General features: G+C 35.4%; 54 protein-coding genes and 3 tRNA genes (2 of these 57 running past the window's edge). 30 read left to right on the plus strand and 27 right to left on the minus strand.

The features are described from left to right. The 9 genes from G6R40_RS04345 to G6R40_RS04385 all read left to right on the plus strand — a co-directional run. Nucleotides 1–116 carry the 3' portion of an anthranilate synthase component I family protein gene (locus G6R40_RS04345; RefSeq protein WP_165132040.1) on the plus strand. The gene continues 1,306 nt to the left of window position 1, outside the view, so the window shows 116 of its 1,422 coding nt (coding positions 1,307–1,422); its start codon lies off the left edge, out of view; it ends in the stop codon at nucleotides 114–116. A 69-nt stretch (nucleotides 117–185) separates the two neighbouring features. Continuing rightward, nucleotides 186–752, plus strand: coding sequence for an anthranilate synthase component II (locus G6R40_RS04350; RefSeq protein ID WP_165137515.1), 567 nt, complete (start codon nucleotides 186–188; stop codon nucleotides 750–752). 34 nt (nucleotides 753–786) lie between these two features. After that, complete coding sequence (gene trpD, locus G6R40_RS04355) at nucleotides 787–1,776, plus strand: anthranilate phosphoribosyltransferase (RefSeq protein ID WP_165132043.1); 990 nt, start codon at nucleotides 787–789, stop codon at nucleotides 1,774–1,776. A gap of 53 nt (nucleotides 1,777–1,829) precedes the next feature. Continuing rightward, nucleotides 1,830–2,609 (plus strand): indole-3-glycerol phosphate synthase TrpC, encoded by a 780-nt coding sequence (gene trpC / locus G6R40_RS04360; protein WP_165132046.1) that lies wholly within the window; start codon nucleotides 1,830–1,832, stop codon nucleotides 2,607–2,609. A 2-nt stretch (nucleotides 2,610–2,611) separates the two neighbouring features. Beyond that, on the plus strand, nucleotides 2,612–3,289 hold the full coding sequence (locus G6R40_RS04365; RefSeq protein ID WP_165132049.1) for a phosphoribosylanthranilate isomerase: 678 nt from the start codon (nucleotides 2,612–2,614) through the stop codon (nucleotides 3,287–3,289). Nucleotides 3,290–3,309: 20 nt separating this feature from the next. Then, complete coding sequence (gene trpB / locus G6R40_RS04370; protein WP_165132052.1) at nucleotides 3,310–4,497, plus strand: tryptophan synthase subunit beta; 1,188 nt, start codon at nucleotides 3,310–3,312, stop codon at nucleotides 4,495–4,497. 277 nt (nucleotides 4,498–4,774) lie between these two features. After that, nucleotides 4,775–5,509, plus strand: a complete 735-nt coding sequence (gene trpA / locus G6R40_RS04375; protein ID WP_165132055.1) for a tryptophan synthase subunit alpha — start codon at nucleotides 4,775–4,777, stop codon at nucleotides 5,507–5,509. A gap of 178 nt (nucleotides 5,510–5,687) precedes the next feature. Further along, complete coding sequence (gene tyrS / locus G6R40_RS04380) at nucleotides 5,688–6,983, plus strand: tyrosine--tRNA ligase (RefSeq protein ID WP_165132058.1); 1,296 nt, start codon at nucleotides 5,688–5,690, stop codon at nucleotides 6,981–6,983. A gap of 136 nt (nucleotides 6,984–7,119) precedes the next feature. Then, on the plus strand, nucleotides 7,120–7,758 hold the full coding sequence (locus G6R40_RS04385) for an alpha/beta hydrolase (protein WP_165132061.1): 639 nt from the start codon (nucleotides 7,120–7,122) through the stop codon (nucleotides 7,756–7,758). A 62-nt stretch (nucleotides 7,759–7,820) separates the two neighbouring features. On the opposite strand, the gene G6R40_RS04390 is transcribed toward G6R40_RS04385, so the two are convergent. Continuing rightward, entirely contained in the window at nucleotides 7,821–9,119 is a 1,299-nt protein-coding gene (locus tag G6R40_RS04390; RefSeq protein WP_165132064.1) for an aminopeptidase P family protein, read from the minus strand. A gap of 152 nt (nucleotides 9,120–9,271) precedes the next feature. Between G6R40_RS04390 and G6R40_RS04395 the strand changes: the two genes are divergently transcribed. Continuing rightward, nucleotides 9,272–9,919: a metal-dependent transcriptional regulator gene (locus G6R40_RS04395; protein ID WP_165132067.1), complete on the plus strand. Its 648-nt coding sequence runs from the start codon at nucleotides 9,272–9,274 to the stop codon at nucleotides 9,917–9,919. A 62-nt stretch (nucleotides 9,920–9,981) separates the two neighbouring features. On the opposite strand, the gene dnaJ is transcribed toward G6R40_RS04395, so the two are convergent. The 3 genes from dnaJ to G6R40_RS04410 all read right to left on the minus strand — a co-directional run bounded on the left by dnaJ (nucleotide 9,982) and on the right by G6R40_RS04410 (nucleotide 13,257). Then, nucleotides 9,982–11,106 (minus strand): molecular chaperone DnaJ, encoded by a 1,125-nt coding sequence (gene dnaJ / locus G6R40_RS04400; RefSeq protein WP_165132070.1) that lies wholly within the window; start codon nucleotides 11,104–11,106, stop codon nucleotides 9,982–9,984. 26 nt (nucleotides 11,107–11,132) lie between these two features. Beyond that, nucleotides 11,133–11,672, minus strand: coding sequence for a nucleotide exchange factor GrpE (locus tag G6R40_RS04405; RefSeq protein ID WP_165132073.1), 540 nt, complete (start codon nucleotides 11,670–11,672; stop codon nucleotides 11,133–11,135). 61 nt (nucleotides 11,673–11,733) lie between these two features. Beyond that, nucleotides 11,734–13,257, minus strand: coding sequence for a S41 family peptidase (locus tag G6R40_RS04410; protein ID WP_165132076.1), 1,524 nt, complete (start codon nucleotides 13,255–13,257; stop codon nucleotides 11,734–11,736). A gap of 150 nt (nucleotides 13,258–13,407) precedes the next feature. Between G6R40_RS04410 and G6R40_RS04415 the strand changes: the two genes are divergently transcribed. From G6R40_RS04415 to G6R40_RS04425, 3 genes are all read left to right on the plus strand, one after another. Then, nucleotides 13,408–14,076: a head GIN domain-containing protein gene (locus tag G6R40_RS04415; protein ID WP_165132078.1), complete on the plus strand. Its 669-nt coding sequence runs from the start codon at nucleotides 13,408–13,410 to the stop codon at nucleotides 14,074–14,076. Nucleotides 14,077–14,202: 126 nt separating this feature from the next. After that, the gene (locus G6R40_RS04420) at nucleotides 14,203–16,188 is read left to right on the plus strand and encodes a urocanate hydratase (RefSeq protein WP_165137518.1); all 1,986 of its coding nucleotides are present in this window, start codon (nucleotides 14,203–14,205) and stop codon (nucleotides 16,186–16,188) included. A gap of 144 nt (nucleotides 16,189–16,332) precedes the next feature. Further along, nucleotides 16,333–16,875 (plus strand): HdeD family acid-resistance protein, encoded by a 543-nt coding sequence (locus G6R40_RS04425; RefSeq protein ID WP_165132080.1) that lies wholly within the window; start codon nucleotides 16,333–16,335, stop codon nucleotides 16,873–16,875. On the opposite strand, the gene tpx is transcribed toward G6R40_RS04425, so the two are convergent. The 5 genes from tpx to G6R40_RS04450 all read right to left on the minus strand — a co-directional run bounded on the left by tpx (nucleotide 16,841) and on the right by G6R40_RS04450 (nucleotide 23,890). Next, nucleotides 16,841–17,374 carry a thiol peroxidase gene (tpx, locus tag G6R40_RS04430; protein WP_228455944.1) on the minus strand — a complete coding sequence of 178 codons (534 nt, stop codon included), beginning with the start codon at nucleotides 17,372–17,374 and terminating at the stop codon, nucleotides 16,841–16,843. The genes G6R40_RS04425 and tpx overlap by 35 nt on opposite strands. A 135-nt stretch (nucleotides 17,375–17,509) precedes the next feature. Next, nucleotides 17,510–18,124, minus strand: a complete 615-nt coding sequence (locus G6R40_RS04435; protein WP_165132084.1) for a hypothetical protein — start codon at nucleotides 18,122–18,124, stop codon at nucleotides 17,510–17,512. A 130-nt stretch (nucleotides 18,125–18,254) separates the two neighbouring features. Next, a complete protein-coding gene (locus tag G6R40_RS04440; RefSeq protein WP_165132086.1) occupies nucleotides 18,255–20,459 on the minus strand; it encodes a TonB-dependent receptor in 2,205 nt (734 codons plus the stop codon). Between the two features lie 69 nt (nucleotides 20,460–20,528). After that, on the minus strand, nucleotides 20,529–23,324 hold the full coding sequence (locus G6R40_RS04445) for a WD40/YVTN/BNR-like repeat-containing protein (RefSeq protein ID WP_165137521.1): 2,796 nt from the start codon (nucleotides 23,322–23,324) through the stop codon (nucleotides 20,529–20,531). 125 nt (nucleotides 23,325–23,449) lie between these two features. Beyond that, nucleotides 23,450–23,890, minus strand: a complete 441-nt coding sequence (locus G6R40_RS04450) for a hypothetical protein (protein WP_165132088.1) — start codon at nucleotides 23,888–23,890, stop codon at nucleotides 23,450–23,452. 98 nt (nucleotides 23,891–23,988) lie between these two features. Between G6R40_RS04450 and G6R40_RS04455 the strand changes: the two genes are divergently transcribed. Both G6R40_RS04455 and G6R40_RS04460 read left to right on the plus strand, forming a co-directional pair. Next, nucleotides 23,989–24,483, plus strand: a complete 495-nt coding sequence (locus tag G6R40_RS04455) for an RNA polymerase sigma factor (protein ID WP_165132090.1) — start codon at nucleotides 23,989–23,991, stop codon at nucleotides 24,481–24,483. Nucleotides 24,484–24,494: 11 nt separating this feature from the next. After that, nucleotides 24,495–25,088 carry a hypothetical protein gene (locus tag G6R40_RS04460; protein ID WP_165132093.1) on the plus strand — a complete coding sequence of 198 codons (594 nt, stop codon included), beginning with the start codon at nucleotides 24,495–24,497 and terminating at the stop codon, nucleotides 25,086–25,088. Nucleotides 25,089–25,161: 73 nt separating this feature from the next. On the opposite strand, the gene G6R40_RS04465 is transcribed toward G6R40_RS04460, so the two are convergent. Next, nucleotides 25,162–25,860 carry an ABC transporter ATP-binding protein gene (locus G6R40_RS04465; RefSeq protein ID WP_165132096.1) on the minus strand — a complete coding sequence of 233 codons (699 nt, stop codon included), beginning with the start codon at nucleotides 25,858–25,860 and terminating at the stop codon, nucleotides 25,162–25,164. Between the two features lie 105 nt (nucleotides 25,861–25,965). Here G6R40_RS04465 and ruvX point away from each other — a divergent pair, with 105 nt between their 5' ends. The 4 genes from ruvX (at nucleotide 25,966) to G6R40_RS04485 (ending at nucleotide 28,339) form a co-directional block, all read left to right on the plus strand. Further along, a complete protein-coding gene (ruvX, locus tag G6R40_RS04470) occupies nucleotides 25,966–26,376 on the plus strand; it encodes a Holliday junction resolvase RuvX (protein WP_165132099.1) in 411 nt (136 codons plus the stop codon). Beyond that, a complete protein-coding gene (gene def, locus G6R40_RS04475; RefSeq protein ID WP_165132102.1) occupies nucleotides 26,373–26,945 on the plus strand; it encodes a peptide deformylase in 573 nt (190 codons plus the stop codon). Before ruvX ends, def begins: the two co-directional genes overlap by 4 nt. A gap of 44 nt (nucleotides 26,946–26,989) precedes the next feature. Next, entirely contained in the window at nucleotides 26,990–27,532 is a 543-nt protein-coding gene (locus tag G6R40_RS04480) for a DUF5606 domain-containing protein (RefSeq protein WP_165132105.1), read from the plus strand. 78 nt (nucleotides 27,533–27,610) lie between these two features. Next, the gene (locus G6R40_RS04485) at nucleotides 27,611–28,339 is read left to right on the plus strand and encodes a helical backbone metal receptor (protein ID WP_165132108.1); all 729 of its coding nucleotides are present in this window, start codon (nucleotides 27,611–27,613) and stop codon (nucleotides 28,337–28,339) included. A 3-nt stretch (nucleotides 28,340–28,342) separates the two neighbouring features. Here the strand turns inward: G6R40_RS04485 and G6R40_RS04490 are convergent, their stop codons facing one another. Further along, the gene (locus tag G6R40_RS04490) at nucleotides 28,343–28,792 is read right to left on the minus strand and encodes a GAF domain-containing protein (protein WP_165132111.1); all 450 of its coding nucleotides are present in this window, start codon (nucleotides 28,790–28,792) and stop codon (nucleotides 28,343–28,345) included. Between the two features lie 10 nt (nucleotides 28,793–28,802). After that, nucleotides 28,803–30,230, minus strand: coding sequence for a TonB-dependent receptor (locus G6R40_RS04495; protein WP_165132114.1), 1,428 nt, complete (start codon nucleotides 30,228–30,230; stop codon nucleotides 28,803–28,805). A 45-nt stretch (nucleotides 30,231–30,275) separates the two neighbouring features. Here G6R40_RS04495 and G6R40_RS04500 point away from each other — a divergent pair, with 45 nt between their 5' ends. Next, nucleotides 30,276–31,040, plus strand: coding sequence for an MBL fold metallo-hydrolase (locus G6R40_RS04500; protein ID WP_165132117.1), 765 nt, complete (start codon nucleotides 30,276–30,278; stop codon nucleotides 31,038–31,040). Nucleotides 31,041–31,146: 106 nt separating this feature from the next. Next, nucleotides 31,147–31,226 (plus strand) — tRNA-Leu (locus G6R40_RS04505). A 566-nt stretch (nucleotides 31,227–31,792) separates the two neighbouring features. Here the strand turns inward: G6R40_RS04505 and G6R40_RS04510 are convergent. After that, a tRNA-Met gene (locus tag G6R40_RS04510) sits at nucleotides 31,793–31,868 on the minus strand. 37 nt (nucleotides 31,869–31,905) lie between these two features. Then, nucleotides 31,906–31,978 (minus strand) — tRNA-Met (locus tag G6R40_RS04515). 215 nt (nucleotides 31,979–32,193) lie between these two features. Between G6R40_RS04515 and G6R40_RS04520 the strand changes: the two genes are divergently transcribed. The 3 genes from G6R40_RS04520 to prmC all read left to right on the plus strand — a co-directional run bounded on the left by G6R40_RS04520 (nucleotide 32,194) and on the right by prmC (nucleotide 34,609). After that, a complete protein-coding gene (locus tag G6R40_RS04520) occupies nucleotides 32,194–32,805 on the plus strand; it encodes an L-threonylcarbamoyladenylate synthase (protein ID WP_165132120.1) in 612 nt (203 codons plus the stop codon). A gap of 140 nt (nucleotides 32,806–32,945) precedes the next feature. Further along, nucleotides 32,946–33,707, plus strand: coding sequence for a peroxide stress protein YaaA (gene yaaA, locus G6R40_RS04525; RefSeq protein WP_165132123.1), 762 nt, complete (start codon nucleotides 32,946–32,948; stop codon nucleotides 33,705–33,707). A 47-nt stretch (nucleotides 33,708–33,754) separates the two neighbouring features. Continuing rightward, nucleotides 33,755–34,609, plus strand: a complete 855-nt coding sequence (gene prmC / locus G6R40_RS04530; RefSeq protein WP_165132126.1) for a peptide chain release factor N(5)-glutamine methyltransferase — start codon at nucleotides 33,755–33,757, stop codon at nucleotides 34,607–34,609. A 28-nt stretch (nucleotides 34,610–34,637) separates the two neighbouring features. Here the strand turns inward: prmC and G6R40_RS04535 are convergent, their stop codons facing one another. The 8 genes from G6R40_RS04535 to queA all read right to left on the minus strand — a co-directional run bounded on the left by G6R40_RS04535 (nucleotide 34,638) and on the right by queA (nucleotide 44,213). Beyond that, nucleotides 34,638–34,859 carry a (4Fe-4S)-binding protein gene (locus tag G6R40_RS04535; RefSeq protein WP_165132129.1) on the minus strand — a complete coding sequence of 74 codons (222 nt, stop codon included), beginning with the start codon at nucleotides 34,857–34,859 and terminating at the stop codon, nucleotides 34,638–34,640. Nucleotides 34,860–34,896: 37 nt separating this feature from the next. Beyond that, a complete protein-coding gene (locus G6R40_RS04540; RefSeq protein WP_165132132.1) occupies nucleotides 34,897–35,553 on the minus strand; it encodes a rhomboid family intramembrane serine protease in 657 nt (218 codons plus the stop codon). Further along, entirely contained in the window at nucleotides 35,553–38,153 is a 2,601-nt protein-coding gene (locus tag G6R40_RS04545) for a DNA gyrase/topoisomerase IV subunit A (RefSeq protein ID WP_165132135.1), read from the minus strand. The genes G6R40_RS04540 and G6R40_RS04545 overlap by 1 nt, the downstream gene beginning before the upstream one ends. Continuing rightward, nucleotides 38,153–38,647 carry a hypothetical protein gene (locus G6R40_RS04550; RefSeq protein WP_165132138.1) on the minus strand — a complete coding sequence of 165 codons (495 nt, stop codon included), beginning with the start codon at nucleotides 38,645–38,647 and terminating at the stop codon, nucleotides 38,153–38,155. The genes G6R40_RS04545 and G6R40_RS04550 overlap by 1 nt, the downstream gene beginning before the upstream one ends. Before the next feature lie 15 nt (nucleotides 38,648–38,662). Continuing rightward, on the minus strand, nucleotides 38,663–40,522 hold the full coding sequence (locus G6R40_RS04555; protein WP_165132141.1) for a DNA topoisomerase IV subunit B: 1,860 nt from the start codon (nucleotides 40,520–40,522) through the stop codon (nucleotides 38,663–38,665). A gap of 106 nt (nucleotides 40,523–40,628) precedes the next feature. Continuing rightward, entirely contained in the window at nucleotides 40,629–42,164 is a 1,536-nt protein-coding gene (gene cls, locus G6R40_RS04560; protein ID WP_228455916.1) for a cardiolipin synthase, read from the minus strand. 20 nt (nucleotides 42,165–42,184) lie between these two features. Next, nucleotides 42,185–43,051, minus strand: a complete 867-nt coding sequence (locus tag G6R40_RS04565; RefSeq protein ID WP_165132144.1) for a hypothetical protein — start codon at nucleotides 43,049–43,051, stop codon at nucleotides 42,185–42,187. Nucleotides 43,052–43,163: 112 nt separating this feature from the next. Continuing rightward, nucleotides 43,164–44,213: a tRNA preQ1(34) S-adenosylmethionine ribosyltransferase-isomerase QueA gene (gene queA / locus G6R40_RS04570; RefSeq protein ID WP_165132147.1), complete on the minus strand. Its 1,050-nt coding sequence runs from the start codon at nucleotides 44,211–44,213 to the stop codon at nucleotides 43,164–43,166. A 162-nt stretch (nucleotides 44,214–44,375) separates the two neighbouring features. On the opposite strand from queA, the gene G6R40_RS04575 reads away from it, so the two are divergent. The 3 genes from G6R40_RS04575 to G6R40_RS04585 are packed head-to-tail and all read left to right on the plus strand — an operon-like array spanning nucleotide 44,376 to nucleotide 47,684. Then, on the plus strand, nucleotides 44,376–45,773 hold the full coding sequence (locus G6R40_RS04575) for a Gfo/Idh/MocA family protein (protein ID WP_165132150.1): 1,398 nt from the start codon (nucleotides 44,376–44,378) through the stop codon (nucleotides 45,771–45,773). Further along, nucleotides 45,763–46,671 carry an NDP-sugar synthase gene (locus G6R40_RS04580; RefSeq protein WP_165132153.1) on the plus strand — a complete coding sequence of 303 codons (909 nt, stop codon included), beginning with the start codon at nucleotides 45,763–45,765 and terminating at the stop codon, nucleotides 46,669–46,671. Before G6R40_RS04575 ends, G6R40_RS04580 begins: the two co-directional genes overlap by 11 nt. Beyond that, entirely contained in the window at nucleotides 46,662–47,684 is a 1,023-nt protein-coding gene (locus tag G6R40_RS04585) for a phosphotransferase enzyme family protein (RefSeq protein ID WP_165132155.1), read from the plus strand. Before G6R40_RS04580 ends, G6R40_RS04585 begins: the two co-directional genes overlap by 10 nt. Here the strand turns inward: G6R40_RS04585 and G6R40_RS04590 are convergent. The 3 genes from G6R40_RS04590 to G6R40_RS04600 all read right to left on the minus strand — a co-directional run bounded on the left by G6R40_RS04590 (nucleotide 47,647) and on the right by G6R40_RS04600 (nucleotide 50,471). Continuing rightward, on the minus strand, nucleotides 47,647–48,156 hold the full coding sequence (locus G6R40_RS04590; protein ID WP_165132157.1) for a DNA-deoxyinosine glycosylase: 510 nt from the start codon (nucleotides 48,154–48,156) through the stop codon (nucleotides 47,647–47,649). The genes G6R40_RS04585 and G6R40_RS04590 overlap by 38 nt on opposite strands. A 2-nt stretch (nucleotides 48,157–48,158) precedes the next feature. Further along, nucleotides 48,159–49,532: a D-alanyl-D-alanine carboxypeptidase/D-alanyl-D-alanine-endopeptidase gene (gene dacB, locus G6R40_RS04595; protein WP_165132159.1), complete on the minus strand. Its 1,374-nt coding sequence runs from the start codon at nucleotides 49,530–49,532 to the stop codon at nucleotides 48,159–48,161. 288 nt (nucleotides 49,533–49,820) lie between these two features. After that, nucleotides 49,821–50,471 carry a hypothetical protein gene (locus G6R40_RS04600; protein ID WP_165132161.1) on the minus strand — a complete coding sequence of 217 codons (651 nt, stop codon included), beginning with the start codon at nucleotides 50,469–50,471 and terminating at the stop codon, nucleotides 49,821–49,823. Nucleotides 50,472–50,705: 234 nt separating this feature from the next. Between G6R40_RS04600 and pruA the strand changes: the two genes are divergently transcribed. Then, nucleotides 50,706–52,331 (plus strand): L-glutamate gamma-semialdehyde dehydrogenase, encoded by a 1,626-nt coding sequence (pruA, locus tag G6R40_RS04605; protein WP_165132163.1) that lies wholly within the window; start codon nucleotides 50,706–50,708, stop codon nucleotides 52,329–52,331. Between the two features lie 73 nt (nucleotides 52,332–52,404). Here pruA and G6R40_RS04610 read toward each other — a convergent pair whose 3' ends face one another. Then, nucleotides 52,405–53,091: a hypothetical protein gene (locus tag G6R40_RS04610; RefSeq protein WP_165132165.1), complete on the minus strand. Its 687-nt coding sequence runs from the start codon at nucleotides 53,089–53,091 to the stop codon at nucleotides 52,405–52,407. Between the two features lie 238 nt (nucleotides 53,092–53,329). Then, complete coding sequence (locus tag G6R40_RS04615; RefSeq protein WP_165132167.1) at nucleotides 53,330–54,925, minus strand: peptide chain release factor 3; 1,596 nt, start codon at nucleotides 54,923–54,925, stop codon at nucleotides 53,330–53,332. A gap of 135 nt (nucleotides 54,926–55,060) precedes the next feature. Between G6R40_RS04615 and mtgA the strand changes: the two genes are divergently transcribed. Next, complete coding sequence (gene mtgA, locus G6R40_RS04620) at nucleotides 55,061–55,708, plus strand: monofunctional biosynthetic peptidoglycan transglycosylase (protein ID WP_165132169.1); 648 nt, start codon at nucleotides 55,061–55,063, stop codon at nucleotides 55,706–55,708. Nucleotides 55,709–55,725: 17 nt separating this feature from the next. After that, nucleotides 55,726–57,671, plus strand: partial view of a site-specific recombinase gene (locus G6R40_RS04625; protein WP_165132172.1) — the 5' portion only. The gene runs 91 nt beyond the window's last position; 1,946 of the gene's 2,037 nt are visible here — the first part of the coding sequence; its start codon is at nucleotides 55,726–55,728; its stop codon lies off the right edge, out of view.

Genomic DNA, 57,671 nt, shown 5'->3' on the forward strand with positions numbered 1-57,671 from the left:
ATCAAGCGGGCGCAGGAATTGTTGCTAAATCTAATCCAGAAAATGAACTTCAAGAAGTTAATAATAAAATAGGTGCTTTGAAAAAAGCGATTGCAAAAGCAGCGAAAATGAGTTAATTTGACTATAAACATATAAAGAGAATGCAACACAATATACAACCAACAACTAACAACCATCAACCATCAATTAAAATTTTGGTTTTCGACAACTACGACAGTTTCACCTACAATCTCGTTCAAATGATTGAGCAAATTATTGATGAAAAAATAGAAGTTTTTAGAAACGACCAAATCGCTTTGGAAGACATTGAAAAGTACGATAAAATCATCCTTTCGCCAGGTCCTGGAATTCCCGAGGAAGCTGGAATTTTATTAGATGTGATAAAAAAATATGCCCCAACAAAATCCATTTTTGGCGTTTGTCTCGGTCAACAAGCTATTGCGGAAGCTTTTGGCGGAAGTTTAATCAATCTTTCGGAAATCTATCACGGTATAGCCACCGAATCCAAGCAAATTAAAGAACATTCCATTTTTAAAAATCTTCCCGAAATATTGGAAGTTGGGCGGTATCATTCTTGGGCGGTGAATCCCGAAAACTTCCCTGAAGAACTCGAAATAACTTCCGTAGATGACAAAGGAATGATTATGAGTTTGAAACACAAAACCTACGATGTTCACGCCGTTCAATATCATCCAGAAAGTATTTTAACACCGCAAGGAAGACAAATTCTAGAAAATTTTTTAATTGTTTAAAAATTGTCAGTTTATAAAAGAACCATCAACCAAAATGAAAGAAATTTTACAATACCTTTTTAACCATCAAACACTTTCTAAATCCGAAGCGAAAGCCATTCTATTGGAAATTTCTCAAGGAAAATTCAATGATAGTGAAGTCATTTCTTTTATCAGCGTTTTTCTGATGCGTACAATTACACTCGAAGAAGTAATCGGTTTTCGTGAAGCTTTATTGCGAGTCGCAAAGCCCATCGACTTAGGAACTAAAGATTTGGTGGATATTGTTGGAACCGGCGGCGATGGAAAAAACACTTTTAACATTTCCACATTGGCAAGTTTTGTCGTGGCAGGGACTGGACAACAAGTCGCTAAACACGGTAATTATGCAGCGTCATCGATTAGTGGTTCTTCAAATGTTTTAGAAGAATTAGGTTATCAATTCAAAGATAATTCTGAAGATTTAAAAGCCGACTTAGAAAAAGGAAATATTTGTTTTCTTCACGCTCCACTTTTTCATCCAGCTTTGAAAACCGTTGCACCACTTAGAAAACAATTGGGTTTAAAAACTTTTTTCAATATGCTTGGGCCCTTAGTGAATCCTGTTCAACCCAATTTTATGATGATTGGTGTTGCCCATTTGGAAATTGCAAGAGTCTATCAATACCTTTTACAAAAGGAAAATAAAGAATTTATGCTCGTAAATGCTTTGGATGGTTACGATGAAATTTCATTAACGGCTGATGCCAAAATTTTCGATAAAAATGGAGAAAAAATTGTTTCGGCAGAAGATTTGAAATTCAAAAACTATTTACCCGAAACGATTTATGGTGGGAATACGAAAAAAGAAGCAGCACAAATTTTCATCTCTATTTTAGAAGGCAACGGAACTGAAGCTCAAAATGCCGTTGTATTAGCCAACGCCGCTCTAGCTTTAGAAAACACAAGAAAATATGGCGATTACGAAAATTGTCTTTCGATGGCAAAGGAAAGTTTGGAAAGCGGAAAAGCATTGAAAAGTGTACAGTTATTGGTTAATAGTTGATGGATTTTCCAAACTTATTATTACTATTAACCGACAACCAACAACAAAATAAAATGAACATTCTAGATAAAATAATAAAAAGAAAAAAACAAGAAATTTCGGAAGCCAAATCTAAGATTTCTATTCAACAACTGAAAGATTCGGAGTTTTTTGGAAGACAAACTTTTTCTTTAAAAAAAACGATAAAGTCGAAGTCTGGAATTATTGCTGAATTTAAACGACAATCGCCAAGCAAAGGCATTATTAACGATAAAGTTTCGCCTTTTGAAGTCATTTCACAATACGAAAAATTTGGTGCGAGTGCTGTTTCTATCTTGACGGATCAGGATTTTTTTGGCGGAAGTTTCGAAGATATTATTTCGGTGAGAAATTCTGTTAATATTCCGATCTTGAGGAAAGATTTTATGGTGGACGAATATCAGTTTTATGAAGCGAAATCCATTGGCGCAGATATTATTTTGCTGATTGCAGCTTGCCTTTCTCCAAATCAAGTGCAAGAATTTACCGCATTGGCACACGAATTAAATTTGGAGGTTTTGTTGGAAATTCATTCCGAAGAAGAATTGAAACACATTAATAACAAAGTTGATTTTGTGGGAATTAACAACCGAAATTTAAAAGATTTCAAAGTAGATTTACAACATTCAGTAGATTTGAAAAACCAACTTCCAAAAGATATTTTTTCCATCGCAGAAAGTGGAATTTACCATGAAGAAGATTTTAATTTTTTAAAAAACAAAGGTTTTGATGGATTTTTGATGGGCGAATATTTTATGAAAAACGAAAATCCAGGAAAGAAATTCGAAGAATTTGTATCAAACGTAAAAATTTAACAATGGAATCTCAAATCTCAAATCTCAAATCTCAAATCCAACTCAAAGTTTGTGGCTTAACAAAACTCGATCAAATTCAGGAATTAATTGACTTGAAAGTGGATTTTTTGGGCTTTATTTTCTATGAAAAATCACCAAGATATGTTTTGAATCATTTGAGTTTAAAGCAAATTTCAGAAATTAATCATCAAGGAAAAGTCGGTGTTTTTGTAAATGAAAGTATTGAAAACATTGTTGATATTTCTGATAAAACACAACTCAATTTCATACAATTGCATGGCGATGAAACGGAGGAATTTATTTTTGAATTAAGAAAAAAATTAGAAAAAAACATTGATATAATTAAAGTAATTAGAATTGGACAAGATTTTACAGATTTGAAAAAAAAGATTGAAAAAATCTCAAATCTCAAATCTCAAATCTCAAATCTCTTATTCGATACCGACAGCAAAGCCTTTGGCGGAACCGGAAAAAGCTTTGACTGGCAAATTTTAAATGAACTCAAAATACCTATTCCTTATTTTTTAAGCGGCGGAATTTCAAACGAGAATACCCAACAACTCTCAACTATTAACCAACAACCATTCGCTTTAGACATCAACTCAAAATTTGAAATCGAAGCTGGTAATAAAAACATTCAAAAAATTATTGATTTTAAAAATCTCATTTCTAACATCTAAACTCTAACATCTAAGAAATAATGAACTTTAAAAACCCAGATAAAAACGGCTATTATGGCGAATTCGGTGGTGCTTTTGTCCCAGAAATGCTCTATCCCAATGTTGCCGAATTGCAAGAAAAATATACCGAAATAATCGAAGCTAAAGATTTCCAAGAAGAATATCAAAACTTGCTGAAATATTATGTAGGACGTGCAACACCACTCTATTTCGCGAAAAATCTAAGCGAAAAATACGGCACAAATGTTTATTTAAAACGGGAAGATCTCAATCACACTGGCGCACACAAAATCAATAATGCTCTTGGTCAAGCTTTACTCGCAAAAAAACTCGGGAAACATAGGATTATCGCAGAAACGGGTGCTGGTCAACACGGCGTTGCAACGGCGACAGCTTGTGCACTTCTCGGTTTAGAATGCATTGTTTATATGGGCGAAATAGACATTGCTCGTCAAGCTCCCAATGTGGCTCGAATGAAAATGTTGGGGGCAAAAGTGGTTCCTGCCACTTCGGGATCAAAAACTTTGAAAGATGCGGTGAATGAGGCGCTGCGAGATTGGATCAACCATCCAACAACCACGCATTATATTATTGGAAGCGTTGTTGGGCCGCATCCTTTTCCGGATTTGGTGGCGAGGTTTCAAAGTGTAATTTCGAAAGAAATAAAAGAACAACTGAATGAAAAAATAGGACGAGAAAATCCCGATTATGTCATTGCCTGCGTTGGTGGCGGAAGCAACGCAGCAGGAACTTTTTATCATTTTGTGAACGAACAAGATGTCAAAATTATCGCGGCGGAAGCTGGTGGTTTGGGCATTCATTCTGGAAAATCGGCGGCGACAACTTTCTTAGGAACGTTGGGCGTTTTGCACGGAAGTCAAAGTTTGGTGATGCAAACCGAAGATGGGCAAGTCATCGAGCCACATTCGATTTCCGCAGGTTTGGATTATCCGGGAATCGGTCCAATGCATGCCAATTTACATGACCAAAAACGCGCGGTATTTTTCAGCATTAATGATGATGAAGCCCTAAAATCAGCTTTGGAATTGACAAAACTTGAAGGAATTATTCCTGCTTTGGAATCGGCGCACGCTTTGGCAGTTTTGGACAAAAAGAAATTCGAAAAAGACGATGTTGTGGTCATTTGTCTTTCTGGTCGTGGTGATAAGGATATGGAAACCTACTTGAAACATTTAGTTGATGGCTAACAATTTAAAAGTTTTTGGGCGACAATTTCCGTCTTCCACTCTCGCTTTTTCTTAGTTTTTCGGCGGCTTCGCCGCCGAAAAACTAAGAAAAGAGCTCCGCTCAAGCCAGGTCGCAAAGTCGTTATCAAAACAAAAATTTGTCATTCCGAATGAACACTGAACGTGTCGAAATGAAAATGAGGAATCTCTTTAAAACATGAGATTTCAACTAACGTCGAAATAACAGTCTCTCAAAAAATCTAATTTCTAACCTCTAAAATCTAACTTCTCAAAAAAAATGAAAAAACTCAATATATACTTTACAGCGGGCGCTCCGCAATTGGATGACACTGGAAAAATCGCAAAAATCATTCAAAATTCTGGGGCAGATATGATGGAAATTGGAATTCCATATTCCGATCCCGTTGCTGATGGTCCTGTAATTCAAGAGGCACATATTTTAGCTTTGAAAAACGGAATGACCATCGCAAAGTTATTCGAACAACTAGCCGAAATAAAAGATTCAGTAACGATTCCCAAAGTTTTGATGGGCTACATCAATCCAGTTTTGCAATTTGGATTTGAAAAATTTTGTCAGAAATGTCAGGAAGTTGGTGTTTCAGGATTAATAATTCCGGATCTTCCAGCTTTCGAATTTGAAAAAAAATACCAAAAAATTTTAGAAAAATACAATATCAATTTTTCATTTTTGGTAACGCCTGAAACTTCCGAAGAACGCATTAAATACTTAGATTCTTTAAGTTCTGGATTTTTGTATGCAGTAAGTTCTTCTTCGACCACAGGAAACTCAAATGCGACTTTAAAAAATGAAGAATACCTCAATCGATTGGCTACATTAAATCTAAAAAATCCAGTATTCATCGGATTTGGCATTAAAAACAAACAAGATTTTGAGTCGGTTACGGAGAAAGCGCAAGGCGGCATTATAGGAACAGCTTTTGTGAAAATTATTTTGGATAATAACAATTGGGAAGAGAAAGCTTCTGCGTTTTTGAAATCTATAAAACTATGACAAATCTCTAGCCCTGATTGTAGTGAAAATCCTTTTCTTGGAAGCCGAGCGGCAGCGAGGTCTTCAAGAAAAGATTGCAACGGAAAGCAGGTTCCTGGCTCCAAAAAAATTAATTAAACTTAAAAAATCGGCTAATAGAAAGCAATTTCGTAGCTTTGCATCTTAAAATTTTTATATAATGAATGCTTTTATTGAAGAACTGAAATGGCGCGGACTTTTCGCCGACATGACGCCTGGGATTGAGGAACAACTCGAAAAAGAGATGACCACAGCCTATATCGGTTTTGACCCAACAGCAGATTCGTTACACATCGGAAGTTTGATTCCAATTAAAATTTTGGCTCATTTTCAACGTCACGGTCACAAGCCTATTGCTTTGGTTGGTGGTGCGACAGGAATGATTGGTGACCCATCTGGAAAATCCGCAGAACGTAATCTGTTAGATGAGGAAACCCTTTTGTATTACGTAGATTGTCTTAAAGGTCAATTGTCAAGATTCTTAAACTTTGAAGGTAACGAACCAAACAAAGCCGAATTGGTGAACAATTACGACTGGATGAAAGATGTGACTTTCCTTGATTTTGCTAAAAATATCGGCAAACACATCACCGTAAATTATATGATGGCTAAAGATTCTGTCAAAAAACGTTTCTCTGGTGAAGATGGTGCCGATGGAATGAGCTTTACAGAATTCACGTACCAACTAATGCAAGGTTACGACTACCTTCACCTATACCAAACCAAAGGTATCAAGCTGCAAATGGGAGGTTCTGACCAATGGGGAAATATTACCACAGGAACAGAACTTATCCGTAGAAAAGCACAAGGAGAAGCCTTTGCGTTGACCACAAAATTGATTACTAAAGCTGACGGTTCCAAATTTGGAAAATCTGAAAGTGGAGAAAACTATTGGCTAGATGCCAAAAGAACATCGCCTTACCAATTTTACCAATTCTGGTTAAATGCAACCGATGAAGATGCCGTGCGTTTTATAAAATACTATACATTCTTGGACAAAGATGTTATCGAAGCCTTGATTGCTGAACATAAAATAGCGCCACACGAGCGCAAATTGCAGAAGAAATTAGCTGAGGAAGTGACTGTTTGGGTTCATGGACAAGAAGAATATGAGAAAGCTCTGAAAGCATCAGAAATATTATTCGGGCGTTCTACAGCAGAAGATTTGGTAAGTCTTGATGAGACTTTATTCTTACAAATTTTTGATGGAGTCCCTCAAAAAGAAATTGCTAAGTCTGAGGTTATCGGCAGCAATATTGTAGATTTAATTTCTGAAAAATCAGGCTTTTTGAAATCTAAAGGCGAAGCAAAACGCGAATTAACGGGCAATGCGATTTCTGTTAATAAAGAAAAAGTGAATGAAAATTTTGTAGCTTCTGATAAAGACCTTATCGACGGTAAATTTTTATTACTTCAAAAAGGTAAAAAGTCTTACTTTATCGTAAAAGCGATTTAATTTTTTTTCAAAATAAATTCAAAAAGCTTCCTCAAAAATGGGGAAGCTTCTATTTTATAAATCCAAACTACTTTGGCAGAAAAAATAATTAAATGATCATATTTTAATTTTCAAAATCAAAAAGTATCTTTGCTCAATGGATTTAACATACATTATTCGAGAACCCGAAAATTTTACAGCTTCTACGCCACTTTTAGTTTTGCTACATGGCTATGGAAGTAACGAAGAAGATTTGTTCAGTTTCGTACCAACACTTCCCAAAGATTGGCTTGTAGTAAGCTTCCGTGCACCAAAAGAAACGCCTTATGGCGGTTACGCCTGGTATGACATCGACTTTAACAATCAAGAAAAATTTGTGGATGTTCCCCAAGCCGAGGCAGCAATTTCTGGAATTATGGAATCTATTATGAAAATAACGAATCATTACGGATTAGTTAATAACGCTACCCATCTTTGTGGCTTTAGTCAAGGTGGAATTTTGAGTTATGCGTTATCCTTAAGATTCCCACAGTTGTTCAATAAAATAGCTTGTTTGAGCAGTTATCCAGAAGAAAAACTACTAGGCAATATTAACAAAGATAAAAAGAAACTAGAGCAACTTCGTTTCTTTATTTCTCATGGGACAGATGATGCAGTAATCCCGATGGATTGGGGTCGAAAAGCTGCGGACCTGCTTTATGATTTGGGATGTTATTTTAGTTTTAGAGAATATATGAGCGGGCATGGTGTTAATCAAAAAAATTACATGGATCTTATGACTTTTTTTGAATCATAAATTTATAGTCAACTAAAAACAAAAAAGCTGCATTTCACCCCTGAACTGCAGCTTTTTTTATTCTAAGAATTCATTAAGGTCTCTATTTCATCAGCTTCTATGGGTATATTTTTCATTAGATTTTTGGGAGCTCCAGAAGCTTGGATTTCGTAGTCGTCTTCAAGCCGGATTCCGAATTTTTCTTCTGGAATATAAAAACCGGGCTCGTTAGTAAAGACCATTCCGGCAGCAAAATCATCGGACAAAAGTCCATAGTCATGCGTGTCAAGTCCCATGTGGTGGGATGTCCCGTGCATCATATACTTTTTGTAAGCTGGCCATTTCGGATCTTGATTTTGCACATCAGCTTTATCAATTAGTCCTAAATCTAGTAATGTCGAGGTATAAACTTCGCCCATATCTTTATGGAATTGATGCCAGTTATTTCCAGCAACCAAGCGGTTTTCAGCTTCTTTTTTGCAATTAAGAACTGCGTTATAGATTTGTTTTTGACGTGTTGTATATATTCCGTTAACAGGAATTGTTCTTGTAAGATCGGACGAATAATTGGCATATTCTGCGGCAACGTCCATCAAGAGAAGATCGCCATCTTTCAGTTGCATATTATTAGAAATGTAATGTAGGACATTCGCGTTGTTTCCTCCCGCAATAATGGGTCCATAAGCAAAACCTTTACTTCGGTTTCTGATAAATTCGTGGGCTAATTCTGCTTCCACTTCATACTCCCAAACGCCAGGTTTTACAAAATTAAGAATTCGGCGAAAACCTTTTTCTGTAATATCACAAGCCGTTTGTATCAAAGCAATTTCTTCGGGCTCTTTAATACTTCTAAGACGTTGCAATATAGGATTGCTACGAAGAATTGTGTGCAAAGGATATTGCTTTTTAACAAATTCGATGAAACGGTCTTCGCGGGTTTGGGTTTCTACAACTGCGCGGTAATGTTCATTTTTATTTAAATAAATTTGCTCCGCTTCTGCCATCAAATCATAAAATACCTTTTCGAAATCTGATAGCCAAAGTACCGTTTTGATTCCTGAAACTTCTGTTGCATCTTCTTTCGTGAGTTTTTCACCTTCCCAAACTGCAATATGATCATTGGTTTCTCTTACAAATAAAATTTCACGGTATTCCTCTTTGTGGGCATCAGGAAATAGCAGCAAAATGCTTTCCTCTTGGTCAACACCTGACAAATAAAAGATATCGCGATGTTGCTGAAATGGCAAAGTAGAATCTGCACTTATAGGATAAATGTCGTTGGAATTAAAAACTGCCAAAGATTTTGACTTCATCAAAGCCGTGAATTTTTTTCTGTTTTTAATGAAAAGTGTATTTGAAATTCGGTCGTATTTTGTTGTCATATTTGATTATTTATTTAATATTAAAATAGAATTTCTTTTTCAAAAATACGAATAGAAAGACATTCGAAAATCGTTTAATTCAAAAAATTACAAGAATCATTGATAAGTTAGTTAAAAAAAATAAATTATCTAACATTTTGTATCTTTGAGCTATGAATTCCTTGACAGAAGAAAACTATTTGAAAGCTCTATATCATCTAATGAATGATGACTATGAAGTTTCTGTAAATGATTTGAGTAAACGTTTGCAAATCAAAATGCCATCTGTAAACAGTATGATTAAAAAATTTGCCGATAAACATTGGGTAATTTATGAATCTTACAAACCGATACGCGTGACAGAATTGGGAAGAAAAGAAGCGGCATTAATTGTTAGAAAACACCGACTGACAGAGATGTTTTTGGTACAGAAAATGGGCTTTGGTTGGGAAAATGTCCATGAAATTGCCGAACAGTTGGAGCACATCCATTCGGATGCTTTTTTTGATAAAATGGACGAAATCTTAGATTATCCGAAAGTTGATCCGCACGGAGAGCCAATTCCTGATAAAGACGGAATTGTAATGCAACCCGAACTAAAAAAATTGAGCCAATGCAAAGTGAATCAAAAAGTAGTTTTGGCTTCTGTAACAACTTCTGCCGATGATTTTCTGAATTATCTTAACAAACGAGATATCAAACTGGGCACTAGTTTTCAAATATTAAATATCGAAGATTTTGACCAATCGATGTTGATGGAATTTGATGGACGACAAGAAAGTTTCAGCAAGTTGGTTTGCGAAAAACTTCTGGTTAAATAATAACAAAAAGCCTTCTAATATTGACTTAGAAGGCTTTTATTTTATAATTGAAAAAATTTAATTTAATCAAATAAATCTTTTACTTTTTCAAAGAAAGATTTTTCTTTTCCAGTTGGTTCTGCCGTCATTTCGTTGTTATCGATTTGGCTTTGGAAAAATGCTTTTTGTTCTTTGGTCAATTTTTGTGGCGTCCACACGTTGATGTGTACAAACATATCGCCTTTGCCACCATAACCTTCGATGTTAGGAAGACCTTTTCCAGAAAGTCTCAAGATTTTTCCAGATTGTGTGCCTTCTTCTACTTTTATTTTGACTTTTCCACCAACAACTGGGATTTCTTTAGAAGTTCCTAAAGCCGCTTCAGCAAAAGAAATAAATAATTCTTGATGAAGATTATCGCCTTCACGCTTGATAAGCTTGTCAACTTCTTCTTCAACAACAACTAATAAATCGCCTGGCGTTCCTCCGAATGGTGCATCATTTCCTTTTCCTCTTACATTGAGCTGAATGCCATCTCTAGCGCCTGCAGGAATGTTGATGGTAATTTCTTCTTCAGTTTTGATAAGGCCTTGCGCGTTGGCGCCCGCAGGAATTTTGTCGGCAACTTTTCCGATTCCGCCACAAGCACCACAAGTTGTTTGGGTTTGCATTTGGCCGAACATCGTATTCATAACTTTAACCTGTGCTCCAGAACCGCCACAAGTAGGACATGTTTTTGAAGTCACGCCTTCTGCTAACTTCATTTTTTTAACCTTAATGGTTTTTTGTGTACCATTGACCATTTCTTCAAGGTTAAGTTTTATACGGATTCTAAGATTAGTTCCGCGAACTTGTTGCTGACGATTGCCACCACCAAATCCGCCACCGAAATGTCCACCAAAAATATCTCCAAATTGACTGAAGATATCTTCCATATTCATTCCACCGCCGAAACCGCCGCCAAATCCACCACCTGCAGCGCCGCCAACACCAGCATGACCGTATTGGTCGTAGCGCGCACGCTTGTTATCATCGCTAAGAATTTCGTAGGCTTCTGCCGCTTCTTTGAATTTCTCTTCTGCTTCTGCATTACCAGGATTTTTGTCTGGATGGAACTTAATCGCTTGTTTACGATACGCTTTTTTTATCTCTTCGGAAGTTGCAGTTTTCGTAACTTCTAGTATCTCGTAATAGTCTCTTTTTGCCATTGTTTTATATTCTGAAAAGCCTTTTATTAAGCGCCTGTCACTACTTTTGTGAAACGAATAACTTTATCATGCAGTTGGTAACCTCTCTCGATAACATCAACAATTTTACCTTTTAACTCTGGAGCGGGTGCCGGAATCTGTGTCACAGCTTCATGAAAGTCAACATTGAAATCATCACCAACTTGGACTTCAATAGGTTTTAAACCTTTATCCATTAATTTTGATTTGAATTTCTGATAGATCAATTCAACGCCGCGGATATCTTCTTCGTTCCCTGTTTTTGTAATTTCTTTTAATGCTCTTTCGAAATCGTCAAGAATTGCCAACATAGAAATCATCAAATCCTGATTGGCATAAAGGAAAAACTCATTTTTTTCTTTAGCAGTTCGTCTTTTATAGTTTTCGAATTCTGCATAAAGACGAAGATAACGGTCTTTTTCTTCTGCCAATAATTCTTCTGAAGTCTTTTCCACTGCCACATTGTCAGCAACATGTTGGTCAGAATTCTGAGTTTCTTCGTTCGTTAATTGTTCTGTTTCTTCGTGTATATCTTTGTTTTCTTCCATTATATTAAGTTATATTACTCGATTGTAGGCAAAGAAACTGCCAAAATGGAAGTTTGGACAATTAGTCAGAATTTTTCTTAATGTCATTAAGAATCCATTCATATTGAAGATCTTGTTCTTGAAAAACATTAAAAAAATCGGCATCAACTTCTACATCCGGAATGACACCGCGTTTTAGATTTTCGGGAGTAATGTTAGGTTGTATGAACAGTAAACCAATTGGCAAATCAAGTTTGGAATTTTTAAGCTTTATGGTATTATTAAAACCAGCAACGGCTCCATCATTCGCACCGCCAGTTTCTTCTCCTACGATGGTTGCTCGTTTATCAAATTTTAATTTTGAGGATAAAATGGACGAAGCGGAAAAGCTAGCGCCATTTATCAAAACATATATTTTTCCAGTAAAAGCGTCTTTTTTTACTTTTGATTTTTTAGCTGCCGTTTCTTTAAAAATAGCTTTACCGCTAGCATTTTTCCCAGACAACAATTTGTTTCCAAGAATAAAAAATGGATAAGCTCCCGCGGATAAAATCTTGTTAGTAGCAGATAAATTATGGAAAAAATCACGATGAAGCGCAGCGTTCTCGAATGTCATTTCTGGCATTTTCACCAATGTGAATGGCTGATTGCTGAGATAAGAATATAGATTGTTGATTTCGTCCAAAGAACCACCCAAATTATTTCTAATATCTAAAATCAAATATTTAGACTTTGCTTTTTTTATAATATTAAAACTTTGTTTATAAAACTTGGAGGATGCCGTATGAGAAAAAGATTTTACTTTGATATAAGCCACCGAACTATCCGAAGTCGCAAAACGCATACTTCTGTTATAAGTATTGGTTCGGGCATCAAAATCGTAAAGCTTTTTAGTTCCTTTACTCGGGCTGTATTTTTGTTTTTTTATGTCATCTTTATCAATACGTTTTATAACAACATCGCTAATTTTATTTTCAAATTTTATTCTCAAATTAGCTTCATCAAAAAGTCCATATTCTGCAGTATAGTAATTGAAAAAAGACTCTGTTAATGCATATTTATAATAGGTTTTATTAAAACCGTCTGCCGTCATTACACTTTGATATTTGGCAATAAGATCTGTCACTTTTTTGCCATTAATTTCTAAAATCTCTGTTCCGGGAAGCAGTTTTTGCTCAGAATCTAGTGTTGCTTGTTTTACAATGATTCGTTTGTCCGCAACGCGATATGTATATTGTCCAAAAAGAGGTGTTTTTTTATCCCATTTTTTTATTTCGGTTTTTGTGTACAAACGTTGCGGAATTTTTAATCGCAAATGCCCTTCTCGGATTTTGGCAATAACTGGTGCCAATTTGAAATAAAACTCCTGCTTCGTCAATGGCTCGTTGATATTATGTTTAAGACTATCAAATTTCTTTGTTAAATCATTTTCAGAAATATAGCAATTGAGTTCTGGATGGAATTTTTTAAGAGCCAAATAACTTTGATCAATATCTTGTCTCAAAGCTTCTACAGGAATTTTTTTATCAAATTCAAGATTGGCTTTTTTTACAGATTGACACCCAATGATTAACATCGAAAAAACTAAGAGGTATAGTCTCTGCATAACTTATTCTTTCTAAAATCAAATGTAAGATTTTTATTGAAAAATTTGAAAAATCTATTTATTTGTAAAATTAATTAATTATCATTGCCACTCAAATGTACTATGGTACTGTATTTGACGCTATAAAAAAGCTAATAAAGACCCGAAATTATGATAAAACAAATTTTGACCACGCTGGTGATTGCAGCAAGTACGAGCCTTGCTTTTGGACAAGTTAAAAATGTTGGAAGTTTTACAAAACTTAAAGTTTATGATCAAATCAATGTAGAGCTTATCCCAAGTACCGAATATAAAGCCGACATTTCTGGTAAAAACGCAAACAATGTAGAATTTGTCAACAGCGGAAACGAATTAAAAATCCGTATGGTAACTAGCAAAACTTTACAAGGCGAGACCACAAAAATTGCGCTATACTATAAAAATGTGAACAGTTTGCAAGCCAGTCAAGGTTCTCTTATTACATCAACTTCTCCAATAGAAACATCGAGTCTTAATCTGACGTCTAATGAAGGATCTGTTATCGATATTGTCGCAAAAACTTCCGATGTTACGTCCAAAGTTAACACAGGTGGCTTTATCAAAGTTTCTGGGGAAACCTCGACCCAAAGTGTTGTTGTTAACACAGGCGGACGTTACGATGGAGAAAATTTACAATCCGAAAACACAGGCGTAACCGTAAATGCTGGTGGAGAAGCCAGCGTATTTGCAAGTCAGGAAGTCACAACCACTACAAGAGCTGGCGGATCAATCACTGTATTTGGAAATCCAGAAAACCGAAATGAGAAAAAAATGATTGGTGGAAAGGTAATTTATAAATAATCCAAATTTTAATTATACAAGAGAAGCTGCTTGAACTAAGCAGCTTTTTTTATTTTTCGTTACTGCTCTTTTTTTTATTTGTAATATCTTTAAGACTTCAAAATGGACTTTAATTATAAAATAGAAATGACATTCCAAGAACAAATACAACAGGGAATTCCTACTGAACTTCCACAACCAAAAGCTTACGAACAAAATATCAATCACGCACCAAAGCGTAAAGAAATACTTACTGAAGAAGAAAAAAAACTGGCTTTAAAAAATGCTTTGCGTTATTTCGAACCAAAATTTCATGCAGAATTAATCCCTGAATTCAAAAAAGAACTTGAGGATTTTGGAAGAATTTATATGTATCGTTTTCGTCCAGATTACGAGATGAAAGCTCGTGATATTGCTGAATACCCAGGGAAATCTGAACAGGCAAAAGCCATTATGTTGATGATTCAAAACAATTTGGATTATGCGGTAGCTCAACATCCTCATGAACTCATTACGTACGGTGGAAATGGTGCGGTGTTCAGCAATTGGGCACAGTATCTTTTGACGATGCAATATTTGTCGGAAATGACCGATGAGCAAACTTTGGTGATGTATTCTGGACATCCGATGGGACTTTTCCCTTCACACAAAGACGCTCCAAGAGTTGTGGTGACTAATGGAATGATGATTCCAAATTATTCTAAACCCGATGATTGGGAGAAATTCAATGCGTTGGGCGTTTCACAATACGGACAAATGACGGCGGGAAGCTATATGTACATCGGTCCGCAAGGAATTGTTCACGGAACAACGATTACCGTTCTCAATGCCTTTAGAAAAATAAATAAAGAACCAAAAGGAGGACTTTTTGTAACGTCTGGCTTAGGTGGAATGTCGGGAGCGCAGCCAAAAGCGGGAAATATTGCAGGTTGCGTAACGGTTTGTGCAGAAGTAAATCCTAAAATCACCAAAATTCGTCACGATCAGAAATGGGTAAACGAAATCCATGAAAACCTCAATAAGTTGGTGGCAAGAGTAAGAAAAGCTCAAGAAAACAAGGAAACGGTTTCTTTGGCTTATCTAGGGAATATCGTAGATGTTTGGGAGAAATTTGATGAAGAAAATTTGAGAATAGATATTGGTTCCGATCAAACTTCATTGCATAATCCTTGGGCGGGAGGTTATTATCCAGTTGGAATTTCTTTTGAAGAATCCAACAAAATGATGGCAGAAAATCCTGAATTGTTCAAAGAAAAAGTTCAGGAAACCTTGAGAAGACACGCAGCAGCTATCAATAAACATACGGATAAAGGAACGTATTTCTTCGATTACGGAAACGCATTTTTGTTGGAAGCTTCTCGTGCGGGAGCAGATGTGATGAATCCAAATCCGACTTTGGGAAGAGAATTTAAATTTCCTTCTTACGTTCAGGATATTATGGGACCCATGTGTTTCGATTATGGTTTTGGGCCTTTCCGTTGGGTTTGCGCTTCGAATAATCCTGAAGATTTACAAAAAACGGATGATATCGCTTGTAAAGTTTTAGAAGAAATGATTCAACATTCACCTTCTGAAATTCAGCAACAAATGAAAGACAATATCCAATGGATAAAAGGTGCGCAGGAAAATAAATTGGTGGTAGGCTCTCAAGCTCGAATTTTATATGCAGATGCAGAAGGACGAATGAAAATCGCAGAAGCCTTCAACAATGCTATTAAAGAAGGGAAAATTGGTCCAGTGGTCTTGGGTAGAGATCATCACGATGTTTCGGGAACGGATTCTCCATACCGTGAAACTTCTAATATTTATGACGGTTCAAGGTTTACAGCGGATATGGCGATTCACAATGTGATTGGCGATAGTTTCCGTGGAGCGACTTGGGTTTCTATTCACAACGGTGGTGGCGTTGGTTGGGGCGAAGTAATCAACGGTGGTTTCGGAATGTTATTGGACGGAACTGAAGATGCCGACAGAAGATTAAAATCTATGCTTTTCTGGGACGTGAACAACGGAATTTCTCGTAGATCTTGGGCAAGAAATGAAGGAGCGATGTTTGCGATAAAGCGTGCCATGGAGGCAGAACCGAAATTAAAAGTTACGCTTCCGAATTTGGTGGATGAAAATTTGCTATAGAAAATAAAATGAGGAAGTTTCGGCGGCGAAACCTATAAGCTTAGAAAAATACTGGAAGTAGCCTCTTTATATTAGTTTTAAATTAGATAATTTCCGTGCAGAGGTATGTTATTTGTAAGTTATTAACCATTTAAAATTATAAATATGAATCAAGAAAATTACAAAAATCCTTACAAGTATTGGTATTTACCATTAATCTCAGGAATTCTTTTTATTATTGGTGGAATTTATATTTTCCGAACGCCTTTGGCCTCTTACATGGCATTAGGGATGATTTTCGCTACCATCTTTTTGGTAACGGGGATTATAGAAATCATTGATGCATTTAGCAACCGACATTATCCGAATTGGGGATGGTCTTTAGCGGGCGCAATTCTCGATTTAATTTTAGGTATTTTATTAGTCGCATCGCCAGGTTTAACTCTAACATTTTTACCTATTTACGTAGGGGTTACCATTTTGTTGCGTTCTGTGATTGGTATTGGCGCTTCTCTTTCCCTTAAAAAATTGGGCTTTCCTTGGGGAACGGCAATGTTTTTTAGTGTTTTAGGAGTTTTATTTTCATTATTAATGATTTTTAATCCAGCTTTTGGAGGTTTAACGATTGTGTATTACACCGCTATCTCATTCATTATGCTGGGGATTTTACAAATTATGTTGTCTTTTGGATTAAAGAAACTGAAATAGAAAATTCTTTCAATAATAATTTAACAGCTGCTAAAACTTTTTCATAATTGGGTTCGTGACTAATATCTGCGACTTGTTCTTCATAGATGATTTTCCCCTTTGGATCAATGACAACTACCGCGCGACTTAACAAACCACGTGAATTGCCATCTATCATTTCTACACCGTAACGCTTTCCAAAATCGGTGCGAAAATCCGATAACATCACAACATTTTTGATACCTTCGGCGCCACAAAAACGTTTTTGAGCAAATGGCAAATCTTTGGAAATACACAACACAACAGTGTTTTCTAAATTAGCAGCCAACTCATTAAACTTTCTTACCGACATCGAACAAACGCCCGTGTCAACACTTGGGAAAATATTTAGTATCACATATTTTCCTTTATAATTGTCGAGTGTTTTGGTTTCCATTTTATCATCGGTCAACTCAAAATTTGGAGCTTCAACATTTATATGAGGAAGTTTTGCAAAGGTTTTCACTTCTTTCCCGCGCATCAAAACGCTTGCTTGTTGCGCATTGGAAAGTCCAAATACAAGCAACAATCCCAAACTTAATATTTTAAATGATTTCATATTCTTTAATTTTAATCAAATTTAAAACAAAAAAACTTCCTTTCGGAAGCTTTATATTTATTTTAACGCTGATGTACTAATCGCATCCATGACAGGTTTTAGTTGATCCAATGTATAGCCATTTCCATCAATTTTCACAGTATATCGATCTTTCAAAATATATTGAATATCGGCATCTACCTCATCGCCCTCTTTTTCTTCAGAAACGATGGCACGAACATTATTAAAATTGGTTGTTTTTTCAAAACCTTTCGCTGTGCTTTTCTCAGATTCTGCTTTCAGAGCAATCAATAACATCGAAATCATGGCGCTGCCTGTTTCCCCTGCACCATCCATAATATTAATTTCGATACGTTTGTTGGCATCGTCAGAATAGGTCGCTTCTGCAGAAACCAATCCCATCATCGAGGCATCGCCAACTCTTATTTCGGTTCTTTTGAGTCCCAAAATTGTTTCTGGCAAAGCCGATTTCATTTCCTCATTTGATAGTGGTTTGATGGTTTTAAGCCTTTCAATATTTTTTTGTATGTCATCCATAGAAGTTGCAATATTGCTATAACTTTGCGCCGCATCGACTGCTTTGCCTATAGATGAAGATTCTGAGGTTTTGTCTTCGCTTTTTTTACAAGCCATCATACTTAGGACCGCTAATAATAAAATAGATTTTTTCATGATTTCTTTGTTTTAATGATGTTTTGATTTAACAAAGATAGCTTTTTGATTTTTAACCTAATGATAATTAAATTTTAACATTTTCTTGATAATCCATAAAAAACCACTTTCGAAAAAGTGGCTAGATATTTTAAAAATGATATTTTAAATTAAGTCCTGTAAAAAAATAGGATTTGCTAGGTCCAGGATTGACATCTGTAAAGACATTGGGATTGTTGTACTGGTTATCAGCATCGGTGTCGTTAATACTGTTTCCGTAAAATAAGAATGTGTAATTAATTTGATTGGTAAGATTATTTCCCATCACAAAAACGTCCAAATCTACATGTTTGAAACTGTGTTTGTAACCAATTTTAGAATTCAAAAGTCCAAAACTTTTCACCTTATTCGAATTGGCAAAATCGGTAAAAACCGTTCCCATATAATTAAATGTATTTTGCCAATACAATCCAATATTCGTATCAAAATCGAGCCCTAAAGTCAATTTCGATTTTGGAACACCCACAACGCTTTTGCCCTGATAATCATTAATTGCTGCAGGTTTAGCGTTTTCTTTAAGAAAGGTTTTAAAATCCTTATATTTAAAATCATTGTAGGTATAACTCACAAAAGGCTGAACTTTTTTAAGAAATGAAGATTTTGGTTCATAAACATAACCCAAGCTCATTTCAAGACCTTTATTAGACTGATTGCCCGTGTTTGCCCAATAGCTGTAAGGCGTATTTTCCGCATTAGACATAATGCCACTAAGCTGCGTCAATTTGTTTTTCACATCGATACTAAACACCGAAAACTGATAGTCTATCGCAGTATCCAGCAACAAACCATGTACACTGAAATCCCACATTTTCGCTTTTTCGGGAATCAAATTATCATTCGTCTGATTAAGCCCAGAAATAAACGACGTCGCCGAAGTTGGTGCATTGTAACCTTCGCTGTAACTTAAATTAAAAATCTGTTTTTTCCATATTTTTTGAAGAGCAAAATGTGGTGTTGCCACAGCATCAAAACTTTTATCAAAGGATAGATTTTGACCTTTGTACAAGTCGATACCATTCACAACAAACAATCCCGGCAAAGCCAACATATCTTGGCGATTGTAGGCAATTTTGTTAAGGCTAACACCTGCTAAAAACATCAAATCCCAAGGTTTGTAAGTCAATTTTTCAATGGCAAAAACACTGGTTTGGTTGTTTAAAATTTTGAAATAAGAACCTTCATAAATTGGACGTAATATTGGTTGTTCCGAAGGTTTCACACTTTTGAAACGGTAATTTGTAATCAAAGATCGGGATTGTTGATATTCTACTCCAAAATCTGTTTGGCTTTTAAAACTTCCAAAATCTTTGGTGTAGTTGAAAACGGATCTTACACCATAATTGGGCGCTGAATAGGTTTCGTAAGCGCCCGCCGCAATCCTGTCGCTTGTCGTCCCAGTATAGAAAATTGTTGTGTTGTTACTAAAATCATCTGTAATCTTCCAAGCATGTGAAATCCCGAATCTGGAAGTCACAAATTTGGTTTTTGCGCCACGACGGATATATGCAAAATTGCCCTTGTCAACGCCATTGTAATAATCGTCGTAAGAAATCTGTCCCGAAACTTGTTCTAAAGAATTTCCGTGAGAAGCCAGAATGCTTAGTTTTTGATTTTTATTGAGTTTGATTTCAGAGTTTATGTTATAAAAATTCTTGATACTTTTCCCGTGTGGACGATAACCATCTGCCCCAATGTGTCCATAATTAGCCGATATCGAATAATTGTCGCCAACGCTTGTAAGTCCAGTGGAAGTTTGAAACAAACCAAAAGAACCAGCCATAAAATCTTGAGAAATACGATTTCCTTTTTGCGTTTCGGGCCTTGAATAAAAGCGTACAACTCCACCAGTTCCTCCTCCATAAGCAGTTGCAGCAGGTCCTTTAACAACCTCAACATGGTTAATAAATCCGAAATTAACATCATCCAAAACTGTTACGCCATCGGCATTGGTTAACGGAATATTATTCCAATACATTTTGATACCCCAATTGTTAAATTTTTGGTCGTTACCATAGCCACGTAAGATAACCCGTTGTCCCCCCATGATGCTTCTCTTCTCAACTTGGACTCCTGCAATGGTACTAAGCGATTGCTCAATCATTGCTGGATTATTTCTATTCAATTCATAATTGGAAAGATTTTCGGTAGATTGTGCATTTTTTTTGAATTCTTCTCGTTCTTTAATCACTTTTGTACGGGCATGGACGGTAACGGCTTCTAACTCATTTTCATCTTGTTGAGCCGATAAGAATCCTGAGCTCAAAACAATTATGGATAACAAATAGTTTTTTTTCATTTACAAATATTGAATATAAAAAGGTAAAGCTGTTCCTGCTTTACCTTTAGTTTTAATAAAATTTATTTTTTATCGTTTGAGAATTACAGATGAATAAAGAATAATACCATCCTGAATAACCTTCACAACATAATTGGCTTTTGGTAGCTCACCGATGTTAAACTCTTCATCAGACTTTACTGCTTTTTTGCTGAATACCAGTTTCCCCGAAGTATCATAAACTTCCACATCTACTTTGTCGGATACTTTAGAATCAAACTTCACCTGGAGAGGTCCTCTTGTTGGATTTGGATAGATACGATTGTTTAATAATTTATGTTCGACATTATCAGTTGGTAAGAATATATCTTCTTTTTGAGTCGTAAAAGCACCACGTCCGTAGGTAACTGCCAAAATTGTTTTATCAGTAGGTCTATAATCAAAATGCGTGATTTTAAACTTACCTAAACCGTTAGAATACATCGACCATGTTGGTGATGCCGCTTGGAAATTAGATGTTCCCCAAACGCCAAAATGTGTTCCAATGATAACTTCGTTGTTATTTTCAGGATTCATCAGAATTGCTCTAACAGGAATATCTGGAAGATTACCTTCTTTCATGCTCCAAGATGTTCCGCCATTTGTTGAATAAAATATGCTTTCCGTATTATAGTTTGATACGACTACCATAATTTCGTTTTCGGAAGCACCAAGTTTAATATCGGAAATGTTTCCTGGAAATACAAAGCTATAAAGAGAAGTATTTGGTGTTGCATTCGCATTGGTTACTTTATACAATTTACCGGTTGAAAGTCCGACAAACATTGTTGTACTTGTTGTTGTATAAGGAGAGACATATAATCTAGAAATATTTTCTCCCGATGCAACGTTTGCAATCGTTATTTGCGAACGCGTTAATTGTAATGGCGAACTTGCCAATCCAGACACTCTGTTCAAAACGACTTTGGTTGTTCCGTTAGAATTGGCGTTTGTATAGGCTATATCAAGATTTCTGTCAACAACTAATGGGTTGATAAATTGTCCTGCATTTTGCTGCGCTGAATTTGATAATAAATAAGTAGCACCTCCTTGATGAAATAAAATATGGAAATTGTACACATAAGAAGCAATCAAATATTTATCTTGATCATCAAAAGCTGTAAAAGCACCATCGCCGCCATAGACTTCAGAATCGTCATAAAATCCGTTTGGCAAAACAGCACCAGAAAGACGTTGCGTTCCGTTATCTTGTGCGCCCAAGATCATTTCCTCATCATTAAAATTAGCTGTTGGGTTGAGAGTTCCGTGATAAAACTGCGTGATATTTAGTTTTTTATTTCTCATTTGGACCGTATTGCTAGCCGCCAAATTGTTTTTATTAGCAGCGAAGAAAATGCCACCATCATTCCCCATCACAAATTGATTAGGATTCTTTGGATTAAATACCAGCGCATGTTGATCTGCATGGACAAGAGAAATGTTTGTGCTTCCTAAAGCATTATTATTTGACCATTTTGTATATTGTTTCCAAGTTGCACCACCGTCTGTTGATTTGTACGAATCTACACCGCCAACATAGACATGATCATCGTTGGCAGGATCTGTTTCGATAACCAAATCATAGAAAGATTGCCCTCTGGTAAAGTCGTTATCGGGTTGTCCTGTGTCAATTGGATTGGGTAATGTAATTCCTGAGCCGGCTACATTGGTAGAAATCCAACTTACGCCGCCATCTGTAGTTTTTGCGATTCTAATGGGTTCAGACGTATTAGCGCCTTGCATGAGTGCATAAGCTTTCAACGGATTGGTTTCAGAAACTTCTACCATAACTCTTGCGCCAGAATTGCCTACATTATAAACTTCAGTAAAATTAGCCCCAAGATTAGTAGATTTAAAAATCTTTCCTCCAGATGTTGAATTGCCATAACTGCTGCGTCTTGTCGCAACCCAAATCGAATTGTCTTTTCCGACTTCAATATCCTGAATATTATAACCATTATTGGAATTCCATAAAAGATTGTTTAACCTTGTAAAATTAACACCATCTGTAGATTTATAAAGTCCTGACTGGCCGATTCCCATAAAAGCCATCGCATCACTCAGGTAAGTACCAGCTACGCCAGCATATACTTCTGAAACCCCATTGTTATTAACAACTCTTATAGATGGAATATGGTAATTTCCATTTCTTACATTTCCTGATTGTCCATCTTCAAAAGTGAAAATCTGTGTCCATGTTTGCCCACCATCTATGGTTTTCCAAATTCCTAAACCGCTGATGTCGCCAGTCTCCACCTCGCCAGTTCCGACATAGAAAACCTGTGAATTGTTAGGGTCTGACACGATACAAGAAATAGAAGTATTTGCCCAAAAACCATCAACCAAAGTCCACTCCGAGTTGGCATTGCTAATATCATTATTATACCACAATCCACCAGAAACACCGCCAGCCCAAACTTTTTTGCCAGTAGCATCATTAGGATCAAACATAATACCTCTAACTCTACCACCAACATCATAAGGACCACGCTCTATCCACTGATTAGCAATTCCTTTAGCATTAATATTTTTATCACCACCAAAAAGTTTTAGGTTTTTATTTGCCTTGTACTTACCCGCTTTAACTTCGGCTTCTAGCTTTACATAATTTTGGTTATGTAATTCTCCTGTATTAGGATCCATTGTCGCAATATATTCTGCTAGATTATATTCTTCGGGAGGTTTTTGGTTATTTTCTTTAGCAAATTGTATATCCTTCTTATGCGTTTTCATTGCATTTTGGATATGTTCCAGATACTTTTTATTGATGCTAGGTTCTTTCTGCCTTTGTTGCGCATTAAGGTAAAGAGAAGCTATAGAAAGCCCAACTCCAAGAATAATTTTCATTTTCATAATCTTCTTATTTTATAAATACAAAAGTAACTTTTTTAAAGAATTATTGAAATAAAATAAAAAATAAGAGAATACTATTTCAATTCCATTAAAAAATGAAAATCATAAATATTAAAAACCTATTGTGGAAGCGCTTCAGTTGTAATTATATTATTCTCTTTGGGTTTTGTAAGTTTTATTTTTCGCTTGATTAATTTATTCGATTTAAGTTTTTTCAATACTAAAATCAATTTATCCCAAATTGGTATTTTAGCCATTGGATAAGGATTATCGGTCGTTGGAAAATTGTCTTGTGCGGAATGCAAAATGGCTGTTAATACAAGCTTATCATCAACAATCGTTTTCGAAAAATCAACTTTCTTTTGGTCGATTAAAAAATAAAGAGGTTCAAGCTTTTTATTTTCTTTTAGTTCTACTTTCAAGATTTCTTGTCGCGACTCTTCTCTGCCACCCATTTGATATCCTTGCGTTGCGCTAATAACTTTGACACATTGTGCTTGGCCACAATATACACCACAACATGCCGCTAATAGTATTATTTTATAAAAGGATTTCATCATACGTTTATTTGGTGTTAAATTTAAACAATTTAAATTTCAGAATATTGTTTTGTAACAAAAACCAAAATCTTCTACTTACTAATCGAGAAACAAAAGTTATGGATGGACGCCATCGCGAGTTTTTAGAGAAAATCGAAAAACATAAAGGCATTATTTTCAAAATTTCGAAAATGTATATGGACAATCGGGAAGATCAGGAAGATCTTTTCCAGGAAATTACATTTCAAGTTTGGAAGGCTTTTGCGAGCTTCAAAGGCGACAGCAAATTCTCCACTTGGCTCTATCGCGTCTCACTAAACACAGCCATTGTATTTTTAAAATCGGAGAAAAAAAGAAGTTTTATTGAGCATTCCGAACTATCGGATTTTAAAATCGCTCAAGAAGACTATGACCACGAAAAGGAAGAAAAACTTCATAAAATGTATGAAGCCATCCAACAGCTTAATCCCATTGACAAAGCTTTTATATTCTATTATCTAGAAGATTTTTCTGGACGAGAAATTGCACAACAAATGGGAATTTCTGAAGCCAACATCCGCGTGAAAATGAACCGCGCCAAAAACAAATTAAAAGACATTTTATCCAACTCTTAAGCAACAGCATTATGAATATCGATGAATTAAAAAATATCTGGGACAACGACACTGCCGAAAATACGCCCGAAGTCAGCCTAGAACAAAGAAAAAGCCTAAACTTACCGCTTGAAAAAATCCGAAAAAACATGCGCTGGGAATTTTGGTCAACCATCATTCTTCTTGCCTTTGTTTTGGTCGCTATTTGGGGTATTGAGATGCCTTTCCGATTCCGATTGTACCTCGATATTTTGGTAGGATCGATGACCTTGGTAACCTTATTTTTTTATCATAAATTTTTTAAACTTTACAAAGAAATTAGCAATCCCGAGTTGGAAACACTAGCCTCGCTACAAGATTTGTTGCACCAGTTCCATCTTAACAAACAATATTATTTATCTTTCTACATCAGCTTTGTCCCTTTCATCGTTGCAGAAATGATAATTATTCTAGAATCCATACCCTACACACATCAATACTCTAATTTGCATTTGGTTTGCGTGTTTTTGGGCGCCGTGTTTGCGGGATTAGTTTTCTTATGGATTTTGGGGAAATTCTGGTTCAATTATTATTACGGAAAATACATCAAGAAAGTTGAAGATCTTGTCAAAGAATTAAGAAACTAAAATTATTTTTTAAAATCAAACTCATTTAAAAATAAAAAGCGATGCCGTTTGACATCGTTTTATTTTTTTTCTTTTAAGCTTCGGTATAACTTTGGAAAGCTTGTTCCAGACTTTCGTATTTTCCTTTGAACTCGGATATTGGCGAATCCTGAATGATATTTCCTTTATGAATCAAAATCACGCGCGAGCACAAAGCTTCCACTTCTTGCATAATATGTGTTGATAGAATTACCGTTTTTTCTTTACCAATTTCTTTAATAACATTTCGGATTTCCACAATTTGGTTAGGATCAAGCCCATTCGTAGGTTCATCCAAAATCAATAAATCTGGCTGATGGAGAATTGCTTGTGCCAGTCCTACACGTTGCTTGTAACCTTTGGAAAGTTGACTTATTTTTTTTGATTTTTCTGGCGTTATGCCTACCAATTCGATAACTTCGTTTACTCTATTTTTCCCAACATTATGAATATTAGCAACAAATTGTAGATACTCTTTCACGAACATGTCTTGGTACAATGGATTATTTTCTGGAAGAAAACCCATTTTGCGTTTGCATTCGATATCGTGTTTTGTAATGTCTTTTTGATCCAACAAAATTTGACCTTCATCCAACTTCAGCGCCCCAACAATAGACTTCATCAAAGTTGATTTTCCAGCGCCGTTGGGCCCTAGCAAACCAATAATTTCGTTTTTGTTAATTGAAATATTAACGCTATTAAGCGCAGTTTGTTCTCCGAATTTTTTTGTCAGATTTATAATATCTAAAGCCATTGTTCACAATTATCTAGGGCAAAAATACTAAATCTAATTCTTAAAATCATTTCTCTTTTAAAACTAATTTTATAAGCCTAATTTTTTTTGTAAATTTGCAATCCTATGGGACAAATCCTAGCAATAGACTATGGCAAAGCAAGAACAGGACTTGCTGCAACCGATGATTTTAAGATTATCGCGAGTGCGTTAACGACTGTAGAAACGCCAAAATTATTGGATTTTCTCAAAGATTATTTCAGCAAAAATAATGTGGAAAGTATTGTTGTTGGATTACCAACCGACCTTAAAGGTCAAATGTCTGAAATAGAAACCGATATTCAGAAGTTTTTAAATGTTTTTGCAACTGAATTTCCATTAATAAAAATTCATCGTTTAGATGAACGTTTTACTTCCAAAATGGCATCATATTTTATTAGTCAAAGTGGGAAAAATAAAAAACAAAGACAGGAAAAGGGTCTTATAGACCGTGTAAGTGCAACCATAATTTTGCAAAATTTTTTAGATCAACAATGATTTTACCAATACGCGCCTTCGGCGATCCAGTATTAAGAAAAGTAGCTCATGATATCGACAAAGATTATCCAGAACTACCAAGTTTAATAGAAAACATGTTCGAAACCATGCATGGTGCTAATGGCATTGGCCTTGCTGCGCCACAAATTGGCTTGGACATTCGTCTTTTTGTAATCGACATTACGCCTCTTGCAGAAGATGAAGATTATGAAGATATAGCAGAAGAACTCAAAGACTTCAAAAAAGTATTTATCAACGCACAAATATTAGAAGAAAGTGGCGAAGAATGGAAGTTCAACGAAGGTTGTCTCTCGATTCCAGACGTTCGCGAAGATGTAAAACGCAAAGAAACTATCAAAATTGAATATTTTGATGAAAATTTTGTTAAACATATCGATACTTTTTCAGATATTCGTGCGCGCGTTATTCAACATGAATATGACCATATAGATGGTATCCTTTTCACGGATCATCTCAGCGCCTTAAAAAAGAAATTGGTTAAAGGAAAATTACAAAAAATCGCAAATGGCGATGTAGGTGTCAGCTACAAGATGCGATTTCCAAAATAAAATATAAACTAAGAAAAAATTAACAACGACTAAACATTGAAACAATGCAGTTAGAAAAAATAATTTCGATCTCTGGAAAACCAGGACTTTACAAATTAGTTTCGCAATTAAGAAACGGATTCATCGTTGAAGATATCTCAACTAAGAAAAAGGCAAGTATCTCCAATTCTAGCCAAGTAAGCTTGCTAGACAACATCGCGATGTTCACTTTCGACAAAGAAGTTCCCTTATTCGAAGTATTCGAAAATATCGCTAAAAAATACGATTACAAACCAACCATCAACCATAAGTCAAAAAGCGAAGAGCTAAAAGCTTTCATGGAAGAATCTCTTCCAAATTATGATACAGAAAGGGTTTATGAGTCTGATATCAAAAAATTGGCACAATGGTATAACTTATTACAAAAAGCAGGTTACATCACACCAGAAAGTTTTATAAAAGTTGAAGAAGTTGTTGAAGAAGCGCCAGTTGACGAAGAAAAGCCAGCAAAGAAAACAACTAAAAAAGCAGCAGAAAAAACTGAAACGTCAGCAGAGAAACCTGCTAAAAAACCTGCAGCTAAAAAAACTACTAAAAAAGAAGATTAATCCATTTTAATCTCAACAATAGTAAAAACTCCATCAAAAAATACTAATTTTGATGGAGTTTCTTTTTATAAATACATTATGAAAATTGTTTCGTTGGTTCCGTCTTTGACCGAAATTCTGTTTGATTTCGGATTAAGTTCTGAAGAAGTTATCGGGAGAACCAAATTCTGTATTCATCCCAAAAGCCTCGTTGAAGATGTCGAAATAATTGGTGGAACCAAAAATATTGATATCGAAAAAATAAAATCATTAAATCCCGATATTATCCTAGCCAACAAAGAGGAAAACGTTAAAGAACAGGTTGAGGAATTAATGAATACGCACAAAGTTGTAGTCACCCATGTGGAAACCTTGGAAGACAACTATTATTTACTAAAAAACCTTGGAAATCTTCTTAACAAAAAGGAAACCGCACAACAATTTAATTTAAAAATTCAGGAGCAATTTAATTTTGCTAAACCCGAAAAAAAACTAAAAGCTGCATATCTCATTTGGAAAAATCCGTACATGAGTATTGGTCGCGACACTTTTATTCATCATATTTTAGAAGAAATTGGTTTTGAAAATATCTTTAAAAATCAAAAACGTTATCCGACTTTCGAACTTAACGAATTAGCCATAGCTGATGTTATTTTCTTATCCTCCGAACCTTATCCTTTTAAAGAAAAACACATCGAACTAATGCGCGATGTGTTTCCTGATAAAATAATTCGTATTGTTGATGGTGAAGCTTTTTCTTGGTATGGCACCCGAATTTCAAAACTCGGAACTTACTACCAAGATTTAATCAAAAGTCTCCAACTTTAGTGATTACATTTTCTTTCCTACTTCTTGACAAATCCACTCCAGAAGCGCTTCATCAGCTTTTGTAAACGGATTAACTTTGTGACTGTCAATATCGATTTGTCCTATATTTTTTCCATCTTTAAGAATCGGAACAACAATCTCCGATTTGGTATCCATAGAACAAGACAAATAATTATCTTGCTGATGAACGTCTGGTACGACAAAAGTTTGTCCAGAAACGGCAACTTGTCCACAAATTCCCTTCCCAAAAGGAATAGTAGTATGGTCTGTCTTTGCACCTACATAAGGTCCCAACACCAATTCTTCTTTATCTCCATTTCTAAAGTAAAAACCTGTCCAATTGTAATATTCTATCTCTTGATCGAGGAGTTGACAGATTTTCAGAAGTTTTGTATTAATATCTGCTTCGGGTGCTTCTAGTATAACGCTGATGCGTTTTTTTAATTCGCTCATAAGTTTTGTATTAATCGATAAGACTAACTTCTTTGTAACCAAACATGCCACGTTCTTTGATAATGTCGGCAACACCATCTGGCAATTGCTCTTCCCAACCACATTCTTGACATGTAATTTTTTTAAGAATCTCTCTGGAATAGATTTCTAAAAATTGAGGATTATAATCTTTAATATCCACAATTCTCTTATTCAGTTTAAAATATTTGTAAAGCTCTTTTAGGTTGGCCTGGACTTTAAGATTCTCAGAATTCAACAATAAGCCTGTTTCTGCATCTTTGTATGGATAAAGGTAAAGGCGCATATCTTGTTTGAAAAATTTACCAAAAGCTTCCAAAATTCCGCCTGGCAAATTTTTATAATATTCTTCATCGAAAACATCCAAAAGATTGTTAACCCCCATTGCCACACCAATATTTTGATTGGTATAGGCTGAGAAGTAATCAACCATTCGGTAATATTCTGAGAAGTTCGAAATCATTATGGTATAGCCCAATTTGGCTAAAACATCGACGCGATCTAGGAAATCTCTTTCGTCAATATCGCCGTCTGCACGAAGATTGGCAATGGTAATTTCGAAAAGTACTTGTGTATCCTCGTTGGTACAGCCAACATCTCTGAGGAACATATTAAGACCATTTTCGAACATATCGATGTTGACCTTTGTTACAGGGCGGAAACTTCCTCTTACCGCAAAAATATTTTTTTTGTAAAGAATATCTGCGGGTAACATATTGTTCCCTTCCGAATTAAAAATAACGGCATCTGTCATTCCTCTTTTCACCAATTGCAAACTCATCAATCGGTTATCAACATAGGCGAATGAAGGCCCGCTAAAGTCAATCATGTCAATCTCCACGCGGTCTGTAGATAGATCATCATATAAAGAATCTATTAATCTTCTTGGATTATCCGCATAATTGAAAGCGCCATAAATCAGGTTAACACCAAGGCTCCCTAAAGTTTCTTGTTGTAAAGTGGCATCATTTTCATTAAATTTAACATGAATAACGATTTCATTATAATCCTCGTTTTCACCCATTTGGTAACGAATACCCACCCAACCATGTCCTTTCATGGTTTTATCGAAGTTAATGGTTGTTACGGTATTAGCATAGGAAAAGAATTTCTTTCCAGGATTGTTGTCTCGAGAAATACGCTCTTCTACCAAGCCCACTTCATAACGAAGCATCTTGCGAAGGCGGTTTTGGGTAACGTAGCGGTTTTTAGTTTCTTTTCCATAAATAGCATCACTAAAATCTTTATCATAAGCTGACATTGCTTTTGCGATAGTTTGTGATGCTGCCCCTGCACGGAAAAAATATCTCACTGTCTCTTGTCCCGCTCCAATTTCGGCAAAAGTCCCATAAATTGAACTATCTAAATTAATGGCTAAGGCCTTTTGCTTTGGCGTTAATTTTTGATGAATAACAGACATTTAGAATTTTTTGTAAATTTACCAAAATAAATCCAAAACCAAAGAATGCGGCTTAAATTTTTAGGCACCGGAACTTCACAAGGAATCCCTGTTATAGGCAGTCAACATCCCGTTTGTTTATCAACCAATCCAAAGGATAAAAGGTTGCGTACATCGGCACTTATCAGCCTAGATAATGGCAAAAAAATACTTATTGACTGCGGGCCAGACTTTCGTCAACAAATGCTCGCTAATCACGAAGGCCAAATCGATGCGGTTCTTATAACCCACGAACATAATGACCATGTCATCGGGCTTGACGATTTGCGCCCACTGATCTTCAAAAATAAAATGGAAATGCCTATCTACTGCCAAGAACGTGTTGGTAAAGAGATAAAATTCCGTTTTCCGTATGCATTTGCTGAGAAAAAATATCCAGGTTCACCCTCATTTGAAATTGTAACAGCAAGAGAAAATTTTGAACTTTTCGATGAGAAGATTACTTCTATTAATGTCATGCATGGCGCACTGCCTATTTTAGGTTATAAAATTAAAAACATGGCCTACATCACAGATGCTAGTCAAATTTCAAATTCCGAAAAAGAAAAATTAAAACATCTGGATTTTTTTATCATCAATTGTCTTCGTAAAGAACAATCCCATCATTCACACTATATATTGCCTGAAGTCTTAGATCTGGTTGAAGAGCTACAGCCGAAGATGACTTATTTGACACATATTTCTCATTTGTTAGGCTTTCATGATGATTTATTAGAAGAGCTTCCAATGCATATTCAGCCTGGATATGATGGATTGGAAATAGAATTTTAATTTTTTTTAATTGATTTTCAAACAAATAGAAAATACACTTTAAAAAATATTTGAAAACATTTTTAATAAAGCAAAATCTTTGTATATTTGCACACCTCAATACAACGCTCGGATGGCGGAATTGGTAGACGCGCACGACTCAAACTCGTGTTCCTAGGAGTGTGGGTTCGATTCCCACTCCGAGTACAAAAAGCAATCATAAAATGGTTGCTTTTTTATTTGATGTAATTCTAAAGTTTTTCTTTTCATTTTCAACTCCTATTTTTTATATCCATTTTCAGATTATAATAATTTAAAACTCATAGAAGTTCAAATTAAGCTCAGCATCTAGAATAAATATTAGAAAAACAATATCTCCGTATTTATTTTACAAAAAAACAGCTAAAAGAACGATTTTTGTACTGATAATAAAATTAAAACAATTATTATGGAAAATTCAAAAAATAAACCACCTCTATTCGTTATCATTTTATTTTTATTAATCGTTATTATGATAATAGGCTACTTCGTTATCAGTGCCATGTTCCCAGAAATTTTGAACGATCTTGATAAAACTGACCTCATATCAAAATAAGTATTTGCCATAACTAAAAAGTTTAAAATGGGACACTTTCCAAAATCTAGGCTATGCCTAATTGTAGGTCTCCAAAAGTGTTTTTTAATAAGAATTGAAAGAAATTAGAATTTTTAGCACAAACATAAACACCTGATAATCAACAATAAAAAAGGAGACTCATTTCTGAATCTCCTGTTGGTAGCGGGGACACGACTCGAACGTGCGACCTCCGGGTTATGAGCCCGACGAGCTACCTACTGCTCTACCCCGCGGTATATTGTTTGAAAAGCCTACCGAAAGCTTTCTTAGTAGCGGGAACCGGACTCGAACCGATGACCTTCGGGTTATGAGCCCGACGAGCTACCTACTGCTCCATCCCGCGATATTGGATTGCAAATATACAACAATATTATTACAATCCAAATAAAACCTCGAAAAACTTCCTATTCATCAACATTACAAAACATTAACAACTATCAATCAACAACTTAACAAGCCATTTTTTTACAATTTTATAGACTCAACTAAGCGTTTACAATAAATATTAGTTATAATTCTTAACTAAAAAATTAAAATAGATTTCCGTAACTTTGTTGTATGGCAAAAATTCTGAAAATATATCCAGACAATCCGCAAGAAAACTATATCGATCAAGTTGTAAAAAGCTTGCGAGACGGTGGGCTCATCATCTATCCTTCCGACACTATTTATGCACTAGGTTGCGACATCAACAACCTAAAAGCGATGGAAAAACTTGCAAGCGTAAAAGGTGTAAAACTCGAAAAAGCACACTTTTCCATTATTTGTAACAACCTGAGCCATCTGTCAGAATTTACTCGCCCTATAGAAACCTCGACATTTAGATTTCTAAAAAACCATTTGCCTGGACCATTCACTTTTATTTTGGATGCTAACAAGAATCTTCCTTTGGCTTACAAAGGCGCTAAGACAGTAGGTATCCGCGTGCCAGACCATAGCATTCCACAACTTATTGTTGAAAAACTGGGCCATCCCATCGCTTCGACTTCCATCCGTGATGACGATGAAATTTTAGAATATTCTACCGATCCAGAACTTATTGCAGAAAAATACGACCACCTTGTCGATATCGTTATAGACAGCGGTTATGGCGATAACGTCGCATCGACTATTGTCGATTTAACCTCTGGAGAACCCGAAATTATCCGTCAAGGAAAAGGTGAAATTTAATTATTTTTTGGGCGCCATTTCCGTCTCCGTCTCCCACTCTTTTGCTCGGCATAGCCTCTCGCAAAAGGAGTTCCGACTACGCCGGGGCGCAAAAACACATTATTGTATTATTTTAGATTTATAGAAAAAGAAGTCACAGCATGAAGATACTTAGCTCACCAGCCAAATTAATGAACATCGAAAACCACACCGATCTTTTGCGGACGACAACACCAAAATTCATTAACGAAGCTGCCGAAATACAATCGCATCTCAAAGAGAAAGATCCAAAATTCTTGTCAAGCCTTATGGAAATTTCCTCAAAACTAGCTGATGAAAACTGGGAGCGCAACCAAAACTGGAAAGCCAATCCTAAAACAAAAGAATCTGCACCCGCCATGTTTGCCTTTGTTGGAGAAGTGTACCGCGGTCTGGACGCCAAAACTCTGGACAAAACAGCGATCGATTATCTCCAAAAAAACTACCGAATGCTATCTGGACTTTATGGATTGTTGAAACCATCTGACCGTATTATGCTTTATCGTTTAGAAATGGGAAGAGCTTTTGCTTTTGACAAGTACAAAAACCTGTACGATTTTTGGCGAGATAAAGTTACCGAACAACTGAACACTGAACTGAAAGCCAAAGATATCATCCTCAACTTAGCTAGTAATGAATATGTAAAAGTCATCGATCGTAAAAAAATAAATACACCAATTATCGACTTCGATTTTCGCCAAATACAACCCGATGGAACACTAAAAACCATCGTGGTCTATACCAAACACGCAAGAGGGTTGATGATTCGTTTTTGTGCTGAAACAAAGGCTAAAACACTTAACGATGTCAAAGCTTTTAACTACGAAAATTATTTGCTAGACGAGAAACTTTCCACTGATACCAATTTGGTTTTCACAAGATAATTATTGATTATTGGTTTTGAGGATATAGATAATTCATAAATAAAAAAGTGACAATTTCTGATTTAAAAAAAAGCTTCCAAGTAGAACTATCCGAGTTATATTCAAGCTCGGAAAGTCTGATGCTATATTATATTTTTACTGAAAAGACATTTGGTTTCACAAAACATCAACTTAGAAAATTTGAAAACCAATCGATTTTAGAATCAGATATTGAGGTTTTTAATTCTATTTTAAACCAATTAAAATCTGGAAAACCCTATCAACAAATTACGGGTGAAGCCGAGTTTTATGGAAAACGCTTTTTTGTAAATGAACATGTTTTAATACCACGACCAGAGACGGAAGAACTTCTGGAATTGGCTTCGCATTACATTCAAGAATATCAAAAAGAAGAAAATCTAGAAAATGTCAAGATTCTTGATATCGGCACAGGAAGTGGCGTTATTCCTATTATTTTGAAAAAGATGTTTTCCCATGCCGAAGTCCATGCGGTTGATGTATCAGCAGATGCTTTAGAGATTGCACAAAAAAATGCCGACTTTCATCAAACAGAAATCCAGTTTCACCAAATGGATATTTTAACAAAAATACCGAATATGGAATTCGATGTTATCATCAGCAATCCGCCGTATATCGGACAAGATGAGCTAATAGACATCAAAGATTCCGTGAAATCTTATGAGCCCAATCTCGCCTTATTCTCGCCCACAGAAGATGCGCTTCTTTTCTATCGTAGAATCGCCGAAATCTCGATTACCAATCTTAAAAAAGGTGGTTTGATCTTTTTAGAAATTAATCAAAAACTTGGTCTCGAAACTTTAGCTTTGTATCAGAATTTTAGTGTTTCAAAACTTATTAAAGATATTTCTGACAATGACAGAATGATCTATGCAAAAAAATAAAGCGACCCAAATTGAATCGCCTTTATTTTTAAGAATTATTTTCGATAATATAGCCTAAAGCGCCAGATGGACAAGCGTCAATCTGCGCAATCAATTGTTCTTTAGTTGCCAATTCTGGTTTTATCCAAGGTTTGGCTTTAGGATCATAAACTTTGTGTAGCATTTTCACACAAACACCTGCATGTTTGCACTTGCTAGGTGTCCAAAGTACTGTAATGTCTTTGTTATTGGTATATTTTTTTGTTTCCATATTCTATATTTTTCATTGGTTAATCATTAAAGTAAAGTTAACCAATTTTCTTTTTTGAAAAAATATGATACGCCAAATACACCAAAGGAAGCGACATAATTCCCAAATATTGGGCATTTTCTATTACCAAATCCAAATGGAAAATAATAGCATACAGAAGCCCAAATGCGGCACCACCAAGATGCGCTGCATGACCAAGATTGTCCCATTGTTTCGGATTCAGCATCATATAAACGGAATAGGCAAAATACAATGCTCCGAAAATATATCCAGGAATTGGTAATGGAATGAACATAATCCCGATACCTAAATGCGGAAATGCTGCAATTGCGGCAAACAATATCCCAGAAACACCGCCACTAGCTCCAATTGCTGAATAATAGCCCTGATGTTTATAAATATACAAACTGAATAAATTTCCAAGCAATATTGAACCAAAATATACAATCAAAAATCCTACAGCACCAAAAACTTGTAACACAATTGGTCCAAAGAAATACAGGGTGAACATGTTAAAAAACAAGTGCATAAAATCGCCATGCAAAAATCCCGCAGACAACAATCTTATATACTCTTTACGATGCTGTACAGCACCAACATTGAATTTGTATTTCTCAAAAAAAGCTTGATTCTGGAATCCATAAATACTGATTCCACAAGTTATAACGATAATTAGTAAAAGTAAACTCGGCATTATTCTTCTGTATTTTCTTCTGGTTCTGACTCATCAAAAAGATCCCCAATCGTTCCGCCTTCATCGTAATCTGCCGAATTGACAGTTTCGTTCTCGTTATCTTCCTCCGCTTCGGGTTCTTCTTCAGGTTCTGGAATAATGATATTAATACTTTTTACTTTATCTTTTATAAACTGATTGCCCATTGCCTTAATACCTTTAACAGATATAAACTCGTCAAGATTTATAGTTTCTGCTTCTTTCTCTTTTCCTGATTTGTCTTTAGCAAAATTAATTTCAGCCACGCAATTATCACTTGTTCCTACAAATTCTATAAAGGATTTCGGATGTTCCGAAGGCATGAAGGTTTGTACACTCGGTGTATTTTCGAACAGGAAACGTTTGATAAAATAAATGGATTTTTCACCATCAAAATAGATACAAGTCACAGCTTGCTCGGGTTTCCATTTTTCTAAAATTAAATACTCGTCATCGAAACGGTTACTCAAATCGAAGGACACCAACTTGGCTTCACCCTGGGTATTAATGATCAAGATTTTATCTTCTCCTTTAAAACTTCCTAACAAAGTCCCACGACCATCTGCATTGAGACGTCTTACACTTTCATCAAACCAAATTTTACGAGGCGCCAATGTTGAAACGCCTTCTTCTTTTAGATCCACTTTTTTCACGGCATATTTCGTCACGAGATTTCCACGAGAGTCGCGACCTTTGATTCCCAACTCAGAAAAATCAACTTCAATTCTATTTTTACGAATGCGCGCGTTTGGTTTTAATAATACAGAAACGACTTCTGCTTCACCATTTGGATTTGCAGAAAAATATAAAACTTCTGAGCCTTTTTTATCCGAAGCTAATTTGTAATCATTAGCTCTAATAACGCCTGTTACCGCAAAACGCTTCATATAATAAGGGCCTTCTTTGCCCTCGCGATATATCATGTTATAAACGGTTCTTTTATCATTCTTTTTCCAAATACCGATATGCAAAAGATTTTTGCCAACAAAGGTTTTGCTCTCCACTTTTGTCACCTGCATACCACCATCTTTTCGGAAGGTGATAATATCGTCAATATCGGAACAGTCAAACACATATTCGTCTTTTTTGAGTGATGTTCCAATAAAACCTTCTTCGCGATTAACATAGAATTTTTCGTTGGCAACGGCTACTTTTGTCGCATCAATCGTATCAAAAACGCGAAGTTCTGTACGGCGTTCTTTATCTTTTCCATATTTTTTTTGAATATTTACAAAATAGTCAATGGCATAAGCAATTAGATTATCCAGATGATGTTTAACCTGTTCTATTTTGCCTTCCAAAGCCGCAATATTATCTAAAGCTTTGTCCTGATCGTAACGCGAAATTCTCATAAACGGCAATTCGGTTAATCGGACAATGTCATCGGTGGTCACCGCACGCATCAGATGTTTTGTAAAAGGTTTTAAGGCTTTATCAATCGCTGCATAGACTTCTTCTTTGGATGTTCTGTTTTTGATTTCTTGGTAAATTTCGTTTTCGATGAAGATTTTTTCAAGAGAAGCAAAATGCCATTTTTCCTCTAGTTCGCCAAGCTCAAGTTCCAGCTCAAGTTTCAAAAGTGAAACGGTGTGATCGGTATTGCGCTTCAGAATTTCGGAAGCCGACAAAAACATAGGTCTGTCGCCAACAATGACACAAGCGTTGGGCGAAATGGCCACTTCGCAATCTGTAAAGGCGTACAAAGCGTCAATCATTTTATCTGGTGACACATCGTTGGTCAACTGAATAAGAATCTCGACTTTGTCCGAGGTATTATCTTCAATCTTTTTGATTTTGATTTTTCCTTTTTCATTGGCTTTAATAATACTATCGATAAGGTCGCCTGTATTTTTGGAAAAAGGAAGTTCATTAATACAAAGTGTATGTTTATCTTTTTGAATAATTCTTGCTCTGGCTCTTAGCTTTCCACCACGATGGCCATCGTTATAATTGCTAACGTCCAACATTCCGCCCGTTAAAAAATCGGGGAAAATTTCAAACTTTTTCCCTTTGAGATATGCGACAGAGGCATTGATTAATTCATTAAAATTATGGGGCATAATCTTCGTTGAAAGTCCTACACCAATCCCTTCGGCACCTTGTGCTAACAGCATTGGAAACTTTACGGGAAGATCAACAGGTTCGTTATTACGACCATCATAAGATTTTACCCAATCTGTTGTTTTAGGGTTAAAAACCACTTCCAAAGCAAAGGGCGTCAAGCGGGCTTCTATGTAACGTGCCGCCGCTGCGGAGTCGCCAGTATAGACATTTCCCCAGTTACCTTGGGTGTCAATAAGCAATTCTTTTTGACCAATTTGCACCATAGCATCCGTAATGGAAGCATCGCCATGCGGATGGTATTTCATCGTATTTCCGACGATGTTAGCCACTTTATTGTAACGACCGTCCTCTAGCTCCCGCATGGAGTGCAAAATTCGGCGCTGTACAGGCTTAAACCCATCAAAAACAGATGGAATTGCACGGTCCAAAATTACATACGATGCATAATCTAAAAACCAATCTTTATATAATCCCGAAACTTTTTTCAGGCTTTCTTCTTGATAGTTATTCTCTTCCATTATACTGTTTCAGTACGTGACTGGTTTTCTTCTTTATTAGCTTTTATAACCTTTCTTAAGGATAATTTTAAATCTTTAACTTCTTTATTACTTAGATAAGAAATATCGTACTTCAAAATCAATTGATGACTTTTTTTGCTGTGAATGTTAATTAGAACTTTTTTAAAAAAAATAAAATTAACCACTTCAAAATTCTTTAATTTATATTTCGGAAATTCATCTTTTTTTTGATTTTTAAAAGGAGTAACAATGCTATAATTATTAAAAGTTAGCGTTTCGCCATCGCTATCATATTCAAAAATTTGCTTACCTCGCAGCCAGAACAAACACAGCAATAGAAGGGGAATAAGAATCAACAGATAGCTTCCAGAATTTAAAAAATCCATCTTATACTTTTCAATAAAAAAAAGCACAATTCCAAAAATAAGACCCATCCAAAAAAGAATTTGAAAGAAGTTATAAATTGGAATTTTCTTTTTATTACTTAATCTCATCTTAAAAATTAAATTTTATTTCTTATCAATATCGTCATTTTCCACCACCAAATTGTCAAGAATAAACAATTGTCTTTCTGGTGTGTTTTTCCCCATATAGAACTCTAACAATTGATCAATAGTCTGATCTTTTCCAAGTACAACAGGCTCTAGCCGAATATCTTTGCCAATAAAATGTTTGAACTCATCAGGTGAAATCTCCCCCAAACCTTTGAATCGTGTAATTTCAGGATTTTTTCCGAGCTCACTAAGGGCGTTAATCCGTTCTTCTTCGTTATAACAATACCTTGTTTCTTTTTTATTTCTAACTCTGAAAAGTGGCGTCTGCAAAATATACAAATGTCCATTTTTGATAACATCTGGAAAAAACTGAAGGAAAAAAGTAATCATTAATAAACGAATATGCATCCCATCAACATCGGCATCGGTAGCGATAATCACATGATTGTAGCGCAAATCTTCGAGACTTTCTTCAATATTTAAGGCAGCCTGCAGAAGATTGAATTCTTCATTTTCATATACAATTTTCTTGGTTAAACCATAGCTATTAAGCGGTTTACCTTTAAGAGAAAAAACGGCTTGCGTCTCAACATCACGTGACTTGGTGATAGAACCTGACGCAGAATCTCCCTCGGTAATGAAAATCATGGTTTCCGCTTTTCTTTGGGCTTTTTGATCGTTATAATGCTGACGACAATCTCTAAGTTTTTTGTTATGAAGCGAAACTTTTTTAGCACGCTCCCGCGCTAGTTTTTGGATTCCTGAAAGTTCTTTACGTTCTCTTTCAGAAATTAAAATTTTACGTAAAATGGCTTCTGCAACTTCAGGGTTTTTATGAAGAAAATTATCCAATTGATTTTTCATAAAATCCATCACAAAAGTTCGCACCGTCGTTCCGCCAGGCTCCATTTCGTTAGAGCCTAATTTGGTTTTCGTTTGTGATTCAAAAACAGGTTCGATAACCTTCACAGCTACAGCAGCAATAATGGCTTTTCTAATATCTGCAGCTTCGAAATTTTTATTATAAAAATCACGTATTGTTTTTACAAAAGCTTCTCGAAAAGCATTGAGGTGCGTACCACCTTGCGTTGTATTTTGCCCGTTAACAAAAGAGAAATAGGTTTCTGTTTGTGATTTATCAGAATGTGTAATTGCCACTTCGATATCTTCATCTTTTAAGTGAACAATTGGATACAAAATATCGCCTTCTAATTCCTCCTCCAAAAGGTCGCGAAGACCATTCTCAGAGTAAAAAGTTTCACCATTAAAAATAATTTTCAAACCAGGATTCAGATACGCATAATTGCGGAGCATACGTTCGATATACTCTTTTCTGAATTTATAATTGATAAAGATTTCTGTATCTGGCGTAAAACTAATTTCGGTACCGTTACGATCAGAAGACTCTGTTTCTGGAAAATCTTCTATGATGACACCTCTCGAAAATTCAGCCATTTTCATACGACCATCGCGTACAGATTTTACACGAAAATAGTCGGAAAGGGCATTTACAGCTTTTGTACCAACCCCGTTAAGACCAACCGATTTTTTGAAGGCTTTGCTGTCATACTTCCCTCCGGTGTTCATTTTAGAAACAGCGTCAACGACTTTTCCTAAAGGAATACCTCGCCCGAAATCTCGAATGACAACTTTCTTTTCATCAATCTTAATTTCGATACGTTTACCCGCTTTCATGACAAATTCGTCAATCGAGTTGTCGATAATTTCTTTTAAAAGAATGTAAATACCATCATCGGCCGATGAGCCATCTCCCAATTTCCCGATATACATCCCAGGACGCAATCTGATGTGCTCTTGCCAATCGAGCGTCCTAATATTGTCTTCGGAATAATTAACTGCGTTGTTTTCTACCATATTGTTAGCTATCGTGCTTATTTCCGTTTAGATTTCTAAAAAAATAAAGACACTCCTTACAAAAATAATGATTAAGTTTTAGAATCAAAAATAATTGTTAAAAAAATCATAACAAAGGCGAAAACAATCTGGCTAAATGTTCAAAAAAAGACTTCAATTTTGGACGCGATTTCCAATGTTTAAGATTGATTTCTTCGCTAGATTTTAAATCTTCAAAAAAAACGTCTGCTAACTGATTGGCAATAGTTTTATCATAAACCAAAGTATTGACTTCAAAATTAAGCTCCTGACTACGGACATCCATATTGGCAGTTCCAACAATGGAAAGTTCATCAACAATCAAAATTGTTTTGGCATGTAAAAATCCTTTTTTATAAAAATAAATTTTGACACCAGCCTCCAAAAGCTCTTCATAATGTGAATATGCCGCAGCGTTCACCAACATAGAATCTCCTTTTTCGGGCACTAAAAGCCGAACATCTGTTCCGGAAAGGGACATTTGTTTTATCGCTTGCAAAACTGCTTCGACAGGAATAAAATAAGGGGTTGTTATAAAAATTCTTTTCTTGGCAGAATATATAGCCGACACAGTTGACATCATAATGGCGGGATTGGTATCTGGTCCACTTGCTGCACATTGCAAAACTTGCTTTCCGTCGATATTTTCATAATCAAAATAAGAATGGTCAATCTGTGGAATTTTTTTTGTCGAAAACACCCAATTGCTCAAAAATAAAAATTGATAATAAAAAGCACCCGTCCCTTTGAAATAAAGATGCGTATCGCGCCAATACATCTTGCTCGCATTATCGTTAACATATTTTTGCGAAACATTGATCCCGCCTGTGAAAACCTTGTTAGCATCTACAATGATAATCTTTCTGTGATCGCGATAGTTAACGCGATTAGCAAAAAGTCGGAAATTAATTTTATTAACTGGAGACAATTCCACACCAGCATTTTTTAATTCGGTTTTCAAAGTTTTAGTCAATTTTCCACTTCCCAAATCATCATAAAGCAATCGCACCATAACGCCAGATTTTGCTTTTTCAATTAAAATTTGACACAATTCTCGCGCAATATAATCGTCTTCAAAAATGTAATATTCTAGATGGATATGATGTTTTGCTGATTTTAAAATTTCAAAAACTTTAGGGAATTTTTGTTCGCCATTGATTAATAATTCTACCGAATTTTGTTCTGTAAGTGGCGAATTTGTTGCATTAAATAAAAAAGAAGTCGTCGAAAAATACTTTTGTAATTCCTCCTGATGCGATGCTAAAACTTTATGATGCGAAGCTTGTACAAACTGCTGTATTTCATTATAAATTGTCTCATTACGTTCTATTTTAAAATCATAAAATTTGTTTTTGCGGTAATTAACACCAAAGAAAAAATAAATTAAAATCCCAACGAAAGGCAAAAAAATAATAAGAAGCAAATACGCCAAAGTCTTACTCGTTGTTTTGGTATCCGTAATTATTTTTGCTGAAAGAAGAATTACCCCAACAAAATATAAAAATTCCAAACCAGAAGAATATAACGATGTTGTTCTAAAAATTCTTTCATAATAGGATTTTGATTTTAAAATTAATAAATAATCTTTTAAAAAACAGAAAAAACCGCCAATTGACGGTTTCAAAAAATTTACGAAACGTGAGTTTACTTGTTTAATTTCAAACGATACAAGAAAGATTCGCCTTTCTTTTGGGCTTCATCGGTTATCAAAATACTATCGTTATTTTCAAAAGTTAAACCTTCTTTTTGCGAAAAATGCCCCAACTCGATCATCTGAGATTTTCCAGAGAAAAAATCATCACCTTTAAAGTCTGTAAAAATCCAAACTTTATCCGAGCTCAGAAGTGCTACTTTTTTCTTATCTGGACTTATCGCTGCACTTGTCACCGCGCATTGGTTAAAATTACCACAAGTCACAAAACTCGATATTTTTTGGGCAGGCAACTTTTGCCCAGACTTGTTTTCTACGCGATACAAAACCGTTGTTCCATCGAATTTTGAGCTTCTATTTTTTGTAAACAAATAAAATTGATTATTCAAAATAAAGAAAGATTCTACATCAAAAACACGGTCTTTTTTCTTTGGCGGAAATTCGGTTTGCTCAGGATAAAAGAATTCTACTATTGCCGTAGCTTTTGCCTCATTTTTGGAAAGATCCGCAGCATTAATTTTATAAATGGCCAAATTTTCTCTTAAATTATCATTGTTTCCAAAGTCCCCGACATAGATATTGCCAGCATCATCCGATGACAAATCTTCCCAATCGTTGTTCTCAACATTAGAAATTCGGATTTCTTTTTTAAGTTCTCCTTTTGTGGTAAAACCAAATAAAATATTTTCATTCTTCTGATCCTCGATCGTCCAAATAAGATCCGACGCTTTAGAAATTTCCGCAGCAGAAGCTTCTTTTATTAATTTTGGAAGTGTTGTCACCACTTCTACTTTATCTGTGGCCGATTTTTGACAAGAGAAAAGTCCGACTGTCAAAACGCTCAATATTAATCCTCTCATATTATATTATCAATTAAATTAAACCTAAAAAAACTAAGTATTTCAAATGTAGTAAATAAAAATGCACAGCTTTTCTAAACTGTGCATTTTGTATCAAATATGTGACCAAATCTTACAAAATCAACATAGCGTCGCCGTAAGAATAGAATCTGTATTTTTCTTTAATCGCTTCCTCATAAGCGCGCATGATAAAATCGCGGTCTGCAAAAGCAGCAATCATCATCATCAATGTTGATTTTGGCGTATGGAAGTTTGTTATCATCGCACTAGCAACACCAAAATCATGTGGTGGATAGATAAATTTGTTCGTCCATCCATTAAAAGGTCCTATCTTACGATTTGACGAAACTGAAGTTTCTATAGCACGCATGGTTGTTGTCCCAACTGCACAAATTCTTCTTTTTTCCTCAACCGCTTTGTTAATGATATCCGCATTTTTTTGGTCGATGATAACTTCTTCGGATTCCATTTTATGTTTAGAAAGATCTTCCACCTCGATAGGGTTGAAAGTTCCTAAACCGACGTGAAGTGTAATTTCTGCAAAGTCAATACCTTTAATTTCTAAACGCTTCATCAAATGTTTTGAGAAGTGAAGTCCTGCCGTTGGCGCAGCAACAGCGCCTTCTACTTTTGCATAAATGGTTTGGTAACGCTCGGCATCTTCTGGCTCAACATCTCTTTTGATGTATTTCGGAAGTGGCGTTTCTCCAAGTTCATTCAGTTTAGTACGGAATTCTTCATAAGATCCATCGTATAAGAATCTCAAAGTTCTACCTCTAGAAGTGGTATTATCGATAACCTCAGCTACCAAAGATTCGTCTTCTGTAAAGAAGAGTTTGTTCCCGATTCTAATTTTTCTAGCGGGATCAACCAAAACATCCCAAACTCTGGTTTCTTTGTCCAGTTCTCTCAATAAGAAAACCTCAATTTTGGCACCAGTTTTTTCTTTGTTTCCGTATAGTCTTGCAGGAAAAACTTTAGTATTATTAAAAATAAACAAATCATGTTCGTCAAAATAATCAATAACGTCTTTGAAAAGTTTATGCTCTATTGTTTGTGTTTTACGATCCAAAACCATCAATCTGGCTTCGTCACGATGTTCTGATGGGTGTTCTGCCAATAGTTCTTCTGGCAAGTCGAAATTAAAATCTGAAGTTTTCATTTTTTTAAATTACGGTTTAAAAATTTGTGAATTATCGATTTGCAAAGATACAATATAAAAAAGCCTTTGTCAAGGGAACTAAGACTTATTAATATTTTTTAATAAATTTAAGTTAATAAAGAATAATTTATTTATTTTTAGTCAAATTTTATAATAATTAACATGTCAAGCAACAGAAGAGATTTTATAAAAACTGCTAGTCTTGCTGGTTTTGGGGCGCTTGTACTTCCCAATACTTTATTTGGGAATAGTCTTTATCCACAACAACAGACACTTCACAAAGTAAGAGTCGGACTTATCGGTGTGGGACTTCGCGGACAAAATCATCTCGAACTTCTTGCAAAACGTGATGATGTAGAAGTCGTTGCCTTCGCTGATCCAAGTCCTATTATGCTGAAAAAAGCACAAGAATTCCTTGTTAAAAACAACAAGCCAAAAGCACAAGAGTTCTCAAACGGTGATTACGATTATAGGAATCTTCTTCAACTCAAAAATATTGATGCCGTCGTTATCTCAACACCTTGGGAATGGCACCACAAACAGGGTATCGAAGCAATGCAATCAAAAAAAATCGTTGGAATGGAAGTCGGAGGCGCCATGACTTTGGGCGAATGTTGGGATTATGTAAAAACTTATGAACGCACCAAAGTTCCGTTATTTGCGATGGAAAACGTTAACTACCGTCGCGATGTAATGGCCGTTTTAAACATGGTAAGAAAAGGTATGTTTGGCGAATTGGTGCATGGCCGTGGCGGCTATCAACACGATTTACGTGGCGTACTTTTCAACGATGGTGTTACACCTTACAACTCAGGCGTTGAGTTTGGCGACCCAGGATTTAGCGAAGCCAAATGGAGAACGCAACATTATATTGACAGAAATGGAGAATTGTACCCTACACATGGTCTCGGGCCCATTGCGGCAATGATGGATATTAATCGCGGAAATCGTTTGACGCATCTTTCCTCGTTTTCTACGAAAGCTTTAGGCTTGCACAAATATATTGTTGATCATCCAAAAGGTGGCGAAAATCATCCTAACGCAAAAGTAAAATTCAAACAAGGTGATATTGTAACCACACAAATTGCATGCGCTAATGGCGAAAGCATTTTGTTAACACATGACACCAGTCTGCAACGTCCTTATGATCTTGGTTTCCGCGTGCAAGGTACCGAAGGTTTATGGCAAGATTTCGGTTCTGGAGGTCTTGACCAAGGTCATATTTATTTTGAAAAAATGATGAATCACAACCACAAATGGGATAATTCTGAAAAATGGCTTAAAGAATACGATCATCCGCTTTGGAAAAAATTTGAAACCGACACCAAAGGCGCTGGTCACGGCGGCATGGATTTCTTCGTGATAAATACCTTTATAGAATGTATCAAACGAAATATTGAATTTCCGTTGGATGTTTACGATTTAGCTACATGGTACGCCATCACGCCACTGAGCGAAAAATCTATTGCACATCAAGGCAAAGTTATAGAAATACCAGACTTTACAAGTGGCGCCTGGAAAAATAGAAAACCTGCATTCGGACTATCAGATGAGTTCTAAAAAAGCATTAGTCATTTTGGCAGGTGGTCTGGGAAGCCGTTACAAATCGTTGAAACAAATTGACGGCATCACCGACAACCAATCGCCATTGTTAGAATATTCGTTGTATGACGCGATGGAAGCGGGTTTTAGCAAAATCATTTTGATTATTAACAAACTTATTCCCGCTTCGTACATCGATCGTTTGCAACAAATTGCGTTAAAGAAAAACTTGGATTTAAGATTCGTTTATCAACATATCGAAAATTTTGTACCACAAGATATTGATCTTGGTTTTCGAAAAAAACCTTGGGGAACTGCCCATGCTTTGCTCTGCATAAAAAATGAGATTGAAGAGAATTTTATCATTCTAAATGCTGACGATTTTTATGGCAAAGAAGCCTTCAAAATGGCCTCCGAAATTATCGACCAAAATTTAGTAAAAACAAATCTTCATCATATTATCGCTTATCCTTTGGATTTGACGTTAAGCGAAAACGGCGCTGTTTCGAGAGGAATCTGCGACATTAACAAGCAACAAAGTCTTACAAAAATTACCGAGCGAACTCATATCTTTTCGGACTTGGGAAAAATATATTTCATAGAAAATGACAAAAAAATTTCTTTAGAACCTAAGACCTTGGTATCTATGAATTTTTCTATATTTAATCCATCGATTTTTGACGATTTAGAAGATAGATTTCATCAATTTGTAAAAACCAATCAAAATCCGAAAGTAGAATTTTATATTCCGCAACTTATCGAAGATCTTTTGCAAGAAAACAAAATTTCTGTAAAAGTCCATGAGTCGCCATCCCAATGGACGGGCGTAACATATCCTGAAGACAAACAAAGCTTGAAATCTTTTATTGAAGCGAAAATTAAAGATGGCGATTATCCCGAAAATCTATGGAACTAAATTATATTATTGCTCAGTTTTTACCTGATGTCAACACCCAAAACATCACGCCACTCGGCAATGGATTGATACACCAGACTTTTCTTGTTGAAACGTCAGGAAAATCCTATGTGCTGCAACACATCAACGATTCCATTTTTGAAAAACCCGACGTTTTGGTAAGTAATCATCTGAAAGTCAATGAAAATTTAAAACTAAACAATTATAAATTAGCATTAGCAGAACCTATAAAAACTATCGATGGACAACTTGTTTTTGAAATCGAAAAGCAGTTTTGGCGTGTTACAGAATTCATCAACGGAAGTATGACATATCAAAAAGTGCTTTCACCAGAGATGGCTTACAACGCATCTGAAGCACTGAGTTATTTTCATTATTGTATTAATTCTGGGGACAAAGTTCAGTTGGAGGAAAGTATTCCTGGATTTACAAATTTTGAAAAGCGTTTTGATGATTTTTCGCAAGGAACAAAAAAAAACAAGCCTTCAAATCGACTTAAAAACTGTTTGGAAGAACTGATTTTTCTTCAAAAATATATGCATCTAGGAAAGCTTTGGATTGACCTTATCCATAATGGAATGCCCAACAAAATTATTCATGCTGATCCAAAAATCAGTAATATTTTATTTGATTCCAACCAAAAAGCCATTGCAATTATCGATCTAGACACGGTACTTTCTGGCCCAATATTATATGATTTTGGAGATATGATTCGTTCTTTTACCAACCGTTTGGCAGAAGATGACATTAGTACAAATGATAATTTTGACCCCGAAATTTATCATGCGGTCAAAGAAGGTTTTCTGAAACATTCCAAAGATATTTTAACAAATCTGGAGTTGGAACATTTGGATTATGCTGCAAAAATTGTTGTGCATGTTCAGGCCTTACGATTTTTGTTGGATTACTTAAAAGGTGATATCTATTATGATGTGAGCTACGAGGATCAAAATCTGAATCGAGCAAAAAACCAAATTAACCTTCTGAAGGCTTTAATAAAAATGGATGTTTGATTTGCTTCCAAATTTCGAATTTATTTTGAAATGGAATTGTATGCAAAGGACTTGTGGAAGGCAACGCAACAATTGGTATTGCAAAGTTTTTTCCTAAAATTTTAATTAGATTTTTATATGATTTTTGACCATTGCAAGCTATCATTTTGATGTTAGGATAATCTTCCAGAAGTCGCAAAATATCGTTGGCGTTTTCATTTTTTATTTCAGAATCTAGGCTGCCTTTACGCTCGCAACTGTCGATAACATCCCAAAGTGCGATTTTATGCTTCTTAAGAATTTCAAGTTTTTCTTGGTAATCGTCTGTGACATTTTCTGCAAATAATTCAAAAATAATTTTCCAAAATACATTTTGTGGATGTCCATAATACTCTTGTTTTTCTAAAGATTTGACACCTGGAATTGAACCTAAAATAAGGACCTCGCTAGATTCGTCTATTATTGGAGCAAAAGAGAAAATTCGGTTTGACATATTTATTTCAAATTATCTAAAACCTTGAACAAAGCTTGACTGATATCTGCGCTTTGATAGTTGTTAAGAATAATCGAAAAGACGTATTTTTTGCCAGATTTCGACGTATGATAACCGGCAAAAGATTTTATATTTCGGATGGTTCCGCTCTTCATCTTCATAGCATTTTGTGTTGGAAATCCGTCGAAATAGTCAGAAAACCAAGGCTGTTTTTGCGCATACAAAAGTGCCTGCACTTCGGCTTTGGCAGAAACGTAATTCTGAGGTGAAAGTCCGCTTCCATCAGCAAAATTAATCATAGACGCATTGATGCCTTTTGACTTCCAAAAATCTTTCAAAAACTGAACGCCCACTTTGTAAGACGAATTTCCCTTTTTCTCTTTGGCCATCGTTTTTACAAATGTTTCCCCATAAAAATTGATGCTTTTTCTTAGAAACCAATAGACCATTTTGTCCAATGTTGGCGATTGGTATTCGAAGAAGTTATTTTTTTCAGGATAAGAAGTCATTTTCTTTCCAGAAAGTTGATTGTTGTAATAGGTTTCTACATTTCCGCGGACAGCAATATTTTTAGAATTTAAAAAAGATTTGACCTCCACGCCCAATTGCAAAGGCGGATTGGGCACCGATCCCGAAACCGTCATCGCTTTCCCTGCTGGCAAACTTCCATTAATTAAAGCAACATCCGAATGTGGTGCGGTAAAAATCAAACTCTGATCCGACGATCCAGAAGCTTTGAGCTCGTTAATCCATTTAACATTTTCCAAATCGTAAGAAAAACTTTTGAACTGCGTGCCATTGGTATTGATATCAAACTGATTTTCGCGCCAATTGATTCCCCAAGTTCCAGCACCATAATAATTCCCGATATCATCCCAAGGCCATCCGCCTGGCACCGACTGAAAATCGAAATACGAATCGTCAATTATAATATTTCCAGTAATAGACTTGATGTTTTTTTGTTGCAAAGCTTGAAGAAGTTTTTCTTTAAACTTTTCGGGTTTGTAATCTTCATAGCGCCAACTTCCAAGCGTTGGATCGCCGTTTGAGCTTATCCAAAGGTCGCCTTCCAAAATGCCATTTTTAATCTGCCCAGAATAACTTGCCGTCGTTGTATAGAGGTAATCTTTTCCCAAGGTTTCTAATGCTGCCGCCGCAGTAAAAATCTTCTGCGTACTTGCTGTCGAAAGCCCCTTATTGGGCTGATATTCGTACACCAAGTTTCCATTGTCATCGGTAACATAAAACGATAAATTTGCAGAATATGCACCTGTAGAATTGAGAAGTTTTTGTGTGGATTGATCCAATTGATTGGCGACATTTTGAGAAAATAGTAGTTGTGACCCTACAACGAAGGCTAAGAAAATCCTTTTCATTATAAAACTTTATAAAGTCAAATATAAGGAATCATCTATAGAACTAGAATTTTAGAAACAATTTATTATATGATGTTTTTCAAAACGCTTTTTTTTCAACAAAAAAAGAGGCTGTCTCAAAAGGTAAACCAATACTCTGAGAATCTTCTAAATGACAAAATTTGTCAGACAGGAGTCCGAGAGATGGGGTACTTTTGAGACAGCCTCTTGGTAATTTTTATCTAAAAAACTTTTATTAGTTTTTGATGATTTTAAACTGAATTAAATAATTAAAAAACTTTTTTTGATCTAATAATACTTTACACTCATCCTTATAAAAGCATAAGAAGGAATACACAATAAACTTTCCCTGTAAATAATAACAGCAGCAATTCTAATTGGCGCTCCTGTAGGCGAATGAATACCCTTCATGTTATTTTTAAAATAATGTAAAACAGCATTAGCATTATTATTTGTCATATAACGAGAAGCAACCCCATCTGCCCAAAGTCCATAGCCTGTACTTGGATCGTCTCCCATTGTAAACTCTACAGTTTCTAGTGGTACTCCATCTATCTTAAAAGCATTAAATTCATTTATTTCATCATATCCAGAAAATTGTCCAAATCTTTGTATCGATTCGGCACTAGAACTTCCAGAAATATAAGCACCTTTTCTAAGTAAAAAAGCACTAATACTTAAACACTGCTTATTATTCGAAGGACAATTATTAACATTATCATACTTAGACACATTAAAATCATCATAATAAGGTAATGTAGGATTCAAGTCTAGAGAAACCGATGAACCCTCTCCACATTTTAAAGATGAATTAGATATTGCTTGCATAGAAAAAGCTTGTGATTTTTTTTGAACTTTTTCAATTTTATTTCCAGCATCGGCTGAAGATACAACATCATTATCTTCCACTCTATCGCAAGAGTAAAAAAATCCAAACATAATTGAAGATAAAAGTAATTTTTAATCATAGATTTAAATTTTGTAAATTAATTCGGTGCTGAAATAGATATTTTATCTAGAAATCAAAAGGTAAAATCGAAATTCTTTGAAAATTTAACAACAAAACCACACTTAAGATACTTCTATTAAAGTATCGATGTTTTAATTTTTTCTTTAATTAAATATTGAATAAATTTGTAGGAACTTAAATTTTTAATATTAAATACTACAAATATGTCTAAAGCAATTTCACAAGTTCCTATTGCTATTAACGAACCTGTTAATTCCTATGAACCTGGATCTAAAGAAGTAAAAAGTCTTATCGCAACCTACAAAAAAATGTGGGATCAAAAGATTGAAATCCCAATGGTTATCGATGGCAAAGAGGTTACAACTGGTAAACATGTAAAATTACAATCGCCACAAGACCATCAACACGATTTTGGTTTTTATCATCAAGGTGATATGTCGCATGTTGACCAGGCTATCGACTCTGCTTTGGCAGCAAAAGACAAATGGAATGCTTTGGGTTGGGAACAAAGAGTTTCTATCTTCTTAAAAGCCGCTGACCTTATCGCTGGTCCATACAGAGACACCATCAATGCTGCGACAATGATAGGTCAGTCAAAAAACGTTCATCAAGCTGAAATAGATGCGGCGTGCGAGTTTATCGATTTCTTGAGATTTAATGCAGAGTTTATGACAGAAATGTATGCTGAACAGCCCATTTCGGATAATGGCATTTGGAATCGCGTAGAATACAGACCACTAGAAGGATTTTGTTTTGCCGTAACGCCGTTTAACTTTACAGCAATCTCTGGTAATTTACCTGCTTGTATGGCCATGATGGGAAATGTTGTGGTTTGGAAACCTTCTGACAAACAAATCTACTCTGCTAAAGTGATTATGGATGTATTAACAGAAGCTGGACTTCCTGCGGGGGTTATCAATATGATCTTTACAGACGGGAAAGAAACTGCTGAAAAAGTAATGGCTCACAAAGATTTTGCAGGCTTACACTTTACAGGTTCTACAAAGGTTTTCCAAGGTATGTGGAAAATGATTGGCGATAACATCCATAACTACAGAACTTACCCAAGAATCGTGGGAGAAACTGGTGGTAAAGATTTTGTAATTGCACATCCTTCTGCCAATGTTGAAGCTGTAGCAACGGCTTTGGTAAGAGGTTCTTTCGAATATCAAGGTCAAAAATGTTCTGCGGCATCTAGAGCTTATATTCCTAAATCACTTTGGAACGATATTAAAAAAGTAATGGAAAACCAAATGTCAACAATTAAAGTTGGTTCTCCTGAAGATCCTTCCAATTTTGTAAATGCGGTGATCGATAAAAATTCTTTCGAAAAATGTAAAGGTTATATCGACAGAGCCAATGCATCTAGCGAAGCCAAGGTTGTTATCGGTGGTACATATGACGATGCTAAAGGTTGGTTTGTTCATCCAACTGTTATCGAAACGAGCAATCCTCAATACGAAAGTATGATTGAAGAAATCTTCGGTCCTATCCTTTCCATCTACGTTTACGAAGATGATAAATGGGCAGAAACTTTAAAATTGGTGGATTCTTCTTCGCCATATTCTTTGACAGGATCTGTATTTTCACAATGTCGCTATGCAATTGACGAGGCTTATAAAGCTTTAGAAAATGCTTCTGGTAATTTCTACATCAATGACAAACCAACTGGAGCCGTTGTTGGTCAACAGCCATTCGGTGGTGGTAGAGCTTCTGGAACAAATGATAAAGCGGGTTCTAAAATGAATCTTCTACGTTGGGTATCTGTACGTAGTATAAAAGAAACATTTGTTTCTCCAAAAGATTATAAATATCCATATCTAGGCTAATATAAAATGTTTTAAATAAAATCGGCGGGCTCAAAGAGCCCGCCGATTTTATTTAAAACAAACCTCCTTAGTATCATCTATGCTGTATAGATCGAACAGATTTTCCATTATCATAATCATCAATATTAACGTTCCAAAATTTTGCTACGGCTGCATCGATAGCCTGTTGTGTCGGTTTATCATTTTGTTCGGTATTATTATAATTGTCATAAGCCCAAACAACAGCATTATCCGCTTCAACACGTTTTGGCAAAGCGTTCAAAATAGCATTGTTGGCAGATTGTTTTATTTTATTAATGCTATAATCTATATAAGTTAGTTTTGTATTTTTAGAAATGTCCAAACTTGTTAATTCATTTTTATACAAGTCAAGATTATCAAGTTCTATTGCATTTTTCACATCAATACTAGCTATTTTCATATTATTAGCCTCAAATTTCGTAATACTGTTAGCATTGGGCGCGTAGATTTTAATTTCTTTTCCTTTTACTTTGGAAGAAATTTTAATCTCATTACTATTTGACGGTTTTTCATATTTAATCTTTTTACCATCTCCAAAATCAACCTCAACATAATCTTTTGAGTTGATGTCAAAATCTATAATTTCTTCATTAGCTAAATTGCTTACAAAACTAATTTTTGCAAGACTAGAATCATTTGGATTAAAAGGATTATCATCGTCATCATCGCGACAAGACATCATGCTAACTCCCAACACAAACAAGAATAGCAGATAAATAATTCTGTTACTTTTTTTCATTACTTTTTTATTTTTAGTTACTGAATGATAACAAAATCATGTTATGTATTATTATTTATTTTGTTCTATTTTATAATAATTTAAAAAATTTTATGAATTTTTAACAACAAAAACCATTAGTCCTTTTAATATAATTTTTGACTTTAAAACAATATTTTTTTGATAAATTCTTTTCTAAATCATAAAAAAACCAACCTGTTTTACAAGTTGGTTTAATATATTTAAAAATGTAAACTTCTTAATCTTGATGTCTAAACTCACTAATAAAGTGAAGTTTTACATTTGGGAACTTTTCCTGCGTCATGTGAATTGTAAATGACGAATCCGCTAAAAACACCAATTGATCATATTTATCTTTCGCCAAGAAACGCTGTTTCAATCTTGCAAACTCCTGGAATTCCGCAGACTTTTCATCCGCTTCTACCCAACAAGCTTTGTGAATCGAGATAGGCTCATACGTACATTTTGCGCCATATTCGTGCTCCAGACGATATTGGATAACTTCAAACTGAAGTGCTCCAACGGTACCGATGATTTTACGACCATTCATCTCCATAACGAATAATTGTGCCACGCCTTCGTCCATCAACTGGTCAATACCTTTAGCCAATTGCTTAGCTTTAAGAGGATCATCATTGTTAATAAATCTGAAATGCTCTGGCGAGAAACTCGGAATTCCTTTGAAACTTAATTTTTCTCCCGAAGTTAATGTATCACCAATGCGGAAGTTACCCGTATCGTGCAATCCTACAATATCGCCAGGATAACTCTCCTCAACAACTTCTTTTTTATCTGCAAAAAAAGCATTAGGTGAAGAAAATTTCAACTTTTTACCTTCTCTTACTAAAAGATAATTTTCATTTCTCTTAAAAGTTCCTGACACAATTTTCACGAAGGCCAAACGATCACGGTGCTTCGGATCCATATTCGCGTGGATTTTGAACACAAAACCTGTAAAGTTTTTTTCCTCTGGCTTTACAATTCTTTGGTCAGATTCTTTTGGTTGTGGCATTGGTGCAATCTCGATAAAAGCATCCAAAAGCTCACGAACGCCAAAATTATTTAATGCTGAACCAAAAAATACAGGTTGCTGGTTGCCGTTGATGTATGCCTCGCGATCAAAAGCAGGATATACAGATTCTATAAGCTCCAACTCTTCACGAAGTTGAGCAGCGGCTTTGGCACCAATCATTCCGTCAATTTTCGGATCATTAATATCTTCAAATTTTACCGTGTCGCCTACCTTTTGCTTTTTTTCTTCTAAAAACAACTGAATATTGTTTTCCCAAATATTATAAATCCCCTGGAAGTCGCTACCCATACCAATTGGTAAAGATAATGGTACAACATTAAGACCTAGTTTTTGTTCCACTTCGTCCAAAAGGTCAAAAGCATCTTTCCCTTCTCTATCCAACTTGTTGATAAATACCAACATTGGAATATTTCTCATTTGACAAACCTTAACCAATTTTTCAGTTTGTTCCTCCACACCTTTTGCAACATCGACAACAACAATTACAGAATCTACCGCCGTCAATGTACGGTATGTATCTTCCGCAAAATCTTTGTGACCAGGCGTATCGAGAATATTAATCTTATGATCTTTATACTCGAATGCCAAAACCGAAGTCGCCACCGAGATTCCTCTTTGGCGTTCTATTTCCATAAAGTCGGAGGTTGCTCCTTTTTTTATCTTGTTGGACTTCACCGCACCCGCTTCTTGAATTGCTCCTCCGAAAAGAAGCAGTTTCTCTGTCAAAGTCGTTTTTCCGGCATCCGGGTGGGCAATAATCCCAAATGTTTTTCTTTTGCTAATTTCTTGTTCTAAAGACATAATAAAAATTGAGATTGCAAAAATCGTGATTTTTATTTAAAAACTAAAATTAGATTCTGTAAGAATTTTTCTTGACATTTTATCATTTGGAAATATTGAAAATGTGATTACTTTTGTGCACGAAAACAGTATTCAATGTTCAAATTTATAAAGCGACTTGTATTAGTCATTATTATCGCCAACATCTTGTTTATCACACTTGGGATTTTCTTTAATCCTCCCATTACATGGACACAATTGGGCGGTATTATGAAATATGGAAAACTAGATCGCGATTATATTTCCTATGACGATATGGGGAACAATGTTAAAAAAGCGGTGATAGCTTCCGAAGATCAACTTTTTTTTGAACATAATGGTTTTGACGTAAAAGCGATTAAAAAAGCATTAGAACACAACGAAAAGAAAGGAAAAGTGAAACGCGGTGGAAGTACCATTTCTCAACAAACCGCCAAAAATGTATTTCTGTGGCAAGGTAGAAGCTGGTTCCGAAAAGGATTAGAAACCGTCTATACATTTATTATCGAAAAAGTTTGGGGAAAAGATATCATCCTGGAGCGCTATCTCAACTCAATAGAAATGGGGCAAGGGGTTTTTGGTGTGGAAGCGGCATCCAAATATTATTTTGGGAAATCTTCTAAAGACCTTAGCAAAAGTGAGGCAGCTTGGATAGCTGTCGTACTTCCTAATCCGCAAAAATATGATCCTAAAAATCCGACACCTTATCTCAACAAAAAACACAACTGGGTGATGCGTCAAATGAATAACATTGTTCTGAAATAATTATATTTGCAGAACTTATGCCTTTAAGATTAAAAAACAAAGACAACTTCAGTACGGTTCTAAAAAAATATTTTAGTGCCCAAAATGAAACTTTTTCTCTTGATCCACTCGCTGAATTAATAGGTGCTGTGAAGAAGGAAGACTTGGGTGTTTTCGTAGCTTATCTCAAAGACAATCAGGATATTACTGATAATTTAAGTTATTATATTCAAAATATTTTTAAAGATAAACCCTTTAATTTATCTTTAACAGAAGCAGATATCTTATCCGAAAATGCTTTTTTTCCAGAACTAAAGAAAAGACTTCTTAACAAAGTACTACCAAATATAGAAAACGAAAATACAATCTGGTACCTCGTTGATTTCGTATCCGTTACACCAAAAAAAGACCTTGATTTTTTTCTTAACTCCGAGGAAGATAAATTGAGCGAACTTTTCAAACTTCTAAAGATTGATCGTCTGGTTGCCAATACGCATGTCAAAAAAGAATTGCTTTTCGCTTTCAATGTTTTGGCTTGGCGTGTCATCGGAAATGCGATGGATGTTGAGGTTATGAAAATGGTTCCTAAATATCGAAATCTTGACAATCCTTTTTTGGCTTTGCAAAATGAATTGGATATTTTGATAACCAACTTCAAAGATGAGCCCAACTTTCAACTCAATTCTAAAGATGAAGTTTATAAACAAATAAAAGTGTACCTTCAACAATGCCAGGAATTTGTAAATATCGCTTTTAAAAACAGTAGTAAATACGGAATTTCCAGTAAGATTAATCTCTATCTTCTCAAAATTCGTCAGCAGTTGACAAGAATGTCCGAGATACTTCAAATCTTTGTTATTGATGATGACAGCGATTATGTTGTCCGCTCCAAGCAATTATTTTTGAATATACTTCGTTACAAATCGCACAAGAATAATGTCCAAGATTTGCTTTCTGACAACACAAGGTTGATATCGCACCTGATTACCAATCATACCGCTGAAACGGGCACACATTATATCACCTCGTCCCAGAAGGATTATCTGAAAATGCTATGGAAAGCTAGTGCGGCAGGTGTTATTATCGGTGCATGCAGTATTCTTAAGATTTTATACGGCGATTTGGATTCCAGCGAATTTGGTCATGCTGCCATCTATGCTTTCAATTATGCAATGTGTTTTGTTATCATCTATTTGATGGGTTATACGATAGCGACCAAACAGCCTGCAATGACCGCCGCAACGATGGCAAAAGTCCTTTCTGATAAAAATAACACTCAAAAAAACTATGTTGACTTTGCACACTTTGTTTCAAAACTTTTTAGAAGTCAGTTCATCGCATTTGTAGGAAATGTTTTTTTAACGTTTGCATCTGCACTCGCAGTTGTGTATGCACTGGATATTTTGCTCAATCATAATTATGGTACCGAAAAGGCTGACAAGCTGTTCCACAACATTAATATGTTCGAGTCCAAAGCCCTTTTACACGCAAGTATTGCTGGAGTATTTTTGTTTATATCTGGGATTATATCTGGAAATATTGCCAACAATTCGGTATTTTTTCAAATTCCGAAAAGGATTGCCAAAAATCCCTTTATCAATTATTTTTTCGGACAAAAATTCGCTGAAAACCTTTCCATATATTATTATAAAAACTGGGCAGGCATTATGTCCAACTTTTGGTTTGGTGTTTTTTTAGGCATTACGGGGCCCATTGGTATATTTCTGGGCTTGGATATTGACATTCGACACATCACTTTTTCTACTGGATATTTTGCTGTAGCACTTTATGGTAAAGGATTTTCGGTTGGTATGTACACCTTTTGGGTTTCTTTTGTCACTATTGGATTGATTGGCTTTTTTAACTTTATCGTAAGTTTTGGTCTGTCTATGATGCTAGCTTTCCGTTCCAGAAAGATGAATACAACAGAGATTGGCGCTATATTTCAGGAAATTTTCAAATATTTTCTTAAAAACCCTTTGCG

The sequence above is a fragment of the Chryseobacterium sp. POL2 genome (genome assembly GCF_011058315.1).
Taxonomy (GTDB): domain Bacteria; phylum Bacteroidota; class Bacteroidia; order Flavobacteriales; family Weeksellaceae; genus Soonwooa.

What these genes read in the sequence shown, in the direction of transcription:
- trpD (WP_165132043.1), top strand. Translation starts at nt 787, where the DNA reads ATGAAAGAAATTTTACAATACCTTTTTAACCATCAAACACTTTCTAAA.
- trpC (WP_165132046.1), top strand. Translation starts at nt 1,830, where the DNA reads ATGAACATTCTAGATAAAATAATAAAAAGAAAAAAACAAGAAATTTCG.
- G6R40_RS04365 (WP_165132049.1), top strand. Translation starts at nt 2,612, where the DNA reads ATGGAATCTCAAATCTCAAATCTCAAATCTCAAATCCAACTCAAAGTT.
- trpB (WP_165132052.1), top strand. Translation starts at nt 3,310, where the DNA reads ATGAACTTTAAAAACCCAGATAAAAACGGCTATTATGGCGAATTCGGT.
- trpA (WP_165132055.1), top strand. Translation starts at nt 4,775, where the DNA reads ATGAAAAAACTCAATATATACTTTACAGCGGGCGCTCCGCAATTGGAT.
- tyrS (WP_165132058.1), top strand. Translation starts at nt 5,688, where the DNA reads ATGAATGCTTTTATTGAAGAACTGAAATGGCGCGGACTTTTCGCCGAC.
- G6R40_RS04385 (WP_165132061.1), top strand. Translation starts at nt 7,120, where the DNA reads ATGGATTTAACATACATTATTCGAGAACCCGAAAATTTTACAGCTTCT.
- G6R40_RS04390 (WP_165132064.1), bottom strand. Translation starts at nt 9,119, where the DNA reads ATGACAACAAAATACGACCGAATTTCAAATACACTTTTCATTAAAAAC.
- G6R40_RS04395 (WP_165132067.1), top strand. Translation starts at nt 9,272, where the DNA reads ATGAATTCCTTGACAGAAGAAAACTATTTGAAAGCTCTATATCATCTA.
- dnaJ (WP_165132070.1), bottom strand. Translation starts at nt 11,106, where the DNA reads ATGGCAAAAAGAGACTATTACGAGATACTAGAAGTTACGAAAACTGCA.
- G6R40_RS04405 (WP_165132073.1), bottom strand. Translation starts at nt 11,672, where the DNA reads ATGGAAGAAAACAAAGATATACACGAAGAAACAGAACAATTAACGAAC.
- G6R40_RS04410 (WP_165132076.1), bottom strand. Translation starts at nt 13,257, where the DNA reads ATGCAGAGACTATACCTCTTAGTTTTTTCGATGTTAATCATTGGGTGT.
- G6R40_RS04415 (WP_165132078.1), top strand. Translation starts at nt 13,408, where the DNA reads ATGATAAAACAAATTTTGACCACGCTGGTGATTGCAGCAAGTACGAGC.
- G6R40_RS04420 (WP_165137518.1), top strand. Translation starts at nt 14,203, where the DNA reads ATGACATTCCAAGAACAAATACAACAGGGAATTCCTACTGAACTTCCA.
- G6R40_RS04425 (WP_165132080.1), top strand. Translation starts at nt 16,333, where the DNA reads ATGAATCAAGAAAATTACAAAAATCCTTACAAGTATTGGTATTTACCA.
- tpx (WP_228455944.1), bottom strand. Translation starts at nt 17,374, where the DNA reads ATGCGCGGGAAAGAAGTGAAAACCTTTGCAAAACTTCCTCATATAAAT.
- G6R40_RS04435 (WP_165132084.1), bottom strand. Translation starts at nt 18,124, where the DNA reads ATGAAAAAATCTATTTTATTATTAGCGGTCCTAAGTATGATGGCTTGT.
- G6R40_RS04440 (WP_165132086.1), bottom strand. Translation starts at nt 20,459, where the DNA reads ATGAAAAAAAACTATTTGTTATCCATAATTGTTTTGAGCTCAGGATTC.
- G6R40_RS04445 (WP_165137521.1), bottom strand. Translation starts at nt 23,324, where the DNA reads ATGAAAATTATTCTTGGAGTTGGGCTTTCTATAGCTTCTCTTTACCTT.
- G6R40_RS04450 (WP_165132088.1), bottom strand. Translation starts at nt 23,890, where the DNA reads ATGATGAAATCCTTTTATAAAATAATACTATTAGCGGCATGTTGTGGT.
- G6R40_RS04455 (WP_165132090.1), top strand. Translation starts at nt 23,989, where the DNA reads ATGGATGGACGCCATCGCGAGTTTTTAGAGAAAATCGAAAAACATAAA.
- G6R40_RS04460 (WP_165132093.1), top strand. Translation starts at nt 24,495, where the DNA reads ATGAATATCGATGAATTAAAAAATATCTGGGACAACGACACTGCCGAA.
- G6R40_RS04465 (WP_165132096.1), bottom strand. Translation starts at nt 25,860, where the DNA reads ATGGCTTTAGATATTATAAATCTGACAAAAAAATTCGGAGAACAAACT.
- ruvX (WP_165132099.1), top strand. Translation starts at nt 25,966, where the DNA reads ATGGGACAAATCCTAGCAATAGACTATGGCAAAGCAAGAACAGGACTT.
- def (WP_165132102.1), top strand. Translation starts at nt 26,373, where the DNA reads ATGATTTTACCAATACGCGCCTTCGGCGATCCAGTATTAAGAAAAGTA.
- G6R40_RS04480 (WP_165132105.1), top strand. Translation starts at nt 26,990, where the DNA reads ATGCAGTTAGAAAAAATAATTTCGATCTCTGGAAAACCAGGACTTTAC.
- G6R40_RS04485 (WP_165132108.1), top strand. Translation starts at nt 27,611, where the DNA reads ATGAAAATTGTTTCGTTGGTTCCGTCTTTGACCGAAATTCTGTTTGAT.
- G6R40_RS04490 (WP_165132111.1), bottom strand. Translation starts at nt 28,792, where the DNA reads ATGAGCGAATTAAAAAAACGCATCAGCGTTATACTAGAAGCACCCGAA.
- G6R40_RS04495 (WP_165132114.1), bottom strand. Translation starts at nt 30,230, where the DNA reads ATGTCTGTTATTCATCAAAAATTAACGCCAAAGCAAAAGGCCTTAGCC.
- G6R40_RS04500 (WP_165132117.1), top strand. Translation starts at nt 30,276, where the DNA reads ATGCGGCTTAAATTTTTAGGCACCGGAACTTCACAAGGAATCCCTGTT.
- G6R40_RS04520 (WP_165132120.1), top strand. Translation starts at nt 32,194, where the DNA reads ATGGCAAAAATTCTGAAAATATATCCAGACAATCCGCAAGAAAACTAT.
- yaaA (WP_165132123.1), top strand. Translation starts at nt 32,946, where the DNA reads ATGAAGATACTTAGCTCACCAGCCAAATTAATGAACATCGAAAACCAC.
- G6R40_RS04535 (WP_165132129.1), bottom strand. Translation starts at nt 34,859, where the DNA reads ATGGAAACAAAAAAATATACCAATAACAAAGACATTACAGTACTTTGG.
- G6R40_RS04540 (WP_165132132.1), bottom strand. Translation starts at nt 35,553, where the DNA reads ATGCCGAGTTTACTTTTACTAATTATCGTTATAACTTGTGGAATCAGT.
- G6R40_RS04545 (WP_165132135.1), bottom strand. Translation starts at nt 38,153, where the DNA reads ATGGAAGAGAATAACTATCAAGAAGAAAGCCTGAAAAAAGTTTCGGGA.
- G6R40_RS04550 (WP_165132138.1), bottom strand. Translation starts at nt 38,647, where the DNA reads ATGAGATTAAGTAATAAAAAGAAAATTCCAATTTATAACTTCTTTCAA.
- G6R40_RS04555 (WP_165132141.1), bottom strand. Translation starts at nt 40,522, where the DNA reads ATGGTAGAAAACAACGCAGTTAATTATTCCGAAGACAATATTAGGACG.
- G6R40_RS04565 (WP_165132144.1), bottom strand. Translation starts at nt 43,051, where the DNA reads ATGAGAGGATTAATATTGAGCGTTTTGACAGTCGGACTTTTCTCTTGT.
- queA (WP_165132147.1), bottom strand. Translation starts at nt 44,213, where the DNA reads ATGAAAACTTCAGATTTTAATTTCGACTTGCCAGAAGAACTATTGGCA.
- G6R40_RS04575 (WP_165132150.1), top strand. Translation starts at nt 44,376, where the DNA reads ATGTCAAGCAACAGAAGAGATTTTATAAAAACTGCTAGTCTTGCTGGT.
- G6R40_RS04580 (WP_165132153.1), top strand. Translation starts at nt 45,763, where the DNA reads ATGAGTTCTAAAAAAGCATTAGTCATTTTGGCAGGTGGTCTGGGAAGC.
- G6R40_RS04585 (WP_165132155.1), top strand. Translation starts at nt 46,662, where the DNA reads ATGGAACTAAATTATATTATTGCTCAGTTTTTACCTGATGTCAACACC.
- G6R40_RS04590 (WP_165132157.1), bottom strand. Translation starts at nt 48,156, where the DNA reads ATGTCAAACCGAATTTTCTCTTTTGCTCCAATAATAGACGAATCTAGC.
- dacB (WP_165132159.1), bottom strand. Translation starts at nt 49,532, where the DNA reads ATGAAAAGGATTTTCTTAGCCTTCGTTGTAGGGTCACAACTACTATTT.
- G6R40_RS04600 (WP_165132161.1), bottom strand. Translation starts at nt 50,471, where the DNA reads ATGTTTGGATTTTTTTACTCTTGCGATAGAGTGGAAGATAATGATGTT.
- pruA (WP_165132163.1), top strand. Translation starts at nt 50,706, where the DNA reads ATGTCTAAAGCAATTTCACAAGTTCCTATTGCTATTAACGAACCTGTT.
- G6R40_RS04610 (WP_165132165.1), bottom strand. Translation starts at nt 53,091, where the DNA reads ATGAAAAAAAGTAACAGAATTATTTATCTGCTATTCTTGTTTGTGTTG.
- G6R40_RS04615 (WP_165132167.1), bottom strand. Translation starts at nt 54,925, where the DNA reads ATGTCTTTAGAACAAGAAATTAGCAAAAGAAAAACATTTGGGATTATT.
- mtgA (WP_165132169.1), top strand. Translation starts at nt 55,061, where the DNA reads ATGTTCAAATTTATAAAGCGACTTGTATTAGTCATTATTATCGCCAAC.